The 56,187-nt window shown below is 61.6% G+C and carries 56 protein-coding genes (2 of these 56 running past the window's edge); 30 read left to right on the top strand and 26 right to left on the bottom strand.

Annotation, left to right across the window (positions count from 1 at the left end; translation table 11 throughout):
* The 7 genes from REH59_RS00555 to REH59_RS00525 all read left to right on the top strand — a co-directional run.
* A protein-coding gene (locus tag REH59_RS00555) for an NAD(P)(+) transhydrogenase (Re/Si-specific) subunit beta (protein ID WP_003252919.1) crosses the window boundary here: on the top strand, positions 1 to 35 show its end. The gene continues 1,402 nt to the left of window position 1, outside the view; 35 of the gene's 1,437 nt are visible here — the last part of the coding sequence; its start codon lies beyond the left edge, outside the window; the stop codon is at positions 33 to 35.
* Positions 36 to 221: 186 nt separating this feature from the next.
* Entirely contained in the window at positions 222 to 1,715 is a 1,494-nt protein-coding gene (locus REH59_RS00550) for an acetyl-CoA hydrolase/transferase family protein (RefSeq protein ID WP_003252922.1), read from the top strand.
* A gap of 435 nt (positions 1,716 to 2,150) precedes the next feature.
* Entirely contained in the window at positions 2,151 to 2,366 is a 216-nt protein-coding gene (locus REH59_RS00545; RefSeq protein ID WP_003252924.1) for a DUF1127 domain-containing protein, read from the top strand.
* Positions 2,367 to 2,677: 311 nt separating this feature from the next.
* On the top strand, positions 2,678 to 2,995 hold the full coding sequence (locus REH59_RS00540) for a DUF2388 domain-containing protein (protein ID WP_011953169.1): 318 nt from the start codon (positions 2,678 to 2,680) through the stop codon (positions 2,993 to 2,995).
* A gap of 89 nt (positions 2,996 to 3,084) precedes the next feature.
* A complete protein-coding gene (locus REH59_RS00535) occupies positions 3,085 to 3,378 on the top strand; it encodes a DUF2388 domain-containing protein (protein WP_011953168.1) in 294 nt (97 codons plus the stop codon).
* Positions 3,379 to 3,414: 36 nt separating this feature from the next.
* Complete coding sequence (locus tag REH59_RS00530; RefSeq protein ID WP_003252932.1) at positions 3,415 to 3,735, top strand: DUF2388 domain-containing protein; 321 nt, start codon at positions 3,415 to 3,417, stop codon at positions 3,733 to 3,735.
* Positions 3,732 to 5,687: a DUF4105 domain-containing protein gene (locus REH59_RS00525; RefSeq protein ID WP_320450377.1), complete on the top strand. Its 1,956-nt coding sequence runs from the start codon at positions 3,732 to 3,734 to the stop codon at positions 5,685 to 5,687. Before REH59_RS00530 ends, REH59_RS00525 begins: the two co-directional genes overlap by 4 nt.
* 38 nt (positions 5,688 to 5,725) lie before the next feature.
* Here REH59_RS00525 and REH59_RS00520 read toward each other — a convergent pair whose 3' ends face one another.
* Positions 5,726 to 6,127, bottom strand: a complete 402-nt coding sequence (locus REH59_RS00520) for a GFA family protein (protein WP_011953166.1) — start codon at positions 6,125 to 6,127, stop codon at positions 5,726 to 5,728.
* A 267-nt stretch (positions 6,128 to 6,394) separates the two neighbouring features.
* Here REH59_RS00520 and REH59_RS00515 point away from each other — a divergent pair, with 267 nt between their 5' ends.
* The 9 genes from REH59_RS00515 (at position 6,395) to REH59_RS00475 (ending at position 16,736) form a co-directional block, all read left to right on the top strand.
* Complete coding sequence (locus tag REH59_RS00515) at positions 6,395 to 7,702, top strand: CitMHS family transporter (RefSeq protein ID WP_010951541.1); 1,308 nt, start codon at positions 6,395 to 6,397, stop codon at positions 7,700 to 7,702.
* 69 nt (positions 7,703 to 7,771) lie between these two features.
* Complete coding sequence (locus REH59_RS00510) at positions 7,772 to 8,542, top strand: TerC family protein (protein ID WP_003252940.1); 771 nt, start codon at positions 7,772 to 7,774, stop codon at positions 8,540 to 8,542.
* Between the two features lie 282 nt (positions 8,543 to 8,824).
* On the top strand, positions 8,825 to 10,483 hold the full coding sequence (locus tag REH59_RS00505; protein ID WP_003252941.1) for a Na/Pi cotransporter family protein: 1,659 nt from the start codon (positions 8,825 to 8,827) through the stop codon (positions 10,481 to 10,483).
* Positions 10,484 to 10,513: 30 nt separating this feature from the next.
* A complete protein-coding gene (locus REH59_RS00500) occupies positions 10,514 to 11,920 on the top strand; it encodes a M16 family metallopeptidase (RefSeq protein WP_003252943.1) in 1,407 nt (468 codons plus the stop codon).
* A gap of 93 nt (positions 11,921 to 12,013) precedes the next feature.
* The gene (locus REH59_RS00495; protein ID WP_003252945.1) at positions 12,014 to 13,039 is read left to right on the top strand and encodes a DUF5924 family protein; all 1,026 of its coding nucleotides are present in this window, start codon (positions 12,014 to 12,016) and stop codon (positions 13,037 to 13,039) included.
* Between the two features lie 201 nt (positions 13,040 to 13,240).
* The gene (locus tag REH59_RS00490; RefSeq protein WP_011953163.1) at positions 13,241 to 14,374 is read left to right on the top strand and encodes an ABC transporter permease; all 1,134 of its coding nucleotides are present in this window, start codon (positions 13,241 to 13,243) and stop codon (positions 14,372 to 14,374) included.
* Positions 14,371 to 15,162, top strand: a complete 792-nt coding sequence (locus REH59_RS00485) for an ABC transporter ATP-binding protein (RefSeq protein WP_003252949.1) — start codon at positions 14,371 to 14,373, stop codon at positions 15,160 to 15,162. The genes REH59_RS00490 and REH59_RS00485 overlap by 4 nt, the downstream gene beginning before the upstream one ends.
* A 3-nt stretch (positions 15,163 to 15,165) precedes the next feature.
* Positions 15,166 to 16,104, top strand: a complete 939-nt coding sequence (locus REH59_RS00480; RefSeq protein WP_014754976.1) for an MlaD family protein — start codon at positions 15,166 to 15,168, stop codon at positions 16,102 to 16,104.
* Complete coding sequence (locus REH59_RS00475) at positions 16,101 to 16,736, top strand: ABC-type transport auxiliary lipoprotein family protein (protein ID WP_014859214.1); 636 nt, start codon at positions 16,101 to 16,103, stop codon at positions 16,734 to 16,736. The genes REH59_RS00480 and REH59_RS00475 overlap by 4 nt, the downstream gene beginning before the upstream one ends.
* Here REH59_RS00475 and REH59_RS00470 read toward each other — a convergent pair.
* From REH59_RS00470 to REH59_RS00445, 6 genes are all read right to left on the bottom strand, one after another.
* Entirely contained in the window at positions 16,718 to 17,947 is a 1,230-nt protein-coding gene (locus REH59_RS00470) for a nucleoside recognition domain-containing protein (RefSeq protein ID WP_003252955.1), read from the bottom strand. The two genes, REH59_RS00475 and REH59_RS00470, sit on opposite strands and share 19 nt — an antisense overlap.
* 147 nt (positions 17,948 to 18,094) lie before the next feature.
* Positions 18,095 to 19,423 (bottom strand): glutamate/aspartate:proton symporter GltP, encoded by a 1,329-nt coding sequence (gene gltP, locus REH59_RS00465; RefSeq protein WP_128573840.1) that lies wholly within the window; start codon positions 19,421 to 19,423, stop codon positions 18,095 to 18,097.
* A 743-nt stretch (positions 19,424 to 20,166) separates the two neighbouring features.
* Complete coding sequence (locus tag REH59_RS00460) at positions 20,167 to 20,637, bottom strand: inhibitor of vertebrate lysozyme family protein (RefSeq protein ID WP_014861521.1); 471 nt, start codon at positions 20,635 to 20,637, stop codon at positions 20,167 to 20,169.
* A 2-nt stretch (positions 20,638 to 20,639) separates the two neighbouring features.
* A complete protein-coding gene (locus tag REH59_RS00455) occupies positions 20,640 to 20,801 on the bottom strand; it encodes a DUF1328 domain-containing protein (protein WP_003252966.1) in 162 nt (53 codons plus the stop codon).
* A 43-nt stretch (positions 20,802 to 20,844) separates the two neighbouring features.
* The gene (locus tag REH59_RS00450; RefSeq protein ID WP_003252968.1) at positions 20,845 to 21,135 is read right to left on the bottom strand and encodes a hypothetical protein; all 291 of its coding nucleotides are present in this window, start codon (positions 21,133 to 21,135) and stop codon (positions 20,845 to 20,847) included.
* Positions 21,136 to 21,307: 172 nt separating this feature from the next.
* Positions 21,308 to 22,129: a BON domain-containing protein gene (locus REH59_RS00445; RefSeq protein ID WP_011953157.1), complete on the bottom strand. Its 822-nt coding sequence runs from the start codon at positions 22,127 to 22,129 to the stop codon at positions 21,308 to 21,310.
* 210 nt (positions 22,130 to 22,339) lie between these two features.
* Between REH59_RS00445 and algB the strand changes: the two genes are divergently transcribed.
* Both algB and REH59_RS00435 read left to right on the top strand, forming a co-directional pair.
* Positions 22,340 to 23,686 carry a sigma-54-dependent response regulator transcription factor AlgB gene (gene algB / locus REH59_RS00440; RefSeq protein ID WP_014589262.1) on the top strand — a complete coding sequence of 449 codons (1,347 nt, stop codon included), beginning with the start codon at positions 22,340 to 22,342 and terminating at the stop codon, positions 23,684 to 23,686.
* A complete protein-coding gene (locus REH59_RS00435; protein WP_011953156.1) occupies positions 23,683 to 25,464 on the top strand; it encodes a KinB sensor domain-containing domain in 1,782 nt (593 codons plus the stop codon). The genes algB and REH59_RS00435 overlap by 4 nt, the downstream gene beginning before the upstream one ends.
* Before the next feature lie 14 nt (positions 25,465 to 25,478).
* On the opposite strand, the gene REH59_RS00430 is transcribed toward REH59_RS00435, so the two are convergent.
* From REH59_RS00430 to REH59_RS00400, 7 genes are all read right to left on the bottom strand, one after another.
* Positions 25,479 to 27,077 carry an EAL domain-containing protein gene (locus REH59_RS00430; RefSeq protein WP_014861522.1) on the bottom strand — a complete coding sequence of 533 codons (1,599 nt, stop codon included), beginning with the start codon at positions 27,075 to 27,077 and terminating at the stop codon, positions 25,479 to 25,481.
* Positions 27,078 to 27,276: 199 nt separating this feature from the next.
* Positions 27,277 to 28,065 carry an N-acetylmuramoyl-L-alanine amidase gene (locus REH59_RS00425; protein ID WP_014861523.1) on the bottom strand — a complete coding sequence of 263 codons (789 nt, stop codon included), beginning with the start codon at positions 28,063 to 28,065 and terminating at the stop codon, positions 27,277 to 27,279.
* 77 nt (positions 28,066 to 28,142) lie between these two features.
* A complete protein-coding gene (locus REH59_RS00420) occupies positions 28,143 to 30,080 on the bottom strand; it encodes a GGDEF domain-containing protein (RefSeq protein WP_014861524.1) in 1,938 nt (645 codons plus the stop codon).
* A 27-nt stretch (positions 30,081 to 30,107) separates the two neighbouring features.
* Positions 30,108 to 30,962, bottom strand: a complete 855-nt coding sequence (locus tag REH59_RS00415; RefSeq protein WP_003252985.1) for an endonuclease/exonuclease/phosphatase family protein — start codon at positions 30,960 to 30,962, stop codon at positions 30,108 to 30,110.
* A 12-nt stretch (positions 30,963 to 30,974) separates the two neighbouring features.
* Positions 30,975 to 31,607, bottom strand: coding sequence for a thiol:disulfide interchange protein DsbA (gene dsbA / locus REH59_RS00410; RefSeq protein WP_003252987.1), 633 nt, complete (start codon positions 31,605 to 31,607; stop codon positions 30,975 to 30,977).
* Between the two features lie 151 nt (positions 31,608 to 31,758).
* Positions 31,759 to 32,376 carry a c-type cytochrome gene (locus tag REH59_RS00405; RefSeq protein ID WP_003252989.1) on the bottom strand — a complete coding sequence of 206 codons (618 nt, stop codon included), beginning with the start codon at positions 32,374 to 32,376 and terminating at the stop codon, positions 31,759 to 31,761.
* 31 nt (positions 32,377 to 32,407) lie between these two features.
* Positions 32,408 to 32,710: a c-type cytochrome gene (locus REH59_RS00400; RefSeq protein ID WP_003252992.1), complete on the bottom strand. Its 303-nt coding sequence runs from the start codon at positions 32,708 to 32,710 to the stop codon at positions 32,408 to 32,410.
* Positions 32,711 to 32,911: 201 nt separating this feature from the next.
* Here REH59_RS00400 and yihA point away from each other — a divergent pair, with 201 nt between their 5' ends.
* A complete protein-coding gene (yihA, locus tag REH59_RS00395; protein ID WP_010951522.1) occupies positions 32,912 to 33,544 on the top strand; it encodes a ribosome biogenesis GTP-binding protein YihA/YsxC in 633 nt (210 codons plus the stop codon).
* 545 nt (positions 33,545 to 34,089) lie between these two features.
* On the opposite strand, the gene polA is transcribed toward yihA, so the two are convergent.
* Positions 34,090 to 36,837 (bottom strand): DNA polymerase I, encoded by a 2,748-nt coding sequence (polA, locus tag REH59_RS00390; RefSeq protein ID WP_014861525.1) that lies wholly within the window; start codon positions 36,835 to 36,837, stop codon positions 34,090 to 34,092.
* Positions 36,838 to 36,912: 75 nt separating this feature from the next.
* Between polA and REH59_RS00385 the strand changes: the two genes are divergently transcribed.
* Positions 36,913 to 37,200 carry a DUF2782 domain-containing protein gene (locus REH59_RS00385; protein WP_003252997.1) on the top strand — a complete coding sequence of 96 codons (288 nt, stop codon included), beginning with the start codon at positions 36,913 to 36,915 and terminating at the stop codon, positions 37,198 to 37,200.
* Between the two features lie 69 nt (positions 37,201 to 37,269).
* Entirely contained in the window at positions 37,270 to 38,220 is a 951-nt protein-coding gene (locus REH59_RS00380) for a homoserine kinase (protein WP_003252998.1), read from the top strand.
* A gap of 111 nt (positions 38,221 to 38,331) precedes the next feature.
* Here the strand turns inward: REH59_RS00380 and REH59_RS00375 are convergent, their stop codons facing one another.
* Positions 38,332 to 39,240: a zinc ABC transporter substrate-binding protein gene (locus tag REH59_RS00375; RefSeq protein ID WP_047603783.1), complete on the bottom strand. Its 909-nt coding sequence runs from the start codon at positions 39,238 to 39,240 to the stop codon at positions 38,332 to 38,334.
* A gap of 66 nt (positions 39,241 to 39,306) precedes the next feature.
* Between REH59_RS00375 and zur the strand changes: the two genes are divergently transcribed.
* The 4 genes from zur (at position 39,307) to REH59_RS00355 (ending at position 42,171) form a co-directional block, all read left to right on the top strand.
* Positions 39,307 to 39,792, top strand: coding sequence for a zinc uptake transcriptional repressor Zur (zur, locus tag REH59_RS00370; RefSeq protein ID WP_003253002.1), 486 nt, complete (start codon positions 39,307 to 39,309; stop codon positions 39,790 to 39,792).
* Positions 39,789 to 40,562 (top strand): zinc ABC transporter ATP-binding protein ZnuC, encoded by a 774-nt coding sequence (gene znuC, locus REH59_RS00365; RefSeq protein ID WP_004575254.1) that lies wholly within the window; start codon positions 39,789 to 39,791, stop codon positions 40,560 to 40,562. The genes zur and znuC overlap by 4 nt, the downstream gene beginning before the upstream one ends.
* Entirely contained in the window at positions 40,555 to 41,337 is a 783-nt protein-coding gene (znuB, locus tag REH59_RS00360; RefSeq protein ID WP_003253007.1) for a zinc ABC transporter permease subunit ZnuB, read from the top strand. The genes znuC and znuB overlap by 8 nt, the downstream gene beginning before the upstream one ends.
* A gap of 126 nt (positions 41,338 to 41,463) precedes the next feature.
* Complete coding sequence (locus REH59_RS00355) at positions 41,464 to 42,171, top strand: PA5502 family lipoprotein (RefSeq protein ID WP_003253010.1); 708 nt, start codon at positions 41,464 to 41,466, stop codon at positions 42,169 to 42,171.
* 60 nt (positions 42,172 to 42,231) lie between these two features.
* Here the strand turns inward: REH59_RS00355 and katE are convergent, their stop codons facing one another.
* Positions 42,232 to 44,367: a catalase HPII gene (gene katE / locus REH59_RS00350; protein ID WP_014861527.1), complete on the bottom strand. Its 2,136-nt coding sequence runs from the start codon at positions 44,365 to 44,367 to the stop codon at positions 42,232 to 42,234.
* 227 nt (positions 44,368 to 44,594) lie between these two features.
* Here katE and REH59_RS00345 point away from each other — a divergent pair, with 227 nt between their 5' ends.
* The 3 genes from REH59_RS00345 to REH59_RS00335 all read left to right on the top strand — a co-directional run bounded on the left by REH59_RS00345 (position 44,595) and on the right by REH59_RS00335 (position 47,108).
* On the top strand, positions 44,595 to 45,602 hold the full coding sequence (locus tag REH59_RS00345) for a methionine ABC transporter ATP-binding protein (protein WP_003253013.1): 1,008 nt from the start codon (positions 44,595 to 44,597) through the stop codon (positions 45,600 to 45,602).
* Positions 45,602 to 46,273, top strand: a complete 672-nt coding sequence (locus tag REH59_RS00340; protein WP_003253016.1) for a methionine ABC transporter permease — start codon at positions 45,602 to 45,604, stop codon at positions 46,271 to 46,273. The genes REH59_RS00345 and REH59_RS00340 overlap by 1 nt, the downstream gene beginning before the upstream one ends.
* A 64-nt stretch (positions 46,274 to 46,337) precedes the next feature.
* Positions 46,338 to 47,108, top strand: coding sequence for a MetQ/NlpA family ABC transporter substrate-binding protein (locus REH59_RS00335; RefSeq protein WP_003253017.1), 771 nt, complete (start codon positions 46,338 to 46,340; stop codon positions 47,106 to 47,108).
* Between the two features lie 121 nt (positions 47,109 to 47,229).
* Here the strand turns inward: REH59_RS00335 and REH59_RS00330 are convergent, their stop codons facing one another.
* From REH59_RS00330 to REH59_RS00310, 5 genes are read right to left on the bottom strand one after another with little or no spacing between them, the layout of a single operon-like run.
* A complete protein-coding gene (locus REH59_RS00330; RefSeq protein WP_014861528.1) occupies positions 47,230 to 47,862 on the bottom strand; it encodes an SCO family protein in 633 nt (210 codons plus the stop codon).
* The gene (cyoE, locus tag REH59_RS00325; RefSeq protein ID WP_014861529.1) at positions 47,859 to 48,752 is read right to left on the bottom strand and encodes a heme o synthase; all 894 of its coding nucleotides are present in this window, start codon (positions 48,750 to 48,752) and stop codon (positions 47,859 to 47,861) included. The genes REH59_RS00330 and cyoE overlap by 4 nt, the downstream gene beginning before the upstream one ends.
* The gene (locus tag REH59_RS00320; RefSeq protein ID WP_014861530.1) at positions 48,737 to 49,816 is read right to left on the bottom strand and encodes a COX15/CtaA family protein; all 1,080 of its coding nucleotides are present in this window, start codon (positions 49,814 to 49,816) and stop codon (positions 48,737 to 48,739) included. The genes cyoE and REH59_RS00320 overlap by 16 nt, the downstream gene beginning before the upstream one ends.
* A gap of 9 nt (positions 49,817 to 49,825) precedes the next feature.
* The gene (locus tag REH59_RS00315; RefSeq protein ID WP_014861531.1) at positions 49,826 to 50,407 is read right to left on the bottom strand and encodes a hypothetical protein; all 582 of its coding nucleotides are present in this window, start codon (positions 50,405 to 50,407) and stop codon (positions 49,826 to 49,828) included.
* Positions 50,376 to 51,113, bottom strand: a complete 738-nt coding sequence (locus tag REH59_RS00310) for an SURF1 family protein (protein ID WP_121782703.1) — start codon at positions 51,111 to 51,113, stop codon at positions 50,376 to 50,378. The genes REH59_RS00315 and REH59_RS00310 overlap by 32 nt, the downstream gene beginning before the upstream one ends.
* 51 nt (positions 51,114 to 51,164) lie before the next feature.
* On the opposite strand from REH59_RS00310, the gene REH59_RS00305 reads away from it, so the two are divergent.
* Positions 51,165 to 51,368, top strand: coding sequence for a twin transmembrane helix small protein (locus REH59_RS00305; protein WP_020191169.1), 204 nt, complete (start codon positions 51,165 to 51,167; stop codon positions 51,366 to 51,368).
* 32 nt (positions 51,369 to 51,400) lie between these two features.
* Here the strand turns inward: REH59_RS00305 and REH59_RS00300 are convergent, their stop codons facing one another.
* Genes REH59_RS00300 through coxB form a run of 4 tightly spaced genes read right to left on the bottom strand, consistent with a single transcriptional unit; the run spans position 51,401 to position 55,641 of the window.
* Positions 51,401 to 52,288, bottom strand: a complete 888-nt coding sequence (locus REH59_RS00300; RefSeq protein ID WP_003253033.1) for a cytochrome c oxidase subunit 3 — start codon at positions 52,286 to 52,288, stop codon at positions 51,401 to 51,403.
* A gap of 16 nt (positions 52,289 to 52,304) precedes the next feature.
* A complete protein-coding gene (locus REH59_RS00295) occupies positions 52,305 to 52,871 on the bottom strand; it encodes a cytochrome c oxidase assembly protein (protein ID WP_003253035.1) in 567 nt (188 codons plus the stop codon).
* A gap of 9 nt (positions 52,872 to 52,880) precedes the next feature.
* Positions 52,881 to 54,470 (bottom strand): cytochrome c oxidase subunit I, encoded by a 1,590-nt coding sequence (ctaD, locus tag REH59_RS00290; RefSeq protein ID WP_014861533.1) that lies wholly within the window; start codon positions 54,468 to 54,470, stop codon positions 52,881 to 52,883.
* Positions 54,471 to 54,513: 43 nt separating this feature from the next.
* Positions 54,514 to 55,641, bottom strand: coding sequence for a cytochrome c oxidase subunit II (gene coxB / locus REH59_RS00285; protein ID WP_320450376.1), 1,128 nt, complete (start codon positions 55,639 to 55,641; stop codon positions 54,514 to 54,516).
* A gap of 369 nt (positions 55,642 to 56,010) precedes the next feature.
* Between coxB and REH59_RS00280 the strand changes: the two genes are divergently transcribed.
* Positions 56,011 to 56,187: the beginning of a hypothetical protein gene (locus REH59_RS00280; RefSeq protein ID WP_014861534.1), read on the top strand. 465 nt of this gene lie beyond the right edge of the window; the window shows 177 of its 642 coding nt (coding positions 1-177); its start codon is at positions 56,011 to 56,013; its stop codon lies off the right edge, out of view.

Below are 56,187 nucleotides of genomic sequence, written 5' to 3'. Positions count from 1 at the left end.
AGGTCATCGAGGACATGGTCAAGGCGGTGGAGTGACACCAGCCGCTGCAAACCAGCTGATATAAAGGAAGCCCCGGTCAGAATCTGCCGGGGCTTTTCTTTTATTGATCCGGATCAACGGCTCAAATACAAGGCTTCTCATACGACCATGGTCGTGGGACGGCAATGGGCGAAATCTCTAGACTGCGCTGCAGTAGTTTCAGTAGCCCGAGATAACAATCCATGTACCGTGATCGTATCCGCTTGTCCTCCCTGCACAGCAAGGTAATGAGTGCGGCTGATGCCGCTGGTCTGATCGAGGACGGCATGACTGTCGGCATGAGCGGCTTCACCCGCGCCGGCGAAGCCAAGGCCGTACCGCATGCACTGGCCGAACGTGCCAAGCAATCGCCACTGAAAATCAGCCTGATGACCGGCGCCAGCCTGGGCAATGACCTGGACAAACAACTGACCGAGGCCGGTGTGTTGGCCCGCCGCATGCCGTTCCAGGTCGACAGCACCCTGCGCAAAGCCATCAATGACGGCCAGGTGATGTTCATTGACCAGCACCTGTCGGAAACCGTCGAGCAACTGCGCAACCAGCAGCTGAAGCTGCCGGACATCGCGGTCATCGAAGCCGTGGCCATCACCGAGCAAGGCCACATCGTGCCAACCACGTCGGTGGGCAACTCGGCCAGCTTCGCGATCTTCGCCAAGCAGGTGATTGTAGAGATCAACCTCTCGCACAACACCAACCTCGAAGGCCTGCACGACATCTATATCCCAACCTACCGTCCGACTCGCACGCCAATCCCGCTGGTCAAGGTAGACGACCGTATCGGCAGCACCGCGATCCCGATCGACCCGGCCAAGATCGTCGGTATCGTCATCAGTGACCAGCCAGACTCGCCGTCCACTGTGCTGCCGCCAGATGATGAAACACAGGGCATCGCCGACCACCTGATCAACTTCCTCAAGAAGGAAGTGGATGCAGGCCGTATGACCAACAAGCTCGGCCCGCTGCAAGCCGGCATTGGCAGCATTGCCAATGCGGTGATGTGCGGCCTGATCGAGTCGCCGTTCGAAGACCTGACCATGTACTCCGAAGTGCTGCAGGACTCCACCTTCGACCTGATCGACGCCGGCAAGCTTAGCTTCGCATCGGGCAGCTCGATCACCCTGTCAACGCGCCGCAATGCCGATGTGTTCGGCAACCTGGAGCGCTACAAGGACAAGTTGGTGCTACGCCCGCAGGAAATCTCCAACCACCCGGAAGTGGTACGTCGCCTGGGCATCATCGGTATCAACACCGCACTGGAGTTCGATATCTACGGCAACGTCAACTCCACTCACGTCTGTGGCACCAGGATGATGAACGGCATCGGTGGCTCCGGCGACTTCGCCCGTAACGCCCACCTGGCCGTGTTCGTCACCAAGTCGATTGCCAAAGGCGGGGCGATTTCCAGCGTGGTGCCAATGGTCAGCCATGTCGACCACACCGAGCACGACGTGGACATCCTGGTCACCGAGCAGGGCCTGGCGGACCTGCGTGGCCTGGCGCCGCGCGAGCGGGCGCGAGCGATCATCGACAACTGCGTGCACCCAGACTACCGCGCTGCGCTGAACGACTACTTCGACCGTGCCTGCCAGCGTGGCGGCCATACCCCGCACATCCTGCGTGAAGCCCTGAGCTGGCACGAAAACCTGGAAGAAACCGGGCGCATGCTGGCTAGTTGATCCAGATGTGGTACGGAACGGCGGCCCTGCCTCCGCTGTTCCGGCCTCTTCGCGGGCTTGCCCGCTCCCACAGGTGATGTGCAACCCTAAAGGGCAGCACTTTCTCTATGGGAGCGGGCAAGCTCGCGAATAGCCCATAACAGTCAAACCCTTCTATCAATACACCTTTCCGCCATCAGCAGAATAATCTGTTCTACTGTACTGGTGTTTTCAGATCTTCCCGACTGACAAATCCCCTTCTTCGAATCAAAGCGCACCAAAGAAGTGCGGACCAGTACAGTTGCGCCTATTTCGAGTGCAACAGTAGGGTTACACAGTTAACTGAGCCATCGTCTTTCAACTGAACTGTATCTACTGTTATGGACGACAGAGGAGGATCATTGGCATCAGTTAAATCACTACCTAATGCCGCCATAAGCGGAAGGATGAAGCATCATGGAACGTACCCTCAGTTCCGGTCTGGTTTTTGAAAGCAACGCCCAGCAATCCAACACCTCGCTGCCGCTGCGCGCATTGTCGACCCTGCTGCTGTGGCAGCGCCGTATGACCAGCCGTCGTCAACTGGCTCGCCTGGACTCCCGCCTGCTGGCAGACGCCGGTATCAGCGAGTCGCAGCGTTACGAAGAGCTGAGCAAGCCTTTCTGGCGCTAAGCTCCCGGCTTGCCGGCTTCGGCCGGCACCGTGAATTCCCCAAACCCGTTGCAGGTAACTGCAGCGGGTTTTTTATTGCCCGAGAGATACGCTGTAGAGCACTTCAGATCACGACCAGTACAGTTTTACAAATACAAAAAAATGCCTTAACAGTTGCCTGGCGTAGCACTCGTTATCATCCCTACGCAGCACTGCGTGATACGCTTGGCATAACCGTCTGCTGGAACCCGTTGTTGAAACGTACCGTGACGATCCCTGCAAACGTCCGATAAAGCAGAACCAACCTGACCCTACCCCAGGAGTCCACGATCATGTCCCGTAAACACCTGCTTGGCGCCGCCCTGCTGCTTGGCCTGGCTGGCACTGCCAATGCCACCAGTTTCGTTGTCACCACCGACGCGGTAGTGGGCGCCGTTGCTGCCTCCACCGACGCCACATCCGACGTGAGTTCTTCGTTCCGTGACGACAAGATCGTCCAGGCAGCCCGCGATGACGCAGCCAGCTTCGTCGGCACCCAGGGCGCTATCCGCGGCGCCCGACTGGAAAGCGCCTTTGTACACATCCGTTCGAACATGCCTGCCCTGCAAGCCAGCGATGCACAGCTGGCCCAGGCCATCCTGGCACTCTGATACACGCCATGCGAGACAGGTGCGTTGGCTTCGGCCCTCGCACCTGAGGTAGGCTTCGCCGTTCATTTTTCCAGCCTTCAAGAAAGCTCATGCGTTATCTGTTGCCGTTGCTGTTCGCCGCCGCAGGCATGGCCAGCGCCCATGCCATGGATACGACCACACAAAGCCTGGTCATCACCGGCTATGTCACCAGCCAGGTCACAGCCGCACCCTTCGACCGCAAACTGGTCAGACAGGCCCGCGACGATGCCGCCGCATTCGTTGCCAGCGACGGCCTGATCCGTGGTGCACGCCTGGAAGCCGCCCTTGAATCATTACGCCACAATTGCGCACGGCACGCCGTCGGCGATCTGGAACTGGCGCAGGCAATTCTCGTCCAATAACTACATTTGACTCCCTGTATTTTTCGGAGATGCTCCATGCGTAAACCGCTGATTGCCGCTTCCCTCGGCATGCTGCTGCTGGCCGACCTGGCCCAGGCACAGACCCTGGTGGCCACCAGCAACATCATCGTGCGTGCCTTTGGCCGTTCGATCGACTTCACCTCAGACACCACCACCTCGATCCGCGACTCCAAAGTGGTGCGCGAAGCCCACGACGACGCTGCAAGCTTTGTCGCCAGCAACGGTGACATCCGCGGCGTCCAACTCGAGGCAGCCTTCAATACCCTGCGCGAGCGCGTACCGGAAGCGCGAGGCGCCAGCGACCAGGTGCTGGCTGAAGCCATACTCGCACTGTGAAGCGCGTGCGTGCCTGGCTGCTCGGCTGCGCCCTGACGCTGCTCGGCACGCCCGCCTTGGCCGACCTGCAGCTTGAGCTGCAGGCGTCCGGCCTCGACCCACAACAAACAAAAGCCTCCCAAGCCCTGCTCGACGAGGCCATGGGCAAGCTGCCACCGCGCTTCAAGCAACAGCTGGACCGCCGCGTGCGGGTCAGCTGGAGCGACAACATGCCTGCCGACGCCTATGGGCAGGCTTCACTGATATCCACCCTCGAGCTCAACCGCCGCTTGCTGCCCAGCCTCACCGATGGCAGCGCCGCCACTGAGCGCACCGACCGCCCACATGGCACGGTGCGTGAAGAGCTGCTGGCCACCGTGCTGCACGAGCTCACCCATCTCTACGACCGTGCCCGCCTGTGGCCCAGCGCCGAAAATTCGCTGATTGCACGCTGCAAGCGCCAGCAAGGCACGCTGGGCAAGGTCGGCCTGCCGGAAGAATGCCGCGGGCAGGCCGAGCGCCGCTTCACCCTGAGCGACGACCCACGCCTGCTCGACCTGGCCGGGTGGCAGCAGTACGTGGGCCGACGAGGCGAGCGCGAACCGCACAATGGCCAATTCGTGCGCAGCCCCGACAGCTATGAGTTGAGCAGCCCCAAGGAATACATCGCGGTCAACATGGAGTATTTCCTCCTCGACCCGAGCTACAGCTGCCGTCGCCCGGCGCTGTATCAGTACCTCCGCGAACACTTCGGCTGGGCACCCCAACAGGACACCTGTGCCAAAGGCCTGCCATTCATCAATGCCGGCAGCGACTTCGCCCGCCAGCCGCTAGGTGAAATCGACCCAGAGCGGGTCTACGAAGTGGACTATCTGCTGGCTGAAGCCAATCAGAACCTGGTCAGCCGCTGGGGGCACAGCATGCTGCGCCTGGTGATCTGCAAGCCGGGCCGACCACGCGGCCCAGACTGCCGCCTGGACCTTGATCAAAGCCTGGTGCTTTCGTACCGCGCCTTCGTCAACGACGTGCAACTCTCCAGCTGGGACGGCCTGGTCGGCAACTACCCGTCGCGGCTATTCGTGCTTCCGCTGGGCCAGGTGATCGACGAATACACCAAGACCGAGCTGCGCAGCCTGGCCTCGGTGCCCTTGAAGCTCAACCGCGACGAAATCGAGAACCTGGTGCGCCAGGCCGCCGAGATGCACTGGAGCTATGACGGCAACTACTGGTTCCTGTCCAACAACTGTGCCGTGGAGTCGTTGAAGCTGCTGCGCAGCGGCACCGCCAATCCACGCCTCAACGACCTGGACAGCATCATGCCCAACGGTTTGCTGGCCGTGCTCAAGGGCAGGGGGCTGGCAGACACCAGCGTGCTTGATAACCCGCGCGAAGCGTTACGCCTGGGCTACCGCTTCGATTCTTACCGCGACCGGTACCAGGCCATGTTCGAGGTGCTGAGAAAGCAATTGCCAATCAAGCAAGCTCTGGTTGAAGACTGGCTGGCCCTCAATGCCGAGCAGCGCCGTAGCTGGTTCGCCAAGGCTGACCTGCGCACCAGCGCGGCACTGCTTCTGCTTGAGCAGGCCAGCCTGCGCCGGCAGCTTCTGCTGGCCCAGGACGAGGTCAAGCAGCGTTACCTGAATGCCGCAGCCTTGAAGGATGGCAGCATCAACAAAGCCGATGCCACGCTCAAGCAAATGCTTGCCAACAGCGGTTTTCTCAGCCGCCCGGCAGAGTTGCTCGATTCCAAAGGCTACGGGCTGCCGCAGCCAGAAGAGCGCAAGCGCCTGGAGCAGGTGAGCAGAGAGCGCCAGGCACAGCTGTTGCGCTTGAGCACCAGCCTGGACAAAGAGGTGAGGGCGCTGCTGGAGCCGTCGCGAGCCAAGGAAATTGCAGCGGTCGAGGCCAACGTGAAGCAGATCGGCGAGCACTTGCGGGCGTTGCACAAGGCTGCTGGTGGCCTGCAGTTGTGATGGATGACGGGCTGGCCCTTTCGCGGGCAAGCCCGCGCCTACAGGCGCTCCTCATCTTCCGAGGGCAAATCCTCATCCAGATGCAACCAGGGCAACCGGCTGCCTACCCAGATATGCCGGTTGGCTCGTACCCGCTCAGGGTGATCCAGCGTGGCCACCGTCACATCGATCGTCTGCGGGCTATGCGTGGTCACCAGCGCCACATGCGCCCCACACTGCCCACAGAAGTAGCGGCTGCAACTGGCAGGCGCCACATAGCAGTTCGGCTCGCCCGTCAACCACTGGAACCCAGAACGGGGCAGGGTAAGCCAGGTGACCACCAGTCCACCGCTGACCCGCCTGCAGATCGAACAATGACAGTGGGCAATGTCCGTCAGGTTGCCCTCCAGTCGATAACGCAGGGCTCCACAATGGCAGCCACCTTCGGTTACATCCTGCATCACCTACCTCTCGTCACCTTTGCTTCAGCGAAAGCTGGCTGAAAGCTTGCCCTTTTAGGATAGCGCCCACTACCGGCACAAGACCGGTCAGCCAGGGCACCCGGTCAATACCGCGCCCGGCCCAATCAACAACAACAATGGTGATTCTGATGTATTCCTGTGCCCGCCTTTTCGTAGTCCCCCTCCGCATGCTCCCCGCACAGCGCCCTACGCGCTGATACGCCCGAATCGACTGTTCTTTCGCCGCGCCACGCCTGGAGTATTGCCATGCTGACCTTCCTCGGCTTTGCCATGGTCATCACGTTCATGTACCTGATCATGACCAAGCGCCTTTCGGCCTTGATCGCGCTGATTCTGGTACCGATCCTGTTCGCCCTGTTCGGTGGTTTTTCCGCCAAGATCGGCCCCATGATGCTAGAGGGCATCAGCAAGCTCGCACCTACCGGCGTGATGCTGATGTTCGCCATCCTCTATTTCGCCCTGATGATCGATTCCGGCCTGTTCGACCCGGCCGTTCGCAAGATCCTCAAGCTGGTCAAGGGCGATCCGCTGAAAGTCTCGGTCGGCACTGCTGTACTGGCCCTGGTGGTCTCACTCGACGGTGACGGTGCCACCACCTACATGATCTGCTGCGCCGCCATGCTGCCGATGTACAGCCGCCTGGGCATGAGCCCGCGGATCATGGCCGGCCTGATCATCCTCGCCGGCGGCGTGATGAACATGACCCCCTGGGGTGGGCCGACCGCGCGTGCTGCCAGCGCCCTGCACGTAGACCCGTCAGACATCTTCGTGCCGATGATCCCGGCCATGCTGTTCGGTGTGCTGGCGATCCTGGCCATTGCCTACATGTATGGCAAGCGTGAACGCGCCCGCCTGGGCGAACTGCATCTGCCTACCGACGACATCGACCACAGCGAAATCACCGTCTCGCAGTACCCGGACGCACGCCGGCCCAAGCTGCTGTACTTCAACGGTGCCCTGACCGCCGCCCTGATGGTCGCGCTGATCGCCGGCCTGCTGCCGCTGCCAGTGCTGTTCATGATTGCCTTCAGTATCGCCATGATCGTCAACTACCCGTGCCTGCAACAGCAGAAGGACCGCATCGCCGCCCACGCCGGCAGCGTACTGGCCGTGACCGGGCTGATCTTCGCCGCCGGCATCTTCACCGGCATCCTGTCCGGCACCGGCATGGTCGACGCCATGTCCAAGAGCCTGCTGGCGGTCATCCCCGAGGCACTGGGCCCATACTTGGCCGTAATCACCGCGATCGTGAGCATGCCGTTCACCTTCTTCATGTCCAACGACGCGTTCTACTACGGCGTGCTGCCGGTGCTGGCCGAGGCCGCTAGCCACTATGGCATCACCCCGGTGGAAATGGCCCGTGCGTCGATCGTCGGGCAGCCGGTACACCTGCTCAGCCCGCTGGTACCCTCCACCTACCTGCTGGTGGCCCTGGCCGGTATCGAGTTCGGCGATCATCAGCGCTTCACGCTCAAGTGGGCAGTGCTGGTATGCCTGTGCATAATGCTCGGCGCACTGCTGATGGGGATTTTCCCGCTGTTCAGTAGTCTTTAATACATCCGTATAACGTACGCGACGCGCCCTGACCGGGGCGCGTTGCCATTACCGCTCGAAGGAAAATACATGGAATGGCTGACCAGCCCGGAAATCTGGGTTGCCTTTTTCACCCTTACCGCGCTTGAGATCGTCCTCGGTATCGACAACATCATCATGATCTCGATTCTGGTCAGCCGCATGCCCAAGCACATGCAGCCACGTACCCGGATCTTCGGCCTGGCCCTGGCCATGGTCACCCGTATCATGCTGCTGCTGTCGATTACCTGGGTGATGCGCCTTACCGCCGACCTGTTCGTGGTATTTGGCCAAGGCATCTCCGGGCGTGACCTGATCCTGTTCTTCGGTGGCCTGTTCCTGCTGTGGAAGAGCTCGCAAGAGATCTACCACGGCCTGGAAGGCGAGGACGAGAACGCAGAGGAGCCCAAAGGCGCAGGTGGCAAGTTCTTCTACACCATCATCCAGATCGCCATCATCGACATCGTGTTCTCGCTGGACTCGGTGATCACCGCTGTGGGCATGGTTTCCCACGTACCGGTGATGATCGCCGCCATCGTCGTGGCCGTGCTGGTGATGATGCTGTGCGCCGGCGCCATCAGCAATTTCATCGACAAGCACCCGTCGCTGAAGATGCTCGCGCTGTCGTTCCTGATCGTGGTCGGTACTGTACTGATCGCTGAAGCGTTCGATGTGCATGTACCGAAGGGCTATGTCTACTTCGCCATGGCCTTCTCGCTGGGGGTGGAAGCCATCAACATACGCATGCGCACCGCCATGGCCCGCAAGGAAGGCAAAGATCATGAACCGGTGAAACTGCGCAAGGACATTCCGGGTCAATAAGGCCAAGGAAGTGCTGCACAACAAGGGCCCTTCGCAGGGCCCTTTTTCATGCCTTTTTTCTGTACGTTTTTTCCTGCGCGTTGTCACTGTAGAGGCTTGCCCGCGAAGCAGCCCCGACAGGCCGTCATTCGTTTCAAGATCTGTTTCAAATAAATGACTGCCATGCGAAGCTGGCGACAGCTTGGCAAAACAGCTAAAGCTTTGAGTGAGCACCGAAAATTCTTCAAACGCTCACGTTTCTTTTCTTGGCCCGATGGGCCTATGCAACAGGGGGCCTTCGCCATGCTGACCCTGCTCAACCTGCTCTCGGCCGTGACGCTTCTGGTCTGGGGTACCCACATTGTGCGTACCGGCATCCTTCGGGTATTCGGCTCGAACCTGCGACGCATCATCAGCCAGAACATGGACAAGCGCCCGCTGGCATTCATCGCCGGTATTCTGGTCACGGCCATGGTTCAAAGCAGTAACGCCACGGCCATGCTGGTCACCTCTTTCGTCGGCCAAGGCCTGATGGCCATGACCCCGGCCTTGGCGATCATGCTGGGTGCCGACGTGGGCACCGCACTGATGGCCCGGGTACTGACCTTCGACCTGTCCTGGCTGTCGCCGCTGCTGATCTTCCTTGGCGTGATCTTCTTTCTTTCGCGCAAGCAGACACGGGCCGGCCAACTGGGCCGAGTAGGCATCGGGCTTGGCCTGATCATCCTGGCACTTGAGCTTATCGTGCAGGCAGCTGCGCCGATCACCCATGCCCAGGGCGTGAAAGTGCTGTTTGCCTCACTGACCGGCGACATCATGCTCGACGCTCTGGTCGGGGCAATGTTCGCCATGATTTCCTATTCCAGCCTGGCCGCCGTTCTGCTCACAGCGACACTGGCCGGCGCCGAACTGATCAGCTTGCCGGTAGCCATCGGGCTGGTGGTCGGCGCCAACATCGGCAGCGGGCTGCTGGCCTTCATCAGTACCAGCATGCAGAACGCCGCCGGGCGTCGGGTGGCCTTGGGCAGCCTGCTGTACAAGCTGATCGGCCTGGTGCTGATCATCCCTGTGCTGCACCCGCTGGTGGCATGGATGGACTCGCTGAGTTTCAGCCCTCAGGAGCTGGTCATCGGCTTTCACCTGCTCTACAACACGCTGCGTTGTCTGATCATGCTGCCCACGGTCAAACCGATGGGTCGGCTGTGCAACGCCCTGCTGCCTGAACGGGAAATCGGCAATGGTCAGGTGCGCCCCCGTCACCTTGACACCTCGGCCCTGGAAACGCCCAGCCTGGCCCTGGCCAACGCCGCCCGCGAGACTTTGCGCCTGGGGGATATCGTCGACAGCCTGCTCGAAGCCATGCTTGGAGCCCTGCGTGGCACCCAGACCGCCTTGCCACAGCAAGTTCGCGCCTTGGGCGAAGACGCCGAAGCCCTGTACAGTGCAATCAAGCTGTACCTGGCGCAGATGTCACGGGAAGACCTCAGCGAACAGGACAACCGCCGCTGGGCCGAAATCATCGAGCTGGCAATTAACCTCAAACTCGCCTGTGACCTGATCGAACGCATGCTGCGCAAGGTCCAGCAGCAGAAAACCAGCCAGCGTCGGGAATTTTCCCAGGTAGGCCTGGAAGAGCTGACCGGCCTGCAGGAGCAATTGCTGGCCAATCTGCGCCTGGGCCTGTCGGTGTTCCTCAGTGCCGACCCGGAAAGCGCCCGCTTGCTGCTGCGGGAAAAACGCCGGTTCCGTGCCCAGGAGCGGCGCCTCGCACACGCCCATGTCAGCCGCCTGCAGCGCAAGGTCGTGCAAAGTATCGAGACCAGTTCGCTACACTTGGAACTGATCGCCGACATGAAGCGGTTGAACTCTTTGTTCTGTAGCAGTGCCTATGTGGTACTGGGCGGCTCGGACACCGGAGGGCTGATGCTCGACAGTGTGCCCGATGAAGCCCGCCAGCCGTGATTTCTCCTAGCTGAGGACCCTCGCTCGCCCATGCGTTGCCTGATGTTCGTTTGCCTGCTGATCTGCAGCCTGCCCTCGTTCGCCCTCGACCGCTCGCGGGTTGAAGGCTACCTGTTGCCTAATGGTCTGCAGGTCATCCTGAAAAACGGCTACGAACGGGACCATGTGGCGATTCGTCTAGTGGTCGGCGTGGGCCTGGATGATTTCGACTGCGAGCAGAAAGAGCTGCCACACCTGCTTGAGCACCTGTTGTTCAGTGGCATCGACGAAACAGGCGAAGGCGGGCTGGAAGAGCGCCTGCAAGCGCTCGGCGGCGAGTGGAACGCCTATACCAGCAGTGCCGACACCACCTTTGTCATCGAGGCCCCGGCGCGCAACCAGCGCAAGGTCCTCGACCTGCTGTTGGCAGTCATCCGCGATACCACCATCGACGCCAAGGCCTTGACCACCGCCAAGCGCATCATAGAGCGCGAGGATGGCGGCCACTATGGCCACCTGCAGCGCTGGCTCGACCGCCAGGATATCGGCCACCCCGCCAACGACCAGCTGGCCACCGAGCTGGGTCTGAAATGCCCGGAGCGCTCCAACCTCGACGACATGACCTTGGAGCAAGTTCAGGCGTTGCGTGACCGCTGGTACGCGGCCAACAACATGACCCTGATCATGGTCGGAGGCCTCGATCGCCTGCTTCCGGCTTATCTGGAGCGGTCGTTCGGCGAACTGCCCGCCACTGAACCCGAAGAGCGCCGCAACCTTGAAAGCATCAGCCAACAGGCCGAACAGCGTCGCAACCTGACCCGCGGCTGGCTGGGTGATAGCGTCAAATTGCACTGGCTGTTCATCGAGCCGGTGCTGGACAACGACCATCAAGCCACCCTCGACCTGCTTTCGCGCTACCTGGACTGGGCGCTGTACGACCAGCTACGTCTGCGCAACGGGCTGTCCTACGGCCCCTCCGTGCAACGTGAAAGCTTTGGCGACACCGGCCTGCTCAGCCTCAATGCGGACCTTGAGCGCGATGACATCGACAAGGCTGTCAAGGTGATGCAGGCCCTGTTCGACCACCTGCGCAAGGAAGGCCTGGACCCGGACACCTTCGCCCGCATCAAGGAAGCCAGCATCGCCAAGGAAAGCTGGAGCACCCAAGGCAACAGCGCCTTGGCCGACTACTACTGGGGGGCGCTGAACGACTATACCGACGGGCGCTTTGCCAGCCCGGTGCGCAAGCTGCGCCAGGTCAGCCTGGAACAGGCCAACGAGGCACTGAAGGATCTGCTCAAGGAAGATGGCTATGTGCGCATAGAAAAGCCGTTACTAGGCTATGACGAGCTTTACGGGCTGATGGCCTTGCTTGCGGGGCTGTGCCTGGCGGCGGGGCTGTTGCGCTGGCGGCGGCATGGGCCTGAACGGCCCAGTGGTGCTACACGGCAGCGGTAAATCGGCGGTATCCTTTTGCCAGTACCGACCCTTTCGCAGGCTTGCCCGCGAAGAGGCTGGCACAGCCACCTCACTTTTCTGTTGTAGCCCCCAATGCCCCAAATCCCCCATATCGTCCAGCGCGTCATCGAACTCCTCAAGCGCTACCCCGGCATCATTGCGCTCGGCGGTTTCCTCTCCGGTATCGGCAGCTTCATCCTGGTCGACCGCCAGGCTGGCCTGGCCAGCTGGGTCGCCGTGCTCATGCTGGTCAGCTGGGTCTGGCTGATGCTGGAGAACACCCTCACCGGGCTGTTCGCGCGCACGTTCAACCGCGAGATCCCTCAGCCGCTGCTGCGCTATGCAACGCAGATGATCCACCAGGAAACGCTGTTCTTCGTGCTGCCGTTCTTTTTCATCACCACCACCTGGAACAGCGGTCAGCTGGTCTTCACCGGCTTGCTCGGCGCCGCCGGCCTGGTTTCGATCACCGACCCGCTGTACTACAAGTGGCTGGCACCACGGCGCTGGCTGTTCCTGGCGCTGCATACCCTGACGTTGTTTGCCGCTCTGCTGACCGCGCTACCGATCATCCTGCACCTGACCACCGCACAAAGCTTCAAGCTGGCCCTGATCGCAGCCATGGCCCTGTCATTCCCCAGCCTGGCCAGCAGCTTCCCGATCAACAACTGGCGCCGCGCCGTGGCTCTGGTGCTGGTTACCCTGTCGGTCGGTGCCGGTGGCTGGCTGCTGCGCTCCTGGGTACCGCCGGCAACCCTGTGGATGACCGAGGTGGCGGTGAGTACCGAAGTCATGAACCGCCAACCGGGCGACTCGCTGGACGAAATTGCCGCCAGCCGCATTCGCAGCAGTGGCCTGTATGCCTACACCGCCATCAACGCGCCACGCGGCCTGAACGAGCGGATCTACCACGTGTGGCAGAAGGACGGCCAAGAGGTCGACCGCATTGCCCTGGACATCCACGGCGGGCGCAAGGAAGGCTATCGGGCCTGGACCCACAAGCAGAACTTCCCACCCAATCCGGTAGGCAAGTGGCAGGTGAGGGTGCTGACCGAGGATGGGCAAGTGATTGGCGTGCTGCGCTTCAAGGTGGTCAATGATGCACCCGCGGGTAGTTGACCCCCTGCCTTGCGCATGAGCAGCCTTGTGCTGCGAAAGGGCCGGTACAGCACACCACTTCCGTGTGCGCTTACGAGCTCTTCGCAGCACAAGCCTGCGCCAAGGCACTGCTGCCAAGCGCACACACAGCACATAATCACCAAACAGCCCATGCCCCCTGCGCTATGATCAGCCCCTAAGCCTTAGCGCCGAGTCAATTGCATGGAGCCTATGACCACCCCTAGCGCCACCCTGGACACCAGCTGCCAACCGGCCTGCCTGCGTATTACCGGTGACTGGACCCTGGCACACTACGCCAACCTCAAGCGCGAGAGCGAGCGCCTGCGCACGCAGTGCGCTGCCAACACGATCGCCGACCTCAGCCAGCTGGGCCGCCTGGACACCGCCGGTGCTTCGCTGCTGGCCGAACTGCTAGGCTCCGAGCGCCTGTCGCGCTGCACCCACGCGCTGCCTGAAGCCAGCCAGGCGCTGCTGAAGAATGTCTACTGTTCGGTCCAGGATTACTGCATCCCGGTCAAGGAGCCCGAGCGCAATGTGCTGTTGTTGCTGCTGGAGCGCATCGGCTGCGCCGTCGGCACGCTGTGGCAGGACAGCATGCAACTGCTTGGTTTCGTTGGTGTGATTCTAGAAACCCTGCTGCGCCGCGCCTTCCAGCCACATCGCTGGCGCTTCACTCCTGTGGTGGCACACATTGAACAGACCGGCCTGGATGCCGCGCCCATCGTTGCGTTGCTGACCTTTCTAGTGGGCGCCGTAGTCGCTTTTCTCGGCGCCACGGTGCTGGCCGACTTCGGCGCGACCATTTTCACCGTCGACCTGGTAGCGTTCTCGTTCCTGCGCGAGTTCGCCGTGCTGCTGACCGCCATTCTCATGGCCGGCCGCACTGCCAGCGCGTTCACCGCGCAGATCGGCTCGATGAAGGCCAACGAAGAAATTGACGCCATCCGCACGCTGGGCCTCAACCCCATGGAACTGCTGGTGGTGCCGCGGGTACTGGCCCTGCTGATTTCGCTACCGTTGCTCACCTTTGTCGCGATGATCTGCGGCATCGTTGGCGGTGCGGTGGTATGCGCCCTGACGCTGGATATTTCGCCGGCCATGTTCCTGTCGCTGCTGCAAAGCGACATTGGCGTGCAGCACTTCCTGGTAGGCCTGGCCAAGGCACCGTTCTTCGCCTTCCTGATCGCCGCCATCGGCTGCCTGGAAGGCTTCAAGGTCAGCGGCAGCGCCGAGTCGGTGGGGGCACACACCACCTCGGCAGTGGTGCAGTCGATTTTTGTGGTCATCGTGCTGGATGCGGTGGCAGCGCTGTTCTTCATGGAGATGGGCTGGTGAGTGGCCAGGATTGCGTAATCGAAGCCCGCGGCATCTGCAACCGCTTCGGCCGCCAGGTGGTGCATGAAAACCTTGACCTTGACCTGTACCGCGGCGAAATCCTCGCCGTGGTAGGCGGCTCAGGCAGCGGCAAGTCAGTGCTTCTGCGCAGCATCATTGGCCTGCGCCGGCCCAATGAAGGGCAGATCAAGGTGTTCGGCCAGGACCTGACCGGCCTGCGCGAAGAACAGCGTTCACTGGTCGAGCGGCGCTTTGGCGTGCTGTTCCAGAAGGGGGCGCTGTTCTCTTCGCTGACGGTGACCGAAAACGTGGCCTTGCCGCTGATCGAGCACGCCGGGCTGTCGCGCAATGATGCCGAGCACTTGGCCGGGGTGAAATTGGCCCTTGCCGGGTTGCCGATCTCGGCTGCCGACAAGTACCCGGCCTCGTTGTCGGGGGGCATGATCAAGCGCGCAGCGCTGGCCCGCGCCCTGGCCCTGGACCCGGACATCCTGTTCCTCGACGAACCCACGGCTGGCCTGGACCCGATCGGTGCCGCGGCATTTGACCAGTTGATCCTTACCCTGCGCGATGCTCTGGGGCTGTCGGTGTTCCTGATCACCCACGACCTCGACACCCTGTACACCATCACCGACCGCATCGCGGTGCTGTCGCAAAAGAAAGTCCTGGTGGCCGGCCCGCTGGCCGAGGTCGAGAAGACCAACGACACCTGGATCCAAGAATACTTTCACGGCCCTCGCGGGCGCGCCGCCGAACAGGCTGCCACCCGTGCCGGGCAGGAGCGCTGAGCAATGGAAACCCGAGCCCATCACGTCCTCATCGGCCTGGTCACCGTTCTGGTGGTGGCCGGGGCCATGCTGTTCGGCCTGTGGCTGGCCAAGTCCAGTGTCGACGACGCCTTCAAGGATTACGAAGTAGTGTTCAACGAAGCCGTGTCTGGCCTTTCCCGAGGCAGCACGGTGCAGTACAACGGCATCAAGGTGGGCGACGTGTCGACCCTGCGTCTGGACCCGAAAGACCCGCGCCGGGTATTGGCACGGGTGCGCCTGAGCGCCGATACCCCGGTGAAGGAAGACACCCAGGCCAAGCTGACCCTGGCCGGCGTCACCGGCAACTCATTCATCCAGCTCAGTGGCGGCACGCCGCAAAGCCCCGAGCTTAAAGGCAAGGATGGCAAGCTGCCGGTGATCATCGCTTCGCCATCGCCAATCTCGCGCCTGCTCAACGACAGCAGCGACCTGGTGACCAACATCAACATGCTGCTCCATAACGCCAACCAGATGTTCTCTGAGGACAACATAGGCCACCTCAGCAACACGCTGGCCAACCTCGACAAGACCACCGGCGCCTTTGCCGGCCAGCACGGCAGCATCGCCGAGGCCATCGAACAGCTGGTAAAGGTGGGTAATCAGGCCAGCGCCACCCTGGCCGAAACCCAGGCGCTGATGCGCAATGCCAACGGCCTGCTGGGTAGCGAAGGCAAACAGGCGATCGGTAGCGCCGAACAGGCCATGCAGTCACTGGCCCAAAGCACGGCAACCATCAATAGCCTGCTCAAGAACAACAGCGAGGCTATCGGTGACGGCGCCCAGAGCCTGAACCAGCTCGCCCCGGCCATTCGTGAACTGCGCGAAACCCTTAACGCGCTCAAAGGCATTTCCCGGCAACTGGAGGCCGACCCGAGCGGCTACCTGCTTGGCCGCGACAACAACAAGGAGTTCCAGCCATGAATCTGTCGCTGCGCCTGCTGACCCTGACGGTCTCGATGAGCCTGGTCAGTGCCTGCTCGATCCTGCCGAAGAGCGAACCTGTGGACCTTTATCGCCTGCCGGTAAACCAGCCCAGCCGCACAGCCCCGCCGCTGGAGTGGTCATTGCGCCTGAACAAGCCGCTGGCCAGTGAAGTGTTGGCCGGGCCGCGCATTGCCGTCATTCCCCAAGGCGATGTGATAAGCAGTTACAAGGGCGCACGCTGGAGCGATGCGGCTCCGGTGCTGCTGCGCAACCGCCTGCTTGATGGATTCCAGCGTGACGGCCAGGTGCAGCGCCTGAGCGCTGACGACAGTAACCTGCAAGCCGACTACGAGCTGGCTGGCGAGCTGCAGGCGTTTCAGAGTGAGTACCGCCCGGGCGGGGCGGTGGAGGTGGTGATCCGCTACGATGCGCGTCTGGTTAAGGGGCGCGACCAGCGCATCCAGGCCAGCAAGCGCTTCGAGATTCGCCAGCCGCTTGCCGACAAGCAAGTGTCAGCGGTAGTCGCCGGCTTTGGTCTGGCCAGCGACCAGCTGGTGGGGCAGGTGGTGAGCTGGACCATTGCCCAGGCCAACCAGGCACAGCTGAAGGTTCAGGCGAAGAACCAGTAGCAGACGAAGATCGCCGCGACCACCCCTGAAAACTCGGCCAGCAGTGCGCAACCGACCGCATGGCGCACGCGCTGGATGCCCACGGCACCAAAGTACACGGCCAGTACGTAGAAGGTGGTTTCGGTGCTGCCCTGAATCGTCGCTGCCACCAAGGCAGGGAAACTGTCCACGCCTTGGGTCTGCATGGTCTCGATCAGCATTGCCCGCGCTGCGCTGCCAGAGAACGGCTTGACCAGCGCGGTGGGCAAGCCCTCGACGAAGCGCGTGTCCAGGCCCATCCAGTTCACCGCATGGCGGATACCGTCCAGGGCCAGCTCCAGGGCACCAGAGGCGCGCAGCACACCCACCGCCACCAGCATCGCCACCAGGTAGGGCAGCAGGCTCTTGGCCACATCGAAGCCTTCCGTGGCGCCTTCGACAAAGGCTTCATACACCTTCACCCGTTTCAGGGCGCCCACCACCAGGAACAGCATGATCACGCCAAACAGCGTGAGGTTGCCCATGAGCGACGACAGGCTGGCCAGCGCGGCGGCCGACAGGGTGCCAAGAAAAGCCATGAAGCCTCCCAGCAGCAAAGCGCCGGGGATGAAGTAGGCAAGCACCACCGGGTCCCACAGACGCAAACGCTGCATCACTGCCACCGACAGCAGGCCTACCAGGGTCGAGACGCTGGTCGCTAGCAGGATTGGCAGAAACACCATGGTCGGGTCTGGTGCGCCTTGCTGCGCCCGGTACATGAAGACGGTTACCGGCAGCAGGGTCAGCGAAGAGGCGTTGAGCACCAGGAACAGGATCTGCGCGTTGCTCGCGGTGGTACTGCCGGGGTTCAGCTCCTGCAGCGCGCGCATGGCCTTCAGGCCAATCGGCGTAGCGGCGTTGTCGAGTCCCAGGCCGTTGGCGGCGAAGTTCATGGTAATCAGGCCCAGGGCCGGGTGGCCGGGCGGCACCTCCGGCATCAGGCGGGCGAACAACGGGCCCAGCACCCTGGCCAACCATTCGACGATGCCGGCCTTTTCGGCGATCTTGAGAAAGCCCAGCCACAGGGTCAGTGTGCCGAACAGCAGCACCATCACCTCGACCGAAAGCTTGGCCATGGCGAAGATGCTTTCGACCATTGCCGCGAAGATGCCTGCGTTGCCACCCACCAGCCATTGGGCCATGGCGGACACCGCCGCCACCAGGAAAAAGCCGAGCCAAAGGCCGTTGAGCATCCGTATGTTCCCCCTGAAAAGTGCCCGAATAATAGCGTATCGCAGCCTGTGACTGGCGATCGCGAGCCTTTGTAGGCGCGGCTCAAGATCTCGCAGATAACAAAAAGCCCCGACAAGTCGGGGCTCTTGGTCAAACAGCCATCAGGCTCAGCGCTTGGCGGTTTCGCCAACCACTGCAGCTTCCTGCTTCTCGGCCAGCAGCGAGGCGTAGTACTGCTCGCCCTTGACCGCGTCGTACATGCCTTCCCAGCGAGCAATGACCAATGCAGCCAAGGCGTTGCCCACAACGTTCAGTGCAGTACGGGCCATGTCCATGATGCGGTCCACGCCCGCGATGAAGGCCAGGCCTTCCAGCGGAATGCCCACGCTGCCCAAGGTGGCCAGCAGTACCACGAACGATACGCCCGGCACACCCGCGATACCTTTGGAAGTGACCATCAGGGTCAGCACCAGCAGCAGCTGCTGGCTCCACGACAGGTCGATACCGTACAACTGGGCAATGAAGATCGCCGCGATGCTCTGGTACAGGGTCGAACCGTCGAGGTTGAACGAATAGCCGGTCGGTACCACGAACGAGCAGATCGACTTCGGCGCGCCGTACTTCTCCATCTTCTCGATCACCCGCGGCAGCACGGTTTCCGAACTGGAGGTGGAGTAGGCCAGGATCAGCTCATCTTTCATGATGCGCATGATCTTGATCACCGAGAAGCCGAACAGGCGGGCAACCAGGCCCAGTACCATGAAGGCGAAGAAGGCGATGGCGAAGTACACCAGCACAACCAGCTTGGCCAGCGGCAGCAGCGAGCTGAAACCGAAGTTGGCCACGGTCACCGCAATCAGGGCGAACACGCCGATCGGGGCGTAGTTCATGATCATGTGGGTGACCTTGAACATGGTCTCCGAAACAGCCTGGAAGGTACGCACCAGCGGGTCACGCAGCTCTGCCTGCAGGCTCGACAGACCCAGGCCGAACATCACCGAGAAGAAGATGATCGGCAGCATTTCGCCACGCATCAGCGCTGCGAAGATGTTCGACGGAATCAGGTTGAGCAGGGTTTCGATGAACGCGTGCTCATGCTGCACTTCGGCCGCTGTCGCCTGGTACTTGGAGATATCCACAGTGCCCAGGGTGCTCATGTCGATGCCGGCACCTGGATGGAACAAGTTGGCCAGCACCAGGCCTACGACGATGGCGATCGTGGTCACCACTTCGAAGTAGATGATGGTCTTCAGGCCGATGCTGCCCAGTTTCTTCGCGTCGCCAACACCGGCGATACCCACGATCAGCGACGAAATCACGATCGGGACGACGATCATCTTGATCAGGCGGATGAAGATGTCACCAGCGGGCTGAAGGACGTTGCTGATCCACCATGCCTTTTCTGCACTGAAATGATTCAGTAGCGCGCCGATTGCAACACCCAGGACCAGACCGATGACGATCTGCCAGGCGAGGCTCAGTTTTGCCTTCTTCATGTCTTTACCCTTTGTTTTAGTGGTCATGGCACCTGGCGGAAACACGCGTAACAGCGCCATAGGCAAGGTCACGGGCAGTAAGGGTTCCGTCAGGCGACGTCATGTAAGGACACCGCAGGCGAGCGACCGGGCGCTCTGGCCAGCGAAAAAGGCGGCAACTATTGCGACGGCAAGGGGCGAAAGCTAATGCCTGAAACGCATAGCCCATGCCGTTTATGCATACTGTTTTCGACCTAGCCGGCAGCTTCGCAAGTGCTTGATTTATAACATTCGGAATCCCGAACAAGACCAAACCGCCATATTTCGGCAGATTTGGCGGGACAGGTAGGACATGAAAGATGGCCTGTTCGACAATCCGAATGGCGTAAATGCCACTTGTAGCAGCACCAAGAAGGTCGAAAAAAATTTGATGTACGGTCGAGACAAAATGTGTCCCAGGGGAAAAAACGCGCAAGGGAAGCGACGTTTCCTACATGGCTCCTCGGAAGTCAGGTCTGGCAAGGCATCCCTGTGACGCCGCCGACCTGAGACTTCCGATTCCGCCTTTCCTGACCCGGCCCATTACTGGAGGCACTCCCTGTACCCCTAGGCCACTCCGATCCTGAAACAATCAGAGCAGCCCGACCCCTTGGTCATGTGCTACCCCTCCTCGGGGCGGCGCATCATAGAAGGCTGAACTATAGAAAGCTTCAGCTTCTATTACGTGACAGTGAGTGACCTTTCATCCGTACCGGCAACAATGCTCAGTACCAGTTCGGGTCACGCTTGAGCTGCTCCTGCAGCATTGCCTTCATGCCGTCGTCAGGTTCGCCCAGCCAGCGGTACTGCGCATGACGGGTAGGCGACTTGTCGCTCGGCAAACCTTCGGGCACCTCGACGAGCATCCCGTAGGCATCATCCTTATCCCAACTGAACGCCACGATCAGCCGCTTGTAGGTGCAATTGTCCTGTTTTTCGCACAGCGGGCCGACCAGGTACTTGTCGCCGTCTTCCGTAACGGCAGACATCTGCTGCTGGGCACTGCCGGTCAGATTGACCACCCAATCGGGCAGGCGTTCCTCGCCTTCGAGGGTGTCCTGCCAGGTTTCCCGGTACTCCGGGTCCGAGCCGAGCAGTTGGTCGACCCGAACCTGGCCGTCATTGGCCGCCATGGCCGCCGCGCTGCCGCCCAGCAACAGGGCGGCGACCACGGCTGAACGAAGCTTCCTGCTCATCTTCAACCTCGTCCGCGTCCAAAGAAGAAGGAGGCTACAAACAACACCAGGAAGACAATGAACAGGATCTTGGCGATACCTGTAGCAGCGCCCGCGATACCACCGAAGCCCAATACGGCGGCGACAATGGCGATGATGAGGAAAGTGATAGCCCAACTCAGCATGGTAGTTCTCCTTTCTTTTTGCGGAATCGATCCGGCCGCCTGGTCAGAAAACCCAGCGTTCCTGGGGAACAACTTTTTCCACAGTGGCCGGTGAGGCAATGGCCTGGCCAGCTGGCTGCCAGTCAGCGGCCTTGACCAAGGTGTTGGCACGGGTTGCCTGAATCTGCGTCAACAGGGCAGTCTGAGCTGCCACCTGCTCAGCCAGACGCGCCGTCTGCAAGCTGTAATAGAAGAGGCCAGCGGCCAAGGTCAGCAGCATCGCCATGCCGAGTGTCAGCATCTGGCGCAAAGGCAGTGCGGCGCTCTGCGAGCGGTTGACGGATTGGCGGTTCATGCTGGCTCTCCTGCTGTAATTTTTGTTCAACCTGAACAGGTAATTGCAGCCTGCATGCCAGCCTTTTGATTTAAATAAAATCGTTATAAATCAATGATTTAACCAATACACGAATGCATCATGAGGACGTATCCTGCACGATGGCGCCTGTACGGTCGTGCGAATTGCACGATCAGCCTTCAACCTTGGTCGCCACCTTCAGCAGGTCAGCATCCACGCCCCGTACGCCGATGATCTGCCGGGCGATCTCCACGGCGATGGTTTTCTGCTCCGCGCTAACCACTTCGCCCGAGAGCCGCACCATGCCTGCTTCGCTGGCCACCTTCAGGTTCAGGCCATCGAGGTTGCGACTGAAGCGATAGCTGCTCTGGATCTTGTCGACGATCCAGCTGTCGCTTGGCTGCGGCCCGGTTGGCGCACCCGCTGGTGTTTCCCGCGCTTTGGCCATGGCAGCGGTATCGAGGCTGACCAGGTTGTTGACCAGGTACACGCCGTCGGTGGTACGCGCTACCACGCCCGCCAACTCCTTGGCTTCGGCACTGTCGACCTTGCCACGCAACGTCACCACACCTTCACTGCTTTGTACTTCTATAGGGGCCTTTTCGGTGGTACGGCTCCACAACAGCCGAGCACGGATCACCGCCGCCAGGGTCACATCCTCCAGGCGCTGGGCGTAGGCACGCAACTCCAGTGGACGCTCCACCAGTTGGGTATTGACCTGCAGCAGGTTCTCCACCTGTTCGATGCCCCGGGTAGCGCGGGCCACGTCCTCGGCCAGCTGCCGCTCGACCTCGTTCTCCACCTCACCGGAAAGCCGCGCCTGCTTGCCGTCCACTTCAACCTTGATACGAAATGAATCAAGCATGCGGTTCAGTGACAAAGCGGTTTGCAGGGCGCCTTCCAGGCGCGCGTCCTGCACAGGGTCGGCGAATGCCGGGGTAAACATGGGTAGCAGGGTGGCGGCCAAAACGGCTGTACGCAGGGAAAAGGGCATGGCAGTGCCTCCTTCGTGGGCAAAATCTGAAAAACATCGCAACCAATGTGCCAGCGCGTGTCTCTAAGCAAATCATTGAAGAATCACGGCTTGTAGACATCGTTCGGCCACTGGCTAGCATGCAAAGGACAGAATCCTTCAGAATTGACCATGCAACTTGCCCGATTTTTCCCACACTAAATAAAGATCTTTCCCTAAGGAGCACAGGAAATGGAATCAGCCCAGGACAACCAAGGCCGCATTCTACTGGTGGATGACGAGTCCGCGATCCTGCGCACGTTCCGCTACTGCCTGGAAGACGAGGGCTACAGCGTGGCTACGGCCAACAGCGCCGCCCAGGCCGAAACCCTACTGCAGCGCCAGGTGTTCGACCTATGCTTCCTCGATTTGCGCCTGGGTGAAGACAACGGCCTCGACGTGCTGGCACAGATGCGTATCCAGGCCCCGTGGATGCGGGTGGTGATCGTCACCGCGCACTCGGCGATCGACACCGCAGTAGATGCCATCCAGGCCGGCGCTGCCGACTACTTGGTCAAGCCATGCAGCCCCGACCAGTTGCGCCTGGCCACTGCCAAGCAACTGGAGGTGCGCCAGCTTTCTGCACGCCTGGAAGCGCTGGAAGGCGAAATACGCAAACCCAAGGACGGCCTCGACTCCCATAGCCCGGCCATGATGGCGGTGCTTGAAACCGCCCGCCAAGTCGCCATCACTGACGCCAACATCCTCATCCTTGGCGAATCGGGTACCGGCAAGGGCGAGCTGGCACGGGCCATCCATGGTTGGAGCAAGCGTGCACGCAAAGCCTGCGTGACCATCAACTGCCCGTCGCTTAACGCCGAGCTGATGGAAAGCGAGCTATTCGGCCATACCCGCGGCGCCTTCACCGGCGCCAGCGAAAGCACCCTCGGGCGGGTCAGCCAGGCTGACGGGGGCACGCTATTCCTCGACGAGATCGGCGATTTCCCGCTGACCTTGCAGCCCAAACTGTTGCGTTTCATCCAGGACAAGGAATATGAACGCGTCGGCGACCCGGTTACCCGACGTGCCGATGTGCGTATCCTGGCTGCCACCAACCTCAACCTTGAAGAGATGGTGCGCGAAAGCCGCTTTCGCGAAGACCTGCTGTATCGCTTGAACGTGATTACCCTGCACCTGCCCCCGCTGCGCGAGCGCAGTGAAGACATCCTCATCCTGGCCGACCGCTTCCTTGCCCGCTTCGTCAAGGAATACTCCCGCCCCGCCCGCGGTTTCAGTGACGAGGCGCGCACCGCCCTGCTCAACTACCGCTGGCCTGGCAACATTCGCGAACTGCGCAACGTAGTGGAACGGGCCAGCATCATCTGCCCGCAGGAAAGAGTGGAAATCAGCCACCTGGGCATGGGTGAACAACCCGCCGGCAATGCCCCGCGCGTAGGTGCCGCGCTTAGCCTGGATGAGCTGGAGCGTGCTCATATCGGTGCCGTACTGGCCGCCAGCGATACCCTTGATCAAGCCGCCAAGACCTTGGGCATCGATGCTTCTACCCTGTACCGCAAGCGCAAGCAGTACAACCTATGAAATGGCCGCCCATGAAGCTGCGTACGCGGCTTTTCCTCAGCATCTCGACGCTCGTCACGGTGGCATTGCTGGGGCTGCTGCTGGGTCTGGTCAGCATGCTGCAGATGGCTACAGTGCAACAGCAACTGGTGCGCGATACCACCCATGTCCTGGAAGTGGGGCTGAAGTTGCGCCAGAACCTGGGCGAACAGCTGATGCTGATTCTCGATGAAGATACCGCCCCGGAAAGCCTGCGGCTGCTGCAGGAAAACTTCCAGGACCTGCTCAACCAAGGGCTGGAGCAAGGCGGTGAGCGCACCGGTTTCAGCAAGGCCAGCAGCAACTACCAGGCCTTCCTCCAGACCTATCGCGACAGCGCCACACCCGCTCGCAGCATGGGTGCCGATCAGCCGCTTGGGGCCGCGTTCAATCAGGTGCGCACCGACCTCATCGATTCTCACAAGCAGGCATTGGACCTGATTACCCGTAGCGAGGAGCGCACCCGTGACCGCGCCTTGCTGGTCAGTGGTGTACTCGGCCTGATGGGGTTGGTGGTGTTGGTACTGGGCTTTATCACCGCGCACAACATCGCCCGGCGTTTCGGCCAGCCGATCGAAGCCTTGGCCAAGGCGGCCGACCAGCTAGGCAAGGGCAATTTCGACGTTACGTTGCCGGTTACCCAGGCCGCCGAGCTTAACCAGCTGACCCGCCGTTTTGGTCTGATGGCCGATGCCTTGCGCAAGCACCAGGCCACCAACGTCGACGAGCTGCTGGCCGGCCAGCAGCGTTTACAGGCCGTACTCGACAGCATCGACGACGGCCTGCTGATCATCGACCGCCAGGGCCGCCTCGAGCACCTCAACCCGGTGGCGCAGCGCCAGCTGGGCTGGAACGATAGCCGCGTGGGCAGCAGCCTGGTCGAAGCCCTGCAGCGACCCGAGCTTGAGCAACAACTGCGCCAGGTTCTGCGCGGGGGCAGCCTCGACCGCCCACCGGACGACCTGAACATGGAGGTCGATGACGAATCACGTCTGCTCACCTACAGCCTGACCCCGGTCAGCCACCCGCAGGGGCCAATCCTCGGCGCAGTGATGGTGCTGCACGATGTAACCGAGCAAAGGGCCTTCGAGCGAGTGCGCAGCGAATTCGTGCTGCGCGCCTCCCATGAACTGCGCACCCCGGTGACCGGCATGCACATGGCCTTCGGCCTGCTGCGCGAGCGGGTCAAGTTCCCGCCCGAAGCCCGCGAGAACGACCTGCTGGAAACCATCGGCGAAGAAATGCAGCGTCTGACCCAACTGATCAACGACCTGCTCAACTTCTCCCGTTATCAGAGCGGTTTGCAAAAGCTCGAGCTGGCCCCCTGTGCCATCGACGACCTGCTGGAGCATGCGCAATTGCGCTTTGCCGAACACGCTGCGCACAAGCAGATCGAGTTGATCAAAGAACTGGACCCGCCGCTACCGCGCATCCAGGCCGACGTCGCCCAGTTGGATCGAGTGCTGGACAACCTGCTGCACAACGCCATCCGCCATACCGCCAACGGTGGGCGCATTCGCCTGCATGCCCGACGGCATGCGGAACGGGTGATCATCAGCGTCGAGGACAATGGAGAGGGCATTTCCTATGGGCAGCAAGCGCGCATCTTCGAGCCTTTCGTGCAGGTAGGTCGCAAGAAAGGCGGTGCTGGGCTGGGGCTCGCGCTGTGCAAGGAGATTGTGCAGCTGCACGGAGGGCGTATGGGCGTGTTTTCCCGGCCGGGGCAGGGGACACAGTTCTACATGGCGTTGCCGGTCTGATTGCTTAAACGCGCCTACACCCGCCGCGGCAGGTGCCCGCGAGTCACCAACTCGGCAAACTGCCGGGCGTTCAGCGGGCGGGCGAACAACCAGCCCTGGCCATAATTGACCCCCTCGCTGTTCAGCAGCACTGCCTGGTCCTCGAACTCGATACCTTCGGCAATTACCCGCAAGTGCAAGTCATGGGCCATGCGGATGATATGCGGGGCCACGCCGCTACTGGCGGCATCGTGGCCCAGAGCGTCGATGAATGCCTTGTCGATCTTCAGGCAGTCCACTGGCAGGGTTTGCAGGTAGGCCAGGCTGCAATAACCGGTACCAAAGTCGTCGATCAGCACCTGGTGCCCCACGGCGCGTAGCGCCTGCAGATTGTCACGGGCGACCACCACGTCGATCAGGCCGCGCTCGGTCACCTCGAAGGCAATCTGGCTGGGCGCCACTCGATGCAAAGCCAACAAACGCGCCGCCACCCGGCCAATACGTGGCACCATCACATCGCAGGCCGCCAGGTTTATCGATATGTATAACTTGGGGTGCGAGCGCAATAGCTGGCCAAGCTGTTCAAGCACACGCTGCAGGACAAAGTCGGTGATCTGGCGAATCTGCCCGGTATTCTCCGCCAGCGGAATGAACAGGTCCGGGCTGGTCAGGGTGCCGTCCGGGCGGCGCCAGCGCACCAAGGCCTCGGCGCCCACACAGCGCCGGCTGTCGAGCTCGATGATGGGTTGGTAGAGCACCTGCAGCTCTCCTCGACGCAAGGCATTTTGCAACTCTGAGCTCATCGACCGCCGTTGCAGAATCAACTGCAGTACCAACCAACCAATGCAGCAGGCCGCCAGCACGCTGCCGGGGAACAGCAACCAGAGCATGCCGTTCATCCTCAGCGGCAGACTGGCCCTCGGGGCAATCAGCACCAACTGGTAATCCGGCGACTTGGTCGGCATTCGGTAGATCAGCCGATCACTGAGTTCCAGCAGCGACTTGTGGCTGGTCGACCAGGCCGAGGGCGGAGGCCATACCTGTGGCGGGCCAAGCACCGGAATGGCCCGGGCGCCGTTATCCAGCACCACGACCAGGCTGCCGCCCGGGGGCAGGTCCACCACATCGGTCAAATGCCCACGGGAGGTGGACACCAGAAACTTGCCCCGGCCCAGCATCAGTGCTGCCAGGTTCTCGTTCGGCTCGGTGGTTGTGTTAAGCCAGTAGCTGTACGTCGGCCCCTGGATATCTGGCGCCCGCAAGGGAACGAACGCTCGCTCATCACCGCGGTTGGAGCAGGCAACATTGCCATCTACATAAGCCGCTTCATAGATGAACCGCGAGCTCAGGCCAACCTGTTGCAGAGCTGCCAGCATCGCCGGGCTGCAGCCGCGCAAGGGTTGGGCCTGCAGCAGGTCTACCCCTTCGCGCAACTGGCCGAACACCTGTTCGAGCCGGTCCAGAAAACGCTCGCCCTGGGCATTCATCTGTTCGCTTTCGCTTTGCTTCATTTGTTGCAGGGCAATGCCAATGCTGGCAGAGAGCAACACCGCGGCGCTGGCCAGCGCTGCCAAAGTGGCCAGCATCCAGGGGCGGTAAAAAATTTGGCGCAGCAAGGCAATGAAGGCTGACATCGAAGGCATCCAGTTGATAACCAAGGTATAGCAACGGAATCAATAATCACCCTCACCGTTTGGCGCTTCGCTGCAATCCACCCACGCTCTTTGTAGAGGCAGCCTTGTGGCTGCGATGAGAACGTTAATAAACCGCGTCGACCAAACCCGCCTCTTCGTAGCGCAAGGCTGCTGCAACAAGTACCTCGCCCGCCACGACTCAACGCATGCGGTTAAGTACCTGCAGCATCGCTGCTGTCTGTGCATCCGGCATGCCGTCGAAGCGCTGCGGGCGGAAGCGCATCTGGAAGGCGGCAATCACATGACGTGTGGCGACATCCAGCACGCCGGTCTGCTCGATCTGATAGCCAAACCGTGCCAGCTCCTGCTGGTACCAGCCAACGCTTGGCGGGTTGACGCTGAAGTAGGCTTGCTGCCGTGCCACGGCGTTAGCATCCGGCCAGATACCCAGCCCGGCATCGGCCAGGCGCTTCCACGGGAACAATGGCCCCGGGTCCAGCTTGCGCAGCGGGGCGATGTCACTGTGGCCGATGATATGGCGTGGTTCGATGTTGTTGCGTTTGACAATGTCCTTGAGCAGCGCGATCAGCGACTGGATCTGCGCCTCGCTGTAAGGGTGCCAGACCCGGCCGTTCGGGGTGTCGGTAAAGCCCGGGTTGACGATCTCGATACCAATGGACGAGGAGTTCAGCCAGGTGCGCCCCTGCCACTGGCTATCACCGGCATGCCAGGCACGACGGTTTTCATCCACCAGCTGATACACCGTTGCCGGGCCATCGCCGATCAGGTAATGGCTGCTGACTTCACCCTGGGTAAGCAGCGCCAGGGAGCGCTCCAGCGAAGCATTGGTGTAATGCAGGACAACGAACTGGATGCGGTTGTCCTGATTGACCGAAGGGTGACTGCGGTCGATGCGCAGGCCCGTCGAGCAACCGGCGACAGACAACAGCAAAAAGGAAATCAAGGTTTTTTTAAGCGTGGAAAGCACGTCAGTGGCCTCAGCGTATGAGCGCTACAGTATAACGTGCTCACCTGCGCTGTGCCTGCCGAGGAAACGGCGGCTGGCTAGCCTTGCTCGACGCGATTACGCCCCTGCTCCTTTGCCCGGTACAGCGCTGCATCGGCTCGTTTGAGCACCTGATCGCTGCGTTCGCCAGAACGGAATGCACCCAGGCCGATGGAGGTGGTGATCACTACCCGCTCACCCTTGAAGTGGAATGGGCAGGCCTCGACTGTGGCGCGCAACACCTCGGCCATCTGCGCAGCGACTGCGGGCGTAGTCTGCGGCAACAGCAAGACGAATTCCTCGCCGCCAAAACGGGCGATGAAATCCCGGCCCCGCAGACGCTTGCGCAACTGGTCGGCCACGATCTTGAGGACCTTGTCCCCAGCCAGATGACCATAGTTGTCGTTGATGCGTTTGAAATGGTCCAGGTCAAGAATCGCCATCGCCAGATGACCGCCGTTTTCCTGCCAGTCAAGCATTTCGCGTTCGACTTGCTCGCTCCAGGCCGCACGGTTGGGCAGGCCGGTGAGCGGGTCCAGCAGCGCTTTCTGGCGCTGTTCTTCCAGGTGTTCGCGATAGCCAAGCGCCTCATGCTCCATGCTCGCCACCCGCTCCGACAAGCCTTGCAGGCGACCGGCCAGTTCCTGCTCGCGGCGATCACGCTCGTGCTTGTGCTCGTCCATGGTCAGCAGCAAGCCTTCCAGGCGGTTTTCCAGAATGTGCTTGAGGCTGTCTACATCGGCGGCACCTTGCACGCTGCTTTGCAGGCCGTCGACGTGCTCACGCAGCTGGCTATCCAGCTCGCGGGCAGCGGTGCTGTTGTCCGCGTGACCGGCGCTGGCCTCGTGCAGGTGGCTCTGGAAACCTTCCAGGCGTTCATTGAGCTGCTGCAGGTAGGTTTCGAATTCGTGCTGGCCGCTGTCGGTGATCGCCAGCATGAGGACTGCCAAGTCATCCAGCACCGGGATCAGCTCATACCAGTTCAAGCCGCGAGCAACCCGCTCGCGCATTTCCAACGCCTGAGCCTTGTGGCGCTCGGGCAGGCTAAGGTCATCGAGCAGACCGATCAGGGTCTGCTCGATGTGCGCGGCAACCTGGCTGTAAGGCGGCTCCACTGCGTAGGGCAGGGCATAGGGGCCGTCTTCACCGAAGGTTTCTTCAAGGGCTTGTAAGGGTTCTGCCTCAGCCAATGGCTCGCTGGCGGAAACTGCAGCTTCCGGCAATAGCGCCTTGTCCCTTGGCAACGGGGCTGGCGCCATTTCGGCCGTTTCGATCAGCGCTGGGCCAAATGCCTCCAGCTCAAGCTCGGGCGCTTCGGCCACCTCGGCAGTCGGAGCAGCAGGGGCCGGCAACGGTTGTAGCGCATCGACGTCATCGGGCCGCGAGGGCTCGCCACTGCCGGCTGCCTGGGGCACAACCTCGGCAGCAGGCAACGCCACCGGCGCAAGCTCTGCTCCTGCCTGTGCATCTTCCTCGCGGCTTCCGAACAACCGCTGCAGAAACCCGGGTCGGGCTTCTTCACCCGGCTTGCCAAGGGCCGACAGCGCGCGCCCCTGCAAGCCGCTCAACTCGCCCAACAGCGGCGGCAGCTCGCGTGACTGGGCAACCCCGCCGTCGAGCTTCTTCGCCAGTTTTTTCAATGGCCGCGAGATATCACTGGGCAGGGGCAGGCCTTGCAGTTGGCCAACCAGTGCGGTCAGCGCATCGCTGACTTGGTTCATGCGGGTTTCGCGACGCTGTTCGGAATCCAGTACCGCTTTCTCAAGGCGCGGAATCAAGCCGGCGAGGCCGGCGTCCATGTTGTCGCTGCGAATGACATCGCGCATTTCCTTCATGCACTCGTCTACCACCTTGTCACTGCCTTCAGCAGCCAGGGTGCTGCGCACCAGGCCTCGACGCAGCAGGTCAAGACGGGCATCCCAACGGCGTTCGAGCTTTTCTTGCTGCTCGATGCTTTTAAGGTATTTTTCTTTCCAGCGCTCAGCGTCTTCAGTCATGCCCGGGTCCGCAAACGGTGATGGCAATTAGCTCAAAACCGGCAGCGTATCCACAGTCAATGCATCAGGCAATCGAATCTCGACAGCAACGGGAAGGTGGTCCGAAATTGGCTGCGCCAGCACCTCGACACGCTCCAGCGTGAGGCTTGAACTGAGCAAAATATGATCAAGGCAACGCTGCGGTCGCCAGCTGGGGAAGGTGGCCTCGACTTGTGGGGCGACCAGGCCCAAATCGCGCAGTGGCGAATGCTCCAGCAGGTCGGTGGCATGGGTGTTCATGTCACCCATCAGCACCTGGTGACGGTAGCCGCCTATCAGCTCGCGGATATAACCCAGCTGCAGGGCGCGGGTCTTGGCCCCCAATGCCAGGTGCATCATCACCACTATCAGCGCATCTTCGCCTTCGCCAAACCGCACCAGAATCGCACCTCGCCCGGCCGGGCCAGGCAACGGATGGTCTTCGAGCAGTTGCGGCTTCAGGCGGCTGAGCACACCGTTGCTGTGCTGGGCAAAACGCCCAAGGTTGCGGTTGAGCTGCTGGTACCAATAGGGAAAGGCCCCCAAGTGGGCCAGGTGTTCAACCTGGTTGACGTAGCCCGAGCGCAGGCTGCCACCATCGGCTTCCTGCAGGGCCACCAGGTCGAAGTCGCCCAGCAACCTGCCGATCTTCTGCAGGTTACCGGCACGGCCGTTATGCGGCAGCAGGTGCTGCCAGCTACGCGTCAGGTAATGGCGGTAGCGCTCGGTGCTGATGCCCACCTGGATGTTGAAACTGAGCAGCCGCAGACGACCATCCTCGGGCAGGCCCGGGGCCTGCAGGTGATGCTCGTTGACCTGCGGCTCGTGCAGGCCAATGCCACGCGTAGCTCTGAAGCGGGGCATGGGTGACGCCGCCTACTTGGCAGCGCGCTCCTTGTCGATCAGCTGGTCGGCGACATTCAGCACGCCTTCCGGTCCGCCGGCAGTCCCCAGGTCGAAGCGGTACTTGCCGTTGACGACCATGCTCGGTACGCCGGTGATTTCATACTTCTTCGCCAATTCCTTGGCCTGTTTGACCTGGCCCTTGATGGCGAACGAGTCGAAGGTGGCGAGGAACTTGTCCTTGTCCACACCTTGAGTGGCGAGGAAGTCGGCCATGTCGTTCTTGTCGGTCAGGCGCTTGTGCTGGTTCTGAATGGCATCGAACACCGCCGCGTGCACCTTGTGCTCGACGCCCATGGCTTCGAGGGTCAGGAACATCTGGCCGTGTGCATCCCACGGGCCACCGAACATGGCCGGTACGCGCTTGAAGTTGACGTCCTTGGGCAGCTTTTCAGCCCAAGGGTTGATGGTCGGCTCGAAGTGGTAGCAATGTGGGCAGCCGTACCAGAACAGCTCGACGACTTCGATCTTGCCAGGCACGGAAACCGGAACAGGGTTGCTCAGCTCGATGTATTCCTTGCCGGCGACAGGCTCGGCGGCCTGAACGGCAGTCATACCGAATACGCTGGCGGCGACCAGCGCAGCGCTGAGAATCAGTTTACGCATGCTTTACTCCTGAGCAGTCATGGGTCGCCACGACGCGACCTGCACTGAGACAGGCCGGGAAGGGCTCGAGTTCTGTAGTGTAACGGCTGCGGACAGAAAAAAGGGCAGCCCGGCCGCCCTTTCATCATTGACCTACAACATTAACCGAAAGTTAATGCAGGCCCTGGATGTAGCTGGCCAACGCTTCGATGTCATGGTTGCTCAGCTTGCCAGCGATGGTGCGCATGGTCATGGCATCGCCATCGTTGGTGCGGTTGCCTTCGCGGAAATCAGTGAGCTGCTTGGCCACGTACTGCGAGTGCTGCCCGCCCAGGTGCGGGAAGCCGGCCAGGGCGATGCCCGCGCCGTTAGGCGAGTGGCAGCCAGTGCAGGCCGGCATGCCCTTTTCCAGGTCGCCACCATTGAACAGCGCACGGCCGCGCTCGACCAGTTTGGGATCGGCGGCACCCACGCTGCCTTTCTGGCTGGAGAAGTAGGCGGCGATATCGGCCAGATCCTGGTCGCTGAATGCGGCCAGCATGCCGGTCATTTCCAGCACGGTACGCTTGCCCGACTTGATATCGTGCAGTTGTTTTTCGAGATAGCGCTGGCCTTGGCCGGCCAGTTTCGGGAAGTTCGGTGCCAGGCTGTTGCCGTCAGGATTGTGGCAGGCGCCACAGACGGCGGTCTTGGCCTGGCCAGCGGCGGCATCGCCTTTGATAGGTTGCGCAGCAGTGGCCGCACCAGCGACACCCAGGGTCAACAGCAGACTCACGACTAGTTTGTTCATCAGCTAATCCAACACGGCTAAGGGTGAAATGTTATGTATCGGGACTGCCGCTCATCCAAAGGATGACCAAACGGTAGTCCTCGGCACTGCAGTCCATGCACAATCCACGCGGCGGCATAGCCTTGAAACCCTGGGTCACGTGCTTCACCAGTACATCCATGCCTTGCGCCAGCCTTGGCTCCCATGCTGCCCGGTCACCCCGTCTGGGTGCCTGTGGCAACTGCCCGGTGTGGCAGGCCGCACACGTGCGGTTGTACAACACCTCGGGATCCTGTGTAGCCTGTGCGCTGAAAAACGGCAGGAACATACCGACAGCAAGCAGCCATTTCGCCATGCGGAACGACCTTCAGGGTTGGGGGCCGCGCTGCGTTCTGTTGCGCGAGCTATTGTTCGACACCCCATGCCCGTTCTCCTTCGCTGGGAGAATGAGCACACAAAAACTGGGGCATTATATACTTCCGCCATCCAAACGGAAACGACACCGCTTGCCAGGCTTGGCTCTACAAAGTCAGGCAACACCCACATCGGATATCCCATGCAAGTCAAGAACCCCATCCTCGGCCTCTGCCAGAAAGCCAAATTCGCCCTCAGCGCAGCCAAGGTCGAACAATGCCCGGACGACCAGGGCTACGAGGTGGCTTTTGCCGGCCGTTCCAACGCCGGCAAATCCAGCGCCCTCAATACCCTGACTCATGCCAGCCTGGCGCGTACCTCGAAAACTCCCGGACGCACCCAGCTGTTGAATTTCTTCAGTCTGGACGATGAACGGCGTTTGGTCGACCTGCCGGGCTATGGTTATGCAAAAGTCCCGATTCCGCTCAAGCAGCACTGGCAGAAACACCTGGAAGCCTACCTGGGCAGCCGTGAGTGCCTGCGTGGCGTGATCCTGATGATGGACGTGCGTCACCCGATGACCGACTTCGACAAGATGATGCTCGACTGGGCCAAGGCCAGCAGCATGCCGATGCACATCCTGCTGACCAAGGCCGACAAGCTGACCCACGGCGCGGGCAAGAACACACTGCTGAAAGTACAGTCGGAAATCCGCAAGGGCTGGGGGGATGGCGTGACCATCCAGCTGTTCTCGGCACCCAAGCGCCTGGGCGTGGAAGACGCCTACCGAGTGCTGGCGGACTGGATGGAACTGGAAGACAAGCCGGTCGTTTAATGCTTTGCGCCTGACCCGTAGGAGCGGGTTTGCCCGCGAAAGGGCCGGGCCTGCTCTCCACCCGCCGTTCACCGTTGCCGCCGCTACCGTATTCGCGGGTAAACCCGCTCCTACACCTGATCGGGGTTGGACACGCTTTGGTGATTGGGCGCAGGCCCTTGTAGGCGCGGGTTTACCCGCGAATGCAGCGGTGAATTCGACAGCGCATTCGCGGGTAAACCCGCGCCTACGGAGGCTCAGTACAAGCCATCCGGCAAATTCCGGGCAAAAAAAACCCCGGACTTCGTATGGGGAGGGGGAAGTTCGGGGTCCAAGTCCGGACCGCTAGGGCGGGGTCCAGATATCTGCCAACACTTAACACAACATAGGAGCATCGAAGGGCTTCACCAGCCATTCAGTTACTCTGAGTTCCGCTTCACCGGTTTAGTTCCGAAGCCCACAAAACTATTTGCGATAGTTTCATGAAACTTAAGCACCCACAGCACTGAGCGGTGCTCGGATCCGCGTCACTACGCCGCAGATCCTACACAGTTTTACCTGCTCAATCAGTGAGCTTCGTCCCAATTCGCACCAACGCCTGCTTCGACAAGCAGCGGCACATCCAGCTGCGCGGCCTGGCTCATGTGCTGGCGAATTTCATCTTTCACCTGCTCCACCAGGTCCTCGCGTACCTCAAGCACCAGTTCGTCGTGCACCTGAAGGATCACCCGGGCATCCAGCCCGCTCTCGCTCAACCAGTTATCTACTTTGACCATGGCCCGCTTGATGATGTCGGCCGCAGTACCCTGCATCGGGGCGTTGATCGCCGTGCGCTCGGCGCCCTTGCGCAGGGCAGGGTTCTTGGCATTGATGTCTGGCAAGTACAGCCGGCGGCCAAACAGGGTTTCGACAAAGCCTTGCTCGGCCGCCTGGGCGCGGGTGCGCTCCATATAGGCCAGCACGCCCGGGTAGCGGGCAAAATAACGGTCGATGTAGTCCTGTGACTGCTTGCGGTCGACGCCGATCTGCTTGGCCAGGCCAAAGGCGCTCATGCCGTAAATCAGGCCGAAGTTGATCGCCTTGGCGCTGCGGCGCTGGTCGGTGGTCACGTCTTCCAGAGCCACACCGAACACTTCGGCTGCCGTGGCGCGGTGCACGTCCAGGTCATTGCGGAAGGCATGCAGCAAGCCTTCGTCCTTGGCCAGGTGGGCCATGATGCGCAGCTCGATCTGTGAATAGTCCGCCGCCAGAAGCTTGTAACCCGGACTGGCGATGAACGCCTGGCGAATACGCCGCCCTTCAGCGGTGCGGATCGGAATGTTCTGCAGGTTCGGGTCGCTCGACGACAACCGGCCGGTGGCCGCCACGGCCTGCTGGTAGGACGTGTGGATACGCCCGGTGCGCGGGTTGATCTGCCCCGGTAACTTGTCGGTGTAGGTGCTCTTGAGCTTGCTCAGGCTGCGGTACTGCATCAGCACCTCTGGCAGCGGGTAGCCTTGTTCGGCCAGTTCGTCGAGCACTGCTTCGGCGGTGGATGGCTGGCCCTTGGCGGTCTTGCTCAACACCGGCATGCCCAGCTTGTCGTAAAGGATCGTGCCCAGCTGCTTGGGCGAGCCGAGGTTGAACGTCTCACCGGCGAGCTCGTAGGCACGCAGCTCAAGCTCAGCCATCTTCACGCCCAGCTCACCGCTCTGTACTTTCAACAGCTCGGCATCGACCAGCGCACCCTGGCGCTCGATCCTGGCCAGCACCGGCACCAGCGGCATCTCGATATCCGTCAGCACCGGTTGCACGCTCGGCGTCTGTGCCAGGCGGGCCTGCAATGCATGGTGCAGGCGCAGCGTGATGTCGGCGTCTTCGGCGGCGTACGGGCCGGCCTTGTCCAGGATGATCTGGTTGAAGGTAAGCTGCTTGGCACCCTTGCCGGCGATGTCCTCGAAGGCGATCGTGGTGTGGTCGAGGTACTTCTGCGCCAGGCTGTCCATGTCATGACGGGTGGCGGTGGAGTTCAGCACGTACGACTCGAGCATGGTGTCGTAGGCCACGCCGCGCATCTCGATAGCGGGGGAGCCATTGGCGAGGATGTTGATGTCGTACTTGGCGTTCTGCCCGACCTTGGCCTTGGCCGGGTCCTCCAGCAGTGGTTTCAGCGCCAACAGCACGGCCTCGCGGTCCAGCTGGACCGGCGCGCCTTCATAATCGTGGGCCAGCGGCACATAGGCCGCTTCATGCGGCTCGACAGCGAAGGACAGGCCGACCAACTGCGCCTGCTGGGCGTCCAGGCCGGTGGTCTCGGTGTCGAAGGCGAACAGCGGTGCCTGGCGCAGCTTTTCCAGCCAGGCGTCGAAACGGGCCTGGTCGAGGATGGTTTCGTATTTGGGCTCGACCTTGGCCGCAGGCTCCACAGCCGGAGCGACATCATCACCAGCCTTGGCCGCATCGCGCTGCACTTCGGCGACCCAGCTCTTGAACTCCATCTCGGTGTACAACGCCAGCAACGCCTCGCGGTCAGGTTCACCGCACACCAGCGCCTCGACCTCGACATCCAGCGGCACGTCAACCTTGATGGTGGCCAGCTCGTAGGACAGGAAAGCCGCGTCGCGGTGCTCCTCCAGTTTGGCCGGCAAGGTCTTGGCGCCGCGAATGGCCAGCGTTGGCACCTTGTCCAGGTTGGCGTAAAGGTCGCTGAGACCGCCGCCGATGCCGGTCAGCAGCCCCACTGCCGTTTTTTCGCCCACGCCCGGCACACCCGGGATGTTGTCGACCTTGTCACCCATCAGGGCCAAGAAGTCGATGATGTGTTCCGGGCCGACGCCGAACTTCTCGTGCACGCCAGCCACGTCCAGCACGCTTCCGGTCATGGTGTTGACCAAGGTAATGTGCCCGTCCACCAGTTGCGCCATGTCCTTGTCACCGGTCGAGATGATCACCGGGCGACCCAGGGCGGCGCTGCTGCGCGCCAAGGTGCCGATCACGTCGTCAGCCTCGACACCCTCCACGCACAGCAGCGGGTAGCCCAACGCCTTGACGCTGGCGTGCAGCGGCTCGATCTGTACCCGCAGGTCATCCGGCATGCTGGGGCGGTTAGCCTTGTACTCGGCGAACATGGCATCGCGGAAAGTGCCGCCCTTGGCGTCGAACACCACGGCAAACAGGCTGTCGGGATATTGCTTGCGCAGGCTCTTGAGCATGTTCAGCACACCCTTCACCGCACCGGTCGGCATGCCCTTGGACGTGGTCAGCGGTGGCAGCGCGTGGAAGGCGCGATAAAGGTAGGAGGAACCGTCCACCAGGACGAGGGGCGCTTGGCTCATGAGCAGAATCAACCTTTTCGACGGGTCCGGCGCTAGAATAGCCAGAATCATTGACGACAAAGGGACTAGGTTATCATGCGCACACTCAATCGCCTGTTACTGCTCGGCCTGTTGGCAACCACGCCTGTCGTCACCCTGGCGGCGGACGACGCCCCCTCGGCCGATCCCGAGGTGACCATTCGCACGGAAGGCGATAAAACCATCCAGGAATACCGGCAAAACGGCTTCCTGTATGCGATCAAGATCACGCCGAAAAACGGCAAGCCTTACTTTCTGGTACGCGCTGATGGCACTGATGCCAATTTCATTCGATCCGACCAGCCGGACATGCTGATTCCGTCCTGGAAGATCTTCGAGTGGTAAGCTGACGCGCACCGTTCACATCAACCCGGCACTTCCCGGCGGAAGTGCCCGTATGGGCAATTTTTCATCATGTCAGTCTTCACCCCCGTGACCCGGCCTGAGCTGGAAACCTTTCTGGCGCCGTACGAGCTGGGCCGTCTGCTCGACTTCCAGGGCATTGCCGCCGGTACCGAGAACAGCAATTTCTTCGTCAGCCTCGAACAGGGGGAGTTCGTCCTGACGCTGATAGAGCGTGGGCCCAGCGAGGACATGCCGTTCTTCATCGAGCTGCTCGATACCCTGCACGGTGCCGACATGCCGGTGCCCTATGCCATTCGTGATCGCGACGGCAACGGCCTGCGCGAGCTGTGCGGCAAGCCGGCATTGCTGCAGCCCAGGCTGTCGGGCAAACACATCAAGGCACCCAACAACCAGCACTGCGCCCAGGTCGGCGAGCTACTGGCACACATTCACCTGGCCACCCGAGAGCACATCATCGAGCGCCGCACCGACCGCGGCCTGGACTGGATGCTGGCCTCGGGTGCCGAGCTACTGCCACGCCTGACTGCGGAGCAAGCCGCATTGCTGCAGCCGGCGCTGGACGAAATCAGCGCACATAAGGCGCAGATCCTGGCCTTGCCGCGGGCCAACCTGCATGCCGACCTGTTCCGCGACAACGTGATGTTCGAAGGCACCCACCTGACCGGTGTGATCGACTTCTACAATGCCTGCTCCGGGCCGATGCTGTATGACATTGCCATCACCGTGAACGACTGGTGCCTGGATGAGCAGGGAGCGGTGGATGTACCACGCGCCCAGGCACTGCTGGCAGCCTACGCGGCGCTGCGGCCGTTCACTGCAGCCGAAGCCGAGCTGTGGCCGGAAATGTTGAGGGTAGGCTGCGTGCGTTTCTGGCTGTCGCGCCTGATTGCCGCCGAATCGTTTGCCGGGATGGATGTGATGATCCACGATCCGAGCGAGTTTGAAGTACGTCTGGCGCAACGCCAGCAGGTGGCTTTGCACCTGCCGTTCGCGCTGTAGACCACGTCTGCTTCTTCGCGGGTGAACCCGCTCCCACAGGGATAGCGACAGCCTTGAGGCCTGCGCAGTACCTGTGGGCACGGATTCACCCGCGAAGGGGCCGGTACAGGCTTACAACTGTTCCAGGCAGCCTGTCAGGTCACCGCCCAGCTTCTCCAGCAAGCGTTCATACCCTTTGCCATCCACCGGATCGGTGCCACCCAAGGCATCCAGCTCGGCCAGGCGCACCGGCAACCCGGCAGTCAGCGTCTCGGCCAATCGCGGCCGCAGTGGCGGCTCGCTGAACACGCAGGTCTTGCCCACTTCCTGAAGACGCTTGCGCATGGCCGCCACATGTTGCGCCCCAGGCTGCACCTCGGATGCCACGCTGAAAACGCCCGCGTGCTTCAAGCCATATTCAGCTTCAAAATAGTCGAAGGCTTCGTGGAAGACGAAGTACGGCTTGCCGGCAATACCGGCCACGCGCGCCTTGATACGCCCATCCAACGCATCCAGGCGTTCATCGAAGGCCTTCAGGTTGCTCTGATAGCGAGCCGCATTGGCCGGGTCGACCTGGGCCAGGTCAGCTGCCATTTTTGCCGCGATTACTCGCGCATTGACCGACGATAGCCACAAATGCGCATCCAGGCTGCCTGGGCGGTGATCGTGGTCATGATCGTCATGGTCTGCTTCCTCATGGGAATGGCTGTCCTCGCCAAAGTGGCGCAGCTTCATGCCCGGCAGCGACTGCACAGCCACTGTGGCCTTGCTGCGGCTTCCCAGCACACGCGGAAGGAAATTCTCCATGTCAGGGCCGATCCAGTAAAGCAGGTCGGCATCGCCTACCCGCCGCACGTCCGAGGGGCGCAGCGCATAGTGGTGGGGTGAAGCGCCGGGCGGCAGCAGCACGTCAGGGCTGCCAACACCCTCCTGCACGGCAGCGGCAATCTGCTGCAGGGGCTTGATACTGGTGAGCACACGCACGTCGGCCTGCGCGGATAATGCGATGAAAGCGACAAACAGAGCCAGGAATCGGGACACGGTGGATACTCGAATCTTCAGAAACAGGTAACATAATAACGTCTCTGTCCAGAACCGTCGCTGCCCATGTCCATCACACCGCTGGCCAACCGTCCTCACGACCACTCCCATTGCGTACACAGCGCACTGGCTGAAGCCGACGCCTTGTGCACCCGCCAGGGCCTGCGCCTGACAGCCCTGCGCCGCCGTGTGCTGGAGCTGGTGTGGCAGAGCCACAAGCCACTGGGCGCCTACGACATCCTCGCTGTGCTCAGTGAGCAGGACGGCCGCCGCGCCGCGCCGCCCACGGTGTACCGTGCGCTGGACTTCCTGCTGGAAAACGGCCTGGTACATCGCATCGCATCGCTCAACGCCTTCATCGGCTGCAGCCACCCCGAGCACGTGCACCAAGGCCAGTTCCTGATCTGTCGGGCCTGCCATGTGGCCATCGAGCTCGAGCAGAGCAGCATCAGCGAGGCCATCATCAACAGCGCCAAAGGCGTGGGTTTCACGGTCGAGACCCAGACCGTGGAAGTGGTCGGCCTGTGCGGTAACTGCCGGAGCGCGGCATGAGCGACGCCCTGATTCGCCTGGAGCAGGTCGGCGTCACCTTTGGCGGTGAGGCGGTGCTCGACAGCATCGACCTGTCGGTCGCCCCAGGCCAGATCGTCACCCTGATTGGCCCTAACGGGGCGGGCAAGACGACCCTGGTGCGCGCCGTACTTGGCCTGCTCAAGCCACATCGCGGCAAGGTATGGCGCAAACCCAAGCTGCGCATTGGCTACATGCCGCAGAAAATTCAGGTTGATGCCACGCTGCCGCTGTCGGTGCTGCGCTTCTTGCGCCTGGTGCCCGGCGTAGACCGCGCGGCAGCCTTGTCGGCGCTGCAGGAAGTGGGCGCCGAGCACGTCATCGACAGCCCGATCCAGACTATTTCCGGCGGCGAAATGCAACGCGTGCTGCTGGCCCGCGCCTTGCTGCGCGAACCCCAGTTGCTGGTGCTCGACGAACCGGTACAAGGTGTGGACGTGGTCGGCCAGACCGAGCTTTACAACCTCATCACCCGCCTGCGCGACCGCCACGGCTGCGGCGTACTGATGGTGTCCCACGACCTGCACCTGGTCATGAGCGCTACCGACCAGGTGGTGTGCCTGAACCGCCACGTGTGCTGCTCGGGTCACCCTGAGCAAGTCAGCGGTGATCCGGCGTTCGTCGAGCTGTTCGGCAAGACCGCACCGAGCCTGGCCATCTACCACCACCATCACGACCACAGCCACGACCTGCATGGCTCGGTGGTCGCCCCTGGCACCCATGTTCACGGAGAGCACTGCAAGCATGGCTGATTTTCTTCTCTACGCCTTGCTTGCCGGCTTGTCCCTGGCACTGGTTGCAGGCCCACTGGGCTCCTTCGTGGTATGGCGGCGCATGGCCTATTTTGGCGACACCCTGTCTCACGCCGCGCTGCTCGGTGTGGCCCTGGGCTTTGCCCTGGATGTCAGCCCGGCGCTGGCGGTAACCGTGGGCTGCCTGTTGCTGGCGATTCTGCTGGTGACATTGCAGCAACGCCAGCCGCTGGCCTCCGACACCCTCCTGGGTATCCTGGCCCCCAGCACCTTGTCGCTGGGCTTGGTGGTGCTGAGCTTCATGCACGATGTGCGCATCGACCTGATGGCTTACCTGTTCGGCGATCTGCTGGCCATCAGCACCACCGACCTGGCCTGGATCCTCGGTGGCAGTGCACTGGTCCTGCTGCTGCTCGCTGCGCTGTGGCGGCCGCTGCTGGCGGTTACCGTGCACGAAGAACTGGCCATGGTTGAAGGCCTGCCCGTGGCCGGCTTGCGCATGGCGCTGATGCTGCTGATCGCGGTGGTGATTGCGGTTGCCATGAAAATCGTTGGCGTGTTGCTGATTACCTCACTGCTGATCATTCCTGCCGCTGCGGCACAGCGCCACGCCCGCTCACCAGAGCAGATGGCCCTGGGTGCCAGCCTGCTGGGTGTCACCGCGGTCTGCGGCGGCCTGGCCATGTCCTGGTTCAAGGACACCCCCGCCGGGCCCTCGATCGTGGTCTGCGCCGCAGTGCTATTCTTGCTGAGCCTGGCCCTGCCAAAACGCTGAAAAGCAAGGCGTGTGCAGGCATGCCTTGCAACCTTCGGCCCGTAAAGGGTCTGTAAGGCCTATTTTCGAGCGTGCGCACCTGGGTGTAGACTTGCTCGCTTTTTGCGCAAATAGAGAGTCGCAGGAATGAAGCCGTTCGCCTCCCGTTATCTGCTTGTTGCCGCGTTTTCCCTGATCCTGGCTGCCTGTTCCAATGCGCCGGTCGAACAGGCCACCGCACCTGCTCAAGCAGATGCCTGGCAGCAGTTGCAACAGAACATCGCCAGCAACGAGCTGGCTACCGCCGAAGACCAGCTGGCAGCACTGCAGGCTCAGTCGCCGGATGATGCACGCCTGGAGCAATACCAGCGCCAACTGGCCGAAGCTTACCTGCAACGTAGCCAGATCGTTCTGCAGAAGGGCGATGTGAACGCGGCAGCTACCGCGCTCGCCCGTGCCCGGGCACTGATGCCGCAGGCACCAGCGGTGACCGGCGGGGATGCCGTGACCCAGGCCCGCAAGGCCGAGCTGGAAAAGGCTGAGGCTGCGCTGAAAGCCGCCGAAGCCAAGCCCAAGGCACGCATCATCGACCCGACAGCGCCCAGTACCGTGGTGGCCTTGAAGACCACTGACAGCCGCGCGCTGCGCCGCCAACTGGACGACATTGCCGCCGATGTGGTGAGTTACCAGTGTGAAGTGGTATTCCAGGTACCACGCACCGAGGATGCACCTTGGCTGAAGACCTTGCTGGAAAAGCGTGTGCGCAAGATTGACAGTGGGTTCGAGCTGAAGCAGAAGCATGAGATTCAGCGCTCGCTGCCGGCACAGGTGGTGCTGGTCCCCCATCAGCAGTAAACGCTTCGCGGGTAAACACGCTCCTACATCAGGAGCGGGTTTACCCGCAAAAAGGCCTTATCAGGCAGGAACAGCTTCAGCTGCCGCCTCCCGCTCCCACACTCGGTGGCCTTCAACCGCTTTGACAAAGGCATCCACTGCCTTCTGCTCATCCCCGAGCAACAGCCCCTTGTCTTCCTTGAGCCCCAACGCTTTCGCCAATTCCTTGGTCAGCACCAGCGCCTTCAGGTGCTTGTAGCCCTCCAGCACGAAGTGCTTGGCCAATCCGCTAGCCGCCAGCGCATCCGTAGAGGCCTTGCCCGCAGGCACGACAATCCCATCGAACATGATCGAAGGCATCCCCTCCATCGACGCCGCTACTGGCAGTTGCTTGCCATCCGCCGCCTTCACCGGCGCCGAGGTCGGCCCCAGCAGCATCGGCCGGGCACTGTGCGCTTCCAGGGCCTTGACCAGTTTGTCCACGCTGGCAGCGTCCACGCCATCGGCAACCAGCACGGCAATTTTGCGCCCCTTGATACCCACCGAACCTGGGTGGTTCATCTGGCTCAACGCAGGCGATTGCGCCAGCTGGCTACCCTTCACCTGCACCGTACCCGCTTTCGGCGCAGGGAGGCCCAGGTTGGCCGCAACCGCCGCCGCCAGCTTCAGGTCGATGTTGGCCAGAATTTCATTCACTTCCCGGGCGCGGATATGTTCACGCTCCACTTTGCCCAACTCGAAGCTGTAAGCCTTGATGATGTGCTGTTGCTCGGTCGGGCTCATGCTCTGGAAGAACAGCCGAGCCTGCGAGAAGTGATCGCCGAACGACTCACTGCGCTGGCGAATCTTGTGCGCATCAATACGCTCCTGATAGCTCTCGAAGCCGCCGTCTTGTGCCGCAGGCGGGGTTTCCTTCGGCCAGCCGCCATCAATCGAGTTGGGCTCGTAGGACGCCCGGCCCTTGTGCACGACGTGCTGGTGCAGCGCATCACGCTGGTTGTTGTGGTTCGGCGCTACCGGCCGGTTGATCGGGATCTGATGGAAGTTCGGCCCACCCAGGCGGCTGATCTGGGTATCGGTGTACGAGAACAGCCGGCCCTGCAGCAGCGGGTCGTTGGTAAAGTCGATACCTGGCACGATATGGCCTGGGCAGAACGCCACCTGTTCGACCTCGGCAAAGAAATTGTCCGGGTTGCGGTTGAGCACCATCTTGCCCAGCGGCGTGACGGGTACCAGTTCCTCCGGGATGATCTTGGTCGGGTCCAACAGGTCGAAGTCGAATTTGTGTTCGTCAGCCTCAGGCACAATCTGCACGCCCAGCTCCCACTCCGGGTAGTCACCGGTTTCGATGGCTTCCCATAGGTCACGGCGCTGGAAGTCGGTGTCCTTGCCCGCCAGTTTCTGGGCTTCGTCCCACAGCAGGGAATGCACGCCCTGGCGTGGTTTCCAATGAAACTTGACGAAGCTCGCCACGCCCTCGGCATTGATCAGGCGGAAGGTATGCACGCCAAAGCCTTCCATCATTCGAAGGCTGCGCGGGATGGCGCGGTCAGACATGGCCCACATGACCATATGAGCCGACTCCGGCACCAGCGAGACGAAATCCCAGAAGGTGTCATGAGCCGAACCGCCGGTCGGTATCTCGTTGTGTGGCTCTGGCTTCACCGCGTGGACAAAATCGGGGAACTTGATGGCATCCTGGATGAAAAAGACCGGCATGTTGTTGCCGACCAAGTCGAAATTGCCTTCATCTGTATAGAACTTGACGGCAAAGCCCCGTACATCTCGCACCGTGTCGCCAGACCCGCGTGGGCCCTGAACCGTCGAGAAGCGGACAAAAACCGGGGTGATCTTTTCCGGATCTTGCAGGAAGCCGGCCTTGGTCAGCTCGGCGTGGTTGCCATAGCTCTGGAAGAACCCGTGTGCCCCGGTACCGCGTGCGTGCACGATGCGTTCGGGGATACGCTCATGGTCGAAGTGGGTGATTTTCTCGCGCATGATGAAGTCTTCAAGCAGCGAAGGCCCGCGATCACCCGCCTTGAGGGAGTTCTGGTTGTCAGCAATGCGCACGCCCTGGTTGGTTCGCAGCGCATGCCCGGTCGCATCGCTACGGTCGGCCTCCAGGCTCTGCAGCTTGGCATTGGTGTTGGCCCTGTCAGGGGTCTGGGTACCGGCGGCCTCGCTGTGCTTGGGCGCATCCGTTTTCTTGCTGGGCATGATCGGCTCTCCTCATCAGTCTTAAGGCGTGCCCGTTCAGGGCTTGTCCAAGTAGTGACTGGAGGGCGTTGCCGAGCGTTCAATCAGGATTACCGGTTGTCGCGATATGCCCGATGGATTGGTGCATGACGAAATAAATGCTAAGAACAGCTATAGGAAAAGGCTAAAATGCGCGACCCCAGCTAACCGCTGACCCAAATTTCAATGCGCCCCACAAGGTTCGCTACGTGATCGAGTTCCAACAGGTACATAAAACCTACCGCGTTGCCGGTAGGGAAATCCCCGCACTGAATCCGACCAGCCTGACCATCGAAGATGGCCAGGTGTTCGGCCTGATCGGCCATTCCGGCGCTGGCAAAAGCACCATGCTGCGCCTGATCAACCGCCTGGAGGAGCCCTCCGGCGGCACGATCATCGTCGACGGCGAAGACGTCACCGCGTTCAACGCCAGCCAGTTGCGCGGCTTCCGCCAGCAAGTCGGGATGATTTTCCAGCACTTCAACCTGCTGGCTTCCAAGACCGTCGCCGACAACGTCGCCCTGCCACTGGCCCTGGCCGGTGAGCTGTCGCGCAGCGAAATCGACAAGCGTGTCACCGAGCTACTGGCTCGCGTTGGCCTGTCGGACCACGCCAAGAAGTACCCGGCGCAGCTGTCCGGCGGCCAGAAGCAGCGCGTCGGCATCGCCCGCGCCCTGTCCACCAACCCAAAGATTCTGCTATGCGACGAGGCCACCAGTGCCCTCGACCCGCAAACCACGGCCTCGGTCCTGCAACTGCTGGCCGAGATCAACCGTGAACTGAAGCTGACCATCGTGCTGATTACCCACGAGATGGACGTGATCCGCCGTGTCTGCGACCGCGTGGCCGTGATGGACGCCGGTCAGATCGTCGAGCAAGGCTCGGTGGCCGAGGTGTTTCTGCACCCGCAGCACCCCACCACCAAGCGCTTCGTCCAGGAAGACGAGCAGGTCGACGAAGGCGAGCAGCGCGACGACTTTGCCCACGTGCCAGGCCGCATCGTACGCCTGACCTTCCAGGGCGACGCCACCTACGCGCCGCTGCTGGGCACCGTGGCCCGCGAAACCGGTGTCGACTACAGCATCCTCGCCGGGCGTATCGACCGCATCAAGGATGTCCCCTATGGCCAGCTCACTCTCGCCCTGATCGGCGGAGACATGGAAGCGGCGTTCGCCCGCTTCAAGGCAGCTGACGTACATATGGAGGTACTGCGTTGATGGACGCCCTGAATTTCTTTGCCAACGTCGACTGGGCCGAAATCTGGCTGGCCACCGTCGATACCATGATCATGCTGTTCGGCTCGCTGTTCTTCACCGTGCTGCTGGGCCTGCCACTGGGCGTGTTGCTGTTCCTCTGCGGGCCAAAGCAGATGTTCGAACAGAAAGGCGTCTATGCGCTGCTGTCGCTGGTGGTCAACATCCTGCGCTCGCTGCCATTCATCATTTTGCTGATCGTGATGATCCCGTTCACCGTGCTGATCACCGGTACCTCGCTGGGCGTTGCAGGCGCCATCCCGCCGCTGGTAGTGGGTGCCACGCCGTTCTTTGCACGCCTGGTTGAAACCGCCTTGCGTGAAGTGGACCGCGGCATCATCGAAGCCACCCAGTCGATGGGCGCCACCACCCGCCAGATCATCACCAGTGCGCTGCTGCCGGAAGCCCGTCCGGGCATCTTCGCGGCCATTACCGTAACCGCCATCACCCTGGTTTCTTACACTGCCATGGCCGGTGTGGTGGGTGCCGGTGGCCTTGGTGACCTGGCTATCCGCTTCGGTTACCAGCGTTTCCAGACCGATGTGATGGTAGTGACTGTGGTACTGCTGCTGATACTGGTTCAAGTACTGCAGAGCGTGGGCGACAAACTGGTCGTGCATTTTTCCCGTAAATAACCCCAATGGGGTCGGCCAGGCCGACCCGTTCGGGGGCCGTCGCGGCCCTCACAAGGAGTGATCAATGAAGAAGCTGCTTGCTGTCGCTGCCGCTGTCGCGGCCTTCTCGGCCCAGGCCGATACCCTTACCGTCGCCGCCACCCCGGTGCCGCACGCCGAGATCCTCAACTTCGTCAAACCACAACTGGCGAAAGAAGGCGTAGAGCTGAAGGTCAAGGAATTCACCGACTACATCCAGCCGAACGTGCAGGTGGCCGAAAAGCGCCTGGACGCCAACTTCTTCCAGCACCAGCCTTACCTGGATGAGTTCAACAAGGCCAAGGGTACCCAGCTGGTGAGCGTGGCAGGCGTGCACATCGAGCCACTGGGCGTGTATTCGTCCAAGATCAAGAAACTGGACGAGCTGTCCTCCGGCGCCACCGTGGTCATCCCCAACGACGCCACCAACGGCGGCCGCGCCTTGCTGCTGCTGGACAAGGCTGGCGTGATCAAGCTCAAGGACAACAAGAACATCCTGTCGACCGTGAAGGATGTTGCCGAGAACCCGAAAAACGTGAAGTTCCGTGAGCTGGAAGCCGCCACCATCCCGCGTGTGCTGACCCAGGTAGATGCCGCCCTGATCAACACCAACTACGCGCTGGAAGCCAAGCTGAACCCGGAAAAAGACGCGCTGGCCATCGAGGGCAGCGACTCGCCTTACGTGAACATCCTGGTTGCCCGCCCGGACAACAAGGACTCGGACGACATGAAGAAACTGGCGGCTGCACTGCACTCGCCTGAGGTGAAGCAGTTCATCATCGAGAAGTACAAAGGCGCTGTGGTTCCGGCGTTCTGAGCCAACATCCCCGGGGCCGCTTTGCGGCCCTTTCGCGACGCAAGGCCGCTCCCACAAAGTAAGGCGTACGCCGATCCGTGGCCTTGTGTCGCGAAAGGCCTGCGCAGCAGGCCCAGCCCTCTCAATCCCGCTTGACCAGCCCCGGCAACTGCGCCCCCAGCTTCTGGTTGTTGAACGGCGCCCGAATGAACCCACGCTGTCGCCCATCCGGCCCGACAATCGCCAGGTTACCGCTGTGATCCACGGTATACCCCGGCTTGCTGGTATCCGCCGGAATGAACGGAATGCTCAAGGCATTGGCCAGCTTCTGGGTATCCTCGATCGACCCCGCCACGCCGACAAATTCCTTGTCGAAATAGCCCAGATACTGCTTCAGCTGGTTCGGCGTGTCGCGGTTAGGGTCCACACTCACCAACACCACCTGCAGCCGGTCGACGGCATCCTTGGGCAGCTCGCTCTTCACTTGGCGCAACTGGGCCAGGGTGGTCGGGCAGATGTCCGGGCAGTAGGTGTAGCCAAAGAACAGCAGCGACCATTTGCCCTTGAGGTCATCCATCTGCACCGGCTGGCCGTCCTGGTTGGTCATGGTGACATCAGCCACGGCGCGGCTCTGCGGCAGCAGGATGATGCCCGCATCGATCAGCTCGGCAGGGTTGGGCTGGTCACGACCATTAAGCACCTTGTTGACGGTCAGGCCCAGGATCAACGCGACCAGGGCAACGAGGATGAAGACGGTTTTCTGGGTTCGGGTCATAGGCTCAGCAACAGGTAGTGGTCAAGGAGCAACGCGATGAACAGCGCGAACAGGTAGCCGATAGAGTACTTGAAGGTGCCGATCGCCGCGTGCGGCCGGCTGCTACGGTACAACACCCAGGCCCAATGCAGGAAGCGCAGGCCCAAGCCCAGGGCACAGGCCAGGTACAGCGGGCCACTCATGTGGATGGCATACGGGAGCAGGCTCACCGCCAGCAGGATCAGGGTGTACAGCAGGATATGCAGTTTGGTGTAGCGCTCGCCGTGGGTCACCGGCAACATCGGGATATCGGCCTTGGCGTATTCCTCCTTGCGGTGGATGGCCAGCGCCCAGAAATGCGGCGGGGTCCAGGCGAAAATGATCAGCACAAGCAGCAAGGGTTCGGCGCTGACATGGCCGCTTACCGCCACCCAGCCGAGCAACGGCGGAGCGGCACCGGCCAGGCCACCGATGACGATGTTCTGTGGCGTGGCGCGCTTGAGAAAGCCGGTGTAGAGCACCGCATAACCGAGTAATGAGGCCAGGGTCAGCCAGGCGGTGAGGGCGTTGGTGAATACCAGCAGCAGGACCATGCCCAGCAGCGCCAGGGCCAAGGCGAACAACAGCGCCGCCAGGGGCTCGACTCGGCCTTGGGCCAAAGGCCGTTTGTGGGTGCGTGCCATCAGCGCATCGATGCGCCGATCCACCACATGATTGACCACTGCCGCGCCACCCGCGCACAGGCCGATGCCCAGGTTGCCGAACAACAGCACGCTCCAGCTGACGCCCGCCCGGGTGGCCAGGAACATGCCCGCCAGCGAGGTGATCAGCATCAGCACCACCACCTTGGGCTTGGTCAGCTCAAGGTAATCGCGCCAGCGGGCCCGTCGTACGCTTAGAAGCGTCGCCACGAGTCATTCCTCATATGATGGGAAATGCCCACCCCGACCACCGGCCGTAGACGCCAGCCATGGCCGACACCCACTCGAACCTTGTCGACCACCCGAATGCGGTAGTTCACCAGCACCATGCTCAGCAGCAGCATCGCCCCGCCGGCATTGTGCGCAACAGCCACCGCCAGCGGCAGGTGGAACACCACGTTGCTGATGCCCAGGCCCACTTGCAAGGCCAGCGCCAGCAGCACCAGCCGCGCCAGGCCGGGGAGACCACAGCGGTGCAGCTTCCAGCTGAGCATCAACAGCACACAGGTCACCAGCAGCGCGCCCAACCTGTGGCTGATGTGGATGGCCGTGCGCGCATCACTGTCCAACTGCCCGCCAAGGTAATTGGGGCCGACGTGCTGGGTCAGGTGGAAGCCGTTGCTGAAGTCCGCCGCTGGCCACCACTGGCCATGGCAGGTCGGCAGGTCGATGCAGGCCACGGCTGCGTAGTTGGCGCTGACCCAACCGCCCAGGGCGATCTGGCCGATTACCACCAGCAGCGCCAGCGCAGCGATCCGGCGCAGGCTCAGCGGCAGTTTCGGCAAGGGCGCAAAGGCCCGGGACAGACGCAGAGACAACAGGAACAGCAAGCTCAACGTGGTAAAGCCACCCAGCAAGTGCGCCGTGACCACCTGCGGCCATAGCTTCAGGGTAACCGTCCACATACCGAAGGCTGCCTGGGCCAACACCACACCCAGTAGCAGCATCGGCAGGCGATAAGGCTGCCCATCGCGGGCATGCCGGCGCATTGCCTGGAACGCGAGCAGGGCGATCACCACGGCCAGGCTACCGGCAAAGTAGCGGTGGACCATCTCCGCCCAGCCCTTGGCAGCTTCCACCGGGTGCTCCGGAAAGTGCAGCTCGGCATGGGCCAACTGCGCGTCAGTCTTGGGCACGCTGATAAAGCCATAGCACCCCGGCCAGTCGGGGCAACCGAGGCCTGCGTGGGTCAGGCGGGTATAGGCACCAAGCAGGACGACCAGCAGTGCCAGCAGGGTGGCGAACACAGCAAGGCGAAATCCAGGTCTGGCCATGGCAGGCTCCTAGCCGATGTTGGACAGCTTGAGCAGGTGGCGCAGGTCATCCAGCACATGCTTGCCGTTGACCTTGCCGTCGTAGCGCAGCACCAGGTTGCCGTGCGGGTCGACGATCCACAGCTGCGGGCCGGGCTCGACAACCTTCTGCTGATAACGTTGCGCATCCAGCGGGTAGCGCTGCAACTGCGGGTACTCGCGGCCAAGCAGTGCCTGATAGTCGGCGCTCAGCGGCTGGGCGGCGGCCAGCGCATGGCTGGCGCGGCTGGCATCACGCCCCAGCCCGACCTGAATCTGCCGAGCCAGGTACACCAGGCGCTGACAGTCTTCGGTGCAGGCCTGGGGTGCGCTGACCAGCAACTGCCAGCGATCGTCCTGCCCCCCCACGCCGAGATCGGCACGGCTTTCCCCATTGCCAATCATGGCGCCATGGTAGCTGCGGCCTTCCGGTACCCAGAATTTGAGCTTGTACATGCTGGTGGCCAGAACCATCGGCCCAAGCACCACCAGCAGGATCAGCAAAAGCTGCAAACGCCCACGGGCTCTGGGTTTGCTACGTTCAGGCGCGTCCAGTGGAGTGGCGGTGGCCATGGCGTTTCTCCTTGTTTTGATGCCAGCCGAAGTAGAGGTAGAGCAGAACCAGAGCGGTAGCCAGGGCAAACCACTGCACGGCGTAGCCCACGTGTTTTTCGGGGCTCATGGCCACAACCGGCCAGTCCAGGCGATAGCTCGCAGGGCCCGCCTCAAGGCGCAATTCCTGGGCGAAGCCTTCGCGATCAAGCTGTTGCCATAGCTGCGCGGCATCGATAGCGGTCAACAGATGCGGCCATTGCCCGCCGATGGGGTCCGGGTGCAGCTGGAAGGTGCTACCGGGCGCGACATACACAGAGGCATCCAGCGCCACGGCCTGGGCAGGGGTTTCGAAGTGCACCGGCACCCGGCGGTCCAGCCATGGCAGCCAGCCACGATTGATCAGCAACCACAGGCCGCTGGCTTGGTCGTGGAAGGGCTGCAGCAGCTCGACACCGGCTTTGCCGTCGCGCATGCGGTTGTCCAGCAGCACGCTGTGCTCGGCGTCGAAGCGGCCATACAGGTGCACGCGGCGGAAGGCGTTGTCTTCTTTCGAGAGGAGCTGGGAGGTGGCGATCGGCGCTTCAACCCGCCGTTCTGCATAGGTGGCCAGCAGCACGCGCTTTTCCTCGGCACGGCCGAGTTGCCAGCAACCAAGCGCAATCAGCCCCGGCAGCAATGCAAGCACCACCAGCGTCGGTACCCAGCCTGGGCGAAACGGCCTCACGGGCGCCTCGCTATACTTATCCACATCACCGCATCCCCCGGGAGTAACGCCATGCTCAAGGCCGCGATTGTCCTGATGCTGTTGGCCACGATTGCCAGCCTGTTCAGTGGCCTGGTGTTTCTGGTCAAGGATGATGAAAACTCGACCCGTCTGCTCAAGGCGCTGACCATACGGGTGACCCTGGCAGCCCTGACCATAGGCCTGGTCGCCTGGGGCTTGATCAGCGGTCAACTGGTCTCCCACGCCCCTTTCTGAAGCGCTCACCCGTCCCTACAGGGTTTTCGTATTCACAACACATAGACAAAGATGAACAACCCCACCCACACCACATCGACGAAGTGCCAGTACCAACTGGCTGCCTCGAAGCCGAAGTGTTTTTCTGGGTTGAAATGCCCGCGCAGAATACGCACGAACATCACAATCAGAATGATCGTGCCCAATGTCACGTGGGCACCGTGAAACCCGGTAAGCATGAAGAACGTCGCACCGTAGATCCCTGAGCCCAGTGTCAGCCCCAGCTTGGTATAGGCCTCGTGGTACTCGAAGGCCTGCAGCGCGATAAAGCTGATGCCCAGGACAATGGTCAGCGCCATCCAGAATTTCAGCGGCCCGCGGTGGTCACGGCGCAAGGCGTGGTGGGCAATGGTGATTGTCACACTGGAACTGACCAGCAGGATGGTGTTGATCAGCGGCAGATGCCACGGGTCGATCACTTCCTTGGGCGGCGGGAACAGCTTGGGGTCGGGGGTGTGCAGTAGCGGCCAGGTGAATTCGAACGTTGGCCACAGCATGTGCGCAACACCTTTGGCCCCTTCGCCTCCCAGCCACGGCCCCGCCAGTACGCGGACATAGAACAGCGCGCCGAAGAACGCCAGGAAGAACATCACTTCAGAGAAGATGAACCAGCTCATGCCCCAGCGGAACGAGCGATCTAGCTGCGGGCTGTACAACCCGGCGCGGCTCTCCTTGACCACTGACCCAAACCAGCCGAACAGCATGTAGGCCAGAAACAACGCACCCACGAAGAAGATCAGCGGCCCGTGCGAATCCGGGTGGCCCGCCTTCATGTCGTTGAACCAGGTGCCCAGGCCGAATACCGTGATGAACATGCCGATGGTGGCGATGATCGGCCATTTGCTCTGCGCCGGAACGTAGTAGTGCTCATGACTTGCCATTGCTGTTCTCCTTCCCTTAACGGGCGCCCTGGACGTCCTGCGCCGCAACGTGCGCGACCGGCGGGTGGCGAGCGGTGATGTCGAACAAGGTGTAGGCCAGTGTCAGGTGCTTCACGCTGGCCGGCAGGTCGCGGTCGACGATGAAGCGCACCGGCATCTCGATGCGTTCGCCGGGCTGCAGCACCTGCTGGGTAAAGCAGAAGCACTCGGTCTTGTGGAAGTAGGCCGCGGCCTCGGCCGGGGTAATGCTGGGTATTGCCTGCGCACTCATCGGCCGGTCGGTCGGGTTGTGGGCAATGAAGATCATCTGGTTCACCGCCCCCGGGTTGACCTCCAGCTGGTCGGCAGTGGAGTAGAAGTCCCAGACCATGTCGCTGGCATTGGTCGACATGAACTGCACCCGCACAGCACGCGTCGGGTCACTGACCTGGCTACCTTCGTATTGGCCGCCGGTCTTGCCGTTGATACCGAACGCTTTGCACATGACGTCGTAGATCGGCACCAGCGCGAAGCCAAAGGCGAACATCACCACCGTCAGCATCAACAGGCGCGTTACCAGGCGTTTCACCGACAGGCCGTTCATGGCGGGTTCCTATTTCACTTCCGGGGGTGTCTGGAAGGTGTGGTAGGGCGCAGGCGAGGGTATCGACCACTCAAGGCCCTCGGCGCCATCCCAGGGTTTGGCCGGTGCCGGCGCGCCACCGCGGATGCACTTGATGACAATGAACAGGAAGAAGATCTGCGTGGCGCCGAACATGAACGCGCCGATCGACGACACCATGTTGAAATCGGCGAACTGCAGGTTGTAGTCGGGGATGCGCCGTGGCATGCCGGCCAAGCCTACGAAGTGCATGGGGAAGAAGGCCATGTTCATGCCGATGAACGACAGCCAGAAGTGCAGTTTGCCGAGGGTTTCGTCGTACATGTGGCCGGTCCATTTCGGCAGCCAGTAGTAGGCCGAGGCAAAGATGCCGAAAATTGCACCAGGCACCAGTACGTAATGGAAATGCGCCACCACGAAGTAAGTGTCGTGGTACTGGAAGTCCGCCGGGGCGATCGCCAGCATCAACCCGGAGAAACCACCGATGGTGAACAGGATGACAAAGGCGATGGCGAACAGCATCGGCGTTTCGAAGGTGAGCGAACCTTCCCACATGGTGCTGACCCAGTTGAATACCTTCACCCCGGTGGGCACGGCAATCAGCATGGTGGCATACATGAAGAACAACTCGCCGACCACCGGGATGCCGACCACGAACATATGGTGGGCCCAGACGATGAATGACAGGAAGGCAATGGCGCCGGTGGCATACACCATCGAGGTATAACCGAACAGCGGCTTGCGCGAGAACGCCGGGATGATCGAGCTGACCGCACCGAAGGCGGGCAGGATCATGATGTACACCTCAGGGTGACCGAAGAACCAGAACACATGCTGGAACAGCACCGGGTCACCGCCACCTGCGGCACTGAAAAAGCTGGTACCGAAGTGGATATCCATCAGCATCATGGTTACCACGCCGGCCAGTACTGGCATCACCGCAATCAGCAGGAACGCGGTAATCAGCCAGGTCCAGACGAACAGCGGCATTTTCATCAGCGTCATGCCGGGGGCACGCAGGTTGAGGATGGTGGCAATCACGTTGATCGCCCCCATGATCGAGCTGATACCCATCAGGTGGATGGCGAAGATGAAGAAGGTGACGCTGGCTGGCGCATAGGTGGTGGAAAGCGGTGCGTAGAACGTCCAGCCAAAGTTCGGCCCTCCGCCCGGGCTGAACAGCGTCGAGACCAGCAGCAGGAAGGCCGCCGGCAGCAGCCAGAAGCTGAAGTTGTTCATCCGTGGCAGTGCCATGTCGGGCGCGCCGATCATCAGCGGAATCATCCAGTTGGCCAGGCCGACGAAGGCCGGCATCACCGCGCCGAACACCATGATCAGGCCATGCATGGTAGTCATCTGGTTGAAGAATTCCGGCTCCACGATCTGCAAACCCGGCTGGAACAGCTCGGCGCGGATCACCATGGCAAACGAGCCACCCAGCAGGAACATGATGAAACTGAACCACAGGTACATCGTGCCGATGTCTTTATGGTTGGTAGTCAGCACCCAGCGCATCAGGCCCCTGGCCGGGCCGTGCGCATGGTCGTGGCCGTGGGCGTGGTCGTCGATCACTGCACTCATGTCCTGTCTCCTGCAATCCATTGATTGCCGCGAGTAACCCGGTTCACTTGGCTTCTGCCTGCTTCAGCGCCAGCACGTCCTTCGGCGTCACCATGTCGCCTTTGTTGTTGCCCCAGGCATTGCGCTCGTAGGTGACCACAGCAGCGATGTCGACTTCCGACAGCTGCTTGCCGAAAGCGGCCATGGCCGTGCCGGGCTTGCCATGGAAGACAATGCTCAGGTGGGCTTCCTTCGGCCCGGTGGCAATCTTCGAGCCTTTGAGCGCCGGGAACATTGGCGGCAGGCCCTGGCCTTCGGCCTGGTGACAGGCCACGCAGGTGGTGTGGTAGACCTTGTCGCCTCGCGCCACCAGCTCTTCCAGGGTCCATTCCTTGCTGGTCAGCTCCTTGAGCTTGGCGGCTTCAGCCTTGCGCTCGCCCAGCCAGGTGTCGTAATCGGCCTTGGACTTGACCTCGACCACCACCGGCATGAAGCCGTGGTCTTTGCCGCACAGCTCGGTACACTGGCCGCGGTAGATGCCTGGCTTTTCGATCCGGGTCCAGGCTTCGTTGACAAAGCCTGGGATGGCGTCGCGCTTGACCGCGAAGGCTGGCACCCACCAGGAGTGGATCACGTCGGCAGCAGTGACCAGAAAGCGCACTTTCGCGCCCACCGGCAGCACCAGCGGCTGGTCGACTTCCAGCAGGTAATGCTCATCCTTGGGCGCCTTGTTGTGGATCTGGTCGGTGGGGGTGGCCAGATTGCTGAAGAACTCCACGTCCTGGCCCAGGTACTTGTAGTGCCATTTCCACTGGTACCCCGTGACCTGGATGTCGATGTCCGAATCGCTGGCATCGTAGATGTCGATCAGCGTCTTGGTGGCCGGGATAGCCATGGCCACCAGGATCAGGAAGGGAACTACCGTCCAGAGGATTTCCACCCAGGTGTGCTCGTGGAAATGCGCAGCCTGCTGGCCGGTGGAGCGGCGGTGGATGACCATTGACCAGAACATCGCGCCAAACACCACGATGCCAATGATCACGCAGATCCAGAAGATGGTCATGTGCAGGTCGAAGACGGCGTTGGAGACTTCCGTCGCCCCTGGGTGCATGTTCACGGTCCAGGCGGCGTTGGCCTGACCAAAAACCGACCACAACAGGAGGCCCATCCAGACATGTGGATGTCGCATCATTGCGGGTTCCCCTTCTAATTCTTGTTGTCCCGGAGGCGTGGCCTGCGGCAAGAGGGAACGGCGGTCAAGACTGCATGGCTTCGACGACCGAGCCCCTGCTAAAAGCAGTCGGGCCTCATCAACGAATCACGTTCAACGGGAGTATAGACAGCGACCAATGGCACGCAATGAAGCCTGTGAAATGAACTTCATGAAATGGCCGAATGGCCGGAAAACCGCGTGCTTGAAAGGGCATGGCGTAATAATGGCACGTCGATATGCCTGATAGCGCACACGTTTGCGAGGCTTATAACAAATACGTCTTAGGTATTCTGTATACCGAGCTAATTTAGTGTCTTCCGTTTGAAACGTAATGTCCCTGGAGTTGTCATGAACATCGCTGCTGTACGCGAGCAGGTAAGCCAAGCCCATCAACATGAAGGCCAGACCGGCCAATTGAAACAGCGTCTCGAGCTGCAACTGCCCCACCTGCACCCCTCGATCCAACTGCCTGAGCAGGACGCCCAGGGTACTTTGGCGCGCTTCGTCAGCGCCTACATCGATCAG

The organism is Pseudomonas sp. BO3-4, from assembly GCF_034044115.1.
GTDB classification, from domain to species: Bacteria; Pseudomonadota; Gammaproteobacteria; order Pseudomonadales; family Pseudomonadaceae; genus Aquipseudomonas; species Aquipseudomonas alloputida.
This window is presented reverse-complemented; position numbering and strand designations above follow the sequence as displayed.

Excerpts from the sequence above, each read along its gene's own strand:
- REH59_RS00340 (WP_003253016.1), top strand. The coding sequence starts at position 45,602 with ATGGACGCCCTGAATTTCTTTGCCAACGTCGACTGGGCCGAAATCTGG.
- REH59_RS00320 (WP_014861530.1), bottom strand. The coding sequence starts at position 49,816 with ATGGCCAGACCTGGATTTCGCCTTGCTGTGTTCGCCACCCTGCTGGCA.
- REH59_RS00455 (WP_003252966.1), bottom strand. The coding sequence starts at position 20,801 with ATGCTGAGTTGGGCTATCACTTTCCTCATCATCGCCATTGTCGCCGCC.
- REH59_RS00500 (WP_003252943.1), top strand. The coding sequence starts at position 10,514 with ATGCGTTGCCTGATGTTCGTTTGCCTGCTGATCTGCAGCCTGCCCTCG.
- coxB (WP_320450376.1), bottom strand. The coding sequence starts at position 55,641 with ATGATGCGACATCCACATGTCTGGATGGGCCTCCTGTTGTGGTCGGTT.
- REH59_RS00400 (WP_003252992.1), bottom strand. The coding sequence starts at position 32,710 with ATGGCGAAATGGCTGCTTGCTGTCGGTATGTTCCTGCCGTTTTTCAGC.
- REH59_RS00300 (WP_003253033.1), bottom strand. The coding sequence starts at position 52,288 with ATGGCAAGTCATGAGCACTACTACGTTCCGGCGCAGAGCAAATGGCCG.
- REH59_RS00535 (WP_011953168.1), top strand. The coding sequence starts at position 3,085 with ATGCGTTATCTGTTGCCGTTGCTGTTCGCCGCCGCAGGCATGGCCAGC.
- yihA (WP_010951522.1), top strand. The coding sequence starts at position 32,912 with ATGCAAGTCAAGAACCCCATCCTCGGCCTCTGCCAGAAAGCCAAATTC.
- REH59_RS00475 (WP_014859214.1), top strand. The coding sequence starts at position 16,101 with ATGAATCTGTCGCTGCGCCTGCTGACCCTGACGGTCTCGATGAGCCTG.
- REH59_RS00415 (WP_003252985.1), bottom strand. The coding sequence starts at position 30,962 with ATGCCCCGCTTCAGAGCTACGCGTGGCATTGGCCTGCACGAGCCGCAG.
- dsbA (WP_003252987.1), bottom strand. The coding sequence starts at position 31,607 with ATGCGTAAACTGATTCTCAGCGCTGCGCTGGTCGCCGCCAGCGTATTC.
- REH59_RS00540 (WP_011953169.1), top strand. The coding sequence starts at position 2,678 with ATGTCCCGTAAACACCTGCTTGGCGCCGCCCTGCTGCTTGGCCTGGCT.
- znuC (WP_004575254.1), top strand. The coding sequence starts at position 39,789 with ATGAGCGACGCCCTGATTCGCCTGGAGCAGGTCGGCGTCACCTTTGGC.
- REH59_RS00490 (WP_011953163.1), top strand. The coding sequence starts at position 13,241 with ATGGAGCCTATGACCACCCCTAGCGCCACCCTGGACACCAGCTGCCAA.
- polA (WP_014861525.1), bottom strand. The coding sequence starts at position 36,837 with ATGAGCCAAGCGCCCCTCGTCCTGGTGGACGGTTCCTCCTACCTTTAT.
- REH59_RS00330 (WP_014861528.1), bottom strand. The coding sequence starts at position 47,862 with ATGACCCGAACCCAGAAAACCGTCTTCATCCTCGTTGCCCTGGTCGCG.
- REH59_RS00530 (WP_003252932.1), top strand. The coding sequence starts at position 3,415 with ATGCGTAAACCGCTGATTGCCGCTTCCCTCGGCATGCTGCTGCTGGCC.
- REH59_RS00515 (WP_010951541.1), top strand. The coding sequence starts at position 6,395 with ATGCTGACCTTCCTCGGCTTTGCCATGGTCATCACGTTCATGTACCTG.
- REH59_RS00315 (WP_014861531.1), bottom strand. The coding sequence starts at position 50,407 with ATGGCCACCGCCACTCCACTGGACGCGCCTGAACGTAGCAAACCCAGA.
- REH59_RS00480 (WP_014754976.1), top strand. The coding sequence starts at position 15,166 with ATGGAAACCCGAGCCCATCACGTCCTCATCGGCCTGGTCACCGTTCTG.
- algB (WP_014589262.1), top strand. The coding sequence starts at position 22,340 with ATGGAATCAGCCCAGGACAACCAAGGCCGCATTCTACTGGTGGATGAC.
- REH59_RS00355 (WP_003253010.1), top strand. The coding sequence starts at position 41,464 with ATGAAGCCGTTCGCCTCCCGTTATCTGCTTGTTGCCGCGTTTTCCCTG.
- ctaD (WP_014861533.1), bottom strand. The coding sequence starts at position 54,470 with ATGAGTGCAGTGATCGACGACCACGCCCACGGCCACGACCATGCGCAC.
- gltP (WP_128573840.1), bottom strand. The coding sequence starts at position 19,423 with ATGAAGAAGGCAAAACTGAGCCTCGCCTGGCAGATCGTCATCGGTCTG.
- REH59_RS00450 (WP_003252968.1), bottom strand. The coding sequence starts at position 21,135 with ATGAACCGCCAATCCGTCAACCGCTCGCAGAGCGCCGCACTGCCTTTG.
- REH59_RS00520 (WP_011953166.1), bottom strand. The coding sequence starts at position 6,127 with ATGCAGGATGTAACCGAAGGTGGCTGCCATTGTGGAGCCCTGCGTTAT.
- katE (WP_014861527.1), bottom strand. The coding sequence starts at position 44,367 with ATGCCCAGCAAGAAAACGGATGCGCCCAAGCACAGCGAGGCCGCCGGT.
- REH59_RS00335 (WP_003253017.1), top strand. The coding sequence starts at position 46,338 with ATGAAGAAGCTGCTTGCTGTCGCTGCCGCTGTCGCGGCCTTCTCGGCC.
- REH59_RS00460 (WP_014861521.1), bottom strand. The coding sequence starts at position 20,637 with ATGAGCAGGAAGCTTCGTTCAGCCGTGGTCGCCGCCCTGTTGCTGGGC.
- REH59_RS00420 (WP_014861524.1), bottom strand. The coding sequence starts at position 30,080 with ATGACTGAAGACGCTGAGCGCTGGAAAGAAAAATACCTTAAAAGCATC.
- REH59_RS00405 (WP_003252989.1), bottom strand. The coding sequence starts at position 32,376 with ATGAACAAACTAGTCGTGAGTCTGCTGTTGACCCTGGGTGTCGCTGGT.
- REH59_RS00545 (WP_003252924.1), top strand. The coding sequence starts at position 2,151 with ATGGAACGTACCCTCAGTTCCGGTCTGGTTTTTGAAAGCAACGCCCAG.
- REH59_RS00305 (WP_020191169.1), top strand. The coding sequence starts at position 51,165 with ATGCTCAAGGCCGCGATTGTCCTGATGCTGTTGGCCACGATTGCCAGC.
- znuB (WP_003253007.1), top strand. The coding sequence starts at position 40,555 with ATGGCTGATTTTCTTCTCTACGCCTTGCTTGCCGGCTTGTCCCTGGCA.
- zur (WP_003253002.1), top strand. The coding sequence starts at position 39,307 with ATGTCCATCACACCGCTGGCCAACCGTCCTCACGACCACTCCCATTGC.
- REH59_RS00445 (WP_011953157.1), bottom strand. The coding sequence starts at position 22,129 with ATGCCCTTTTCCCTGCGTACAGCCGTTTTGGCCGCCACCCTGCTACCC.
- REH59_RS00505 (WP_003252941.1), top strand. The coding sequence starts at position 8,825 with ATGCTGACCCTGCTCAACCTGCTCTCGGCCGTGACGCTTCTGGTCTGG.
- REH59_RS00430 (WP_014861522.1), bottom strand. The coding sequence starts at position 27,077 with ATGTCAGCCTTCATTGCCTTGCTGCGCCAAATTTTTTACCGCCCCTGG.
- REH59_RS00380 (WP_003252998.1), top strand. The coding sequence starts at position 37,270 with ATGTCAGTCTTCACCCCCGTGACCCGGCCTGAGCTGGAAACCTTTCTG.
- REH59_RS00510 (WP_003252940.1), top strand. The coding sequence starts at position 7,772 with ATGGAATGGCTGACCAGCCCGGAAATCTGGGTTGCCTTTTTCACCCTT.
- REH59_RS00435 (WP_011953156.1), top strand. The coding sequence starts at position 23,683 with ATGAAATGGCCGCCCATGAAGCTGCGTACGCGGCTTTTCCTCAGCATC.
- REH59_RS00470 (WP_003252955.1), bottom strand. The coding sequence starts at position 17,947 with ATGCTCAACGGCCTTTGGCTCGGCTTTTTCCTGGTGGCGGCGGTGTCC.
- REH59_RS00385 (WP_003252997.1), top strand. The coding sequence starts at position 36,913 with ATGCGCACACTCAATCGCCTGTTACTGCTCGGCCTGTTGGCAACCACG.
- REH59_RS00295 (WP_003253035.1), bottom strand. The coding sequence starts at position 52,871 with ATGAACGGCCTGTCGGTGAAACGCCTGGTAACGCGCCTGTTGATGCTG.
- REH59_RS00550 (WP_003252922.1), top strand. The coding sequence starts at position 222 with ATGTACCGTGATCGTATCCGCTTGTCCTCCCTGCACAGCAAGGTAATG.
- REH59_RS00495 (WP_003252945.1), top strand. The coding sequence starts at position 12,014 with ATGCCCCAAATCCCCCATATCGTCCAGCGCGTCATCGAACTCCTCAAG.